This is a genomic window from Planococcus notacanthi (assembly GCF_030407825.1).
GTDB classification, from domain to species: domain Bacteria; phylum Bacillota; class Bacilli; order Bacillales_A; family Planococcaceae; genus Planococcus; species Planococcus notacanthi.
In genome coordinates, this window is record NZ_JASDCQ010000001.1 from 1 (window position 1) to 57671 (window position 57671).

Below are 57671 nucleotides of genomic sequence, written 5' to 3' on the forward strand. Positions count from 1 at the left end.
TTTTTTTTTTTTTTTTTGTTTTTTTTTTTTTGTTGGGGCCCCCCCCCCCCCCCCCCCCAAAAAAACACAAACAATTCCTACATGAACAAGTTGTTCTCTTACCTGCATAACTCACTTCTTTACCTGCACTCCATCTGTACCTTAAAAGGTCAAACCCATGAATGGAAGCTATTCGCATGGCGAACAGCCAGGCATAAGGAGCAATGCATCCTATTGAAGCGTAGCTCACACCCAGCGATCGATCTTTCAACCACTATGAATGCTATTTTGTCTCTTATTTTTCCGGTATTCGTGTAGAAACGCAGAAACTGCATGTAGAGAAGCAACTAGTTAAGGTAGAAGCATCGCCTAACTCCGGTAGAAACCTAAATAGATCATGTACAACCACCAATTCATCCTGTACAACCACAAAAACTACATTTAGCCTCGTACACGCTAAGGGAAGGCGCGTGCACCACCGCTGCCGAGCGTTTCCAGAACCCCACGCCACCTCTCTACTTCAACAAAACACAGTATTTATATATTCCCGAACCCCAAGCTGAGCCGCGTCCACGGAGGGGACGGAGCGATAAGACTGGCAAGCGGAGCGCTGCCCGGCTTATGGCGGGAGTCCCCTCCAGAGCGGCCGAAGCGACTTATAGAACCCTACAATAAATCCACTAATAAAAGGAAAAAACCAGAGCCTCCTAAAACCCAAACTACCTAAAAAATTCGAAGGGAATTAACAAATAAGATAGCTTTGGAACCATGGACTTTTGGTTGATTAACTGGAAAAATAAAGTTGACTTAATTATTTGATAATTTAGATAAGAAATCCAGTTAAAGGAGGAATAAATATGAAGAAAGTATTAATCAGACTGGCGATTTTGTTATTAATGGTCAGCAGCCTGGGCGGATTCAATAATGCGCAAGTTGCGGCAGCGCCGGAACCAGATCCGGAAGTCAAGCTTGCCCAGACGCTGCTGAAGCCGGAATCGCCGAAAGAAACAGTGAGGGTCATCATCGAACTGAAAGAAGAGCCGACCATTGAAACGGCGACTGCAAAAGGCGTGCTCTATAAGGAGCTGCCCGAAAACCAGAAACAGCAGATCGAAGCGGCAGCGATAGCCAAGCAGGAGACGGCGCAGGCAGCCATCACGGATGTGGCACCGAAAATTGATTTTCTCCAAACCTTCACGGCTGTTTTCAACGGATTTTCTGCGGAAGTTGAGGCGGGGCAGGTAGCGGAAATCGCCGAACTGCCGAATGTTAAAGCCGTATATGAAGCGACCGAGTACAAGCGGCCGGAAATCAAACCGACCATGAAATATTCCAAAGAGCTCGTTCAGGCGCAGCAGGCTTGGCGCGATTATGGCTTTAAAGGAGAAGGCATGGTCGTGGGCGTCATCGATACGGGCATCGACCCAACGCATCAGGACATGGTGCTGACCAATAACACCACGGCTGCGTTGACGCAAGCGGAAGTGGAATCATTTGTCTCGAGCAGTGAAATCGAAGAAGGCAAATTCTTTACGCCGAAAGTGCCGTTCGGCTACAACTACATGGACGCCAATACGGAAATCCGCGACATCGCACCGAACGCATCGATGCACGGCATGCACGTAGCGGGTACGATCGGCGCCAACGGCAATGAAACGAACGGCGGACTGAAAGGCGTCGCGCCGGAAACGCAATTGCTGGCTTTGAAAGTCTTCGGCAATGATGCCAATTCGGCTTCGACGTTCGGCGACATCTACATCAAAGCGATCGACGACTCCATCAAACTGGGGGCGGACGTCATCAATATGTCACTTGGGGCAACAGCTGGATTCGTCGACACGTCGAGCCCTGAGCAGCAGGCGGTGGAACGCGCCACCAATAACGGCATCCTGGTCGCCATTTCTGCAGGAAATGAAGACTTGCGGGGATCGGGATTCCTGGCACCGTTCGCGGAAAATCAGGATTACGGCCTGGTCGGAAATCCGGGCATTTCCATTGATTCATTGGGCGTGGCTTCATTTGAAAACAGCGTCATCACCACCGACAGCTTTGTTTATCAAGTAGACGGTGCCGAAGCGGGGCGGGCACTTTACTTGCTGGCGAACGGAGCCGAGCCGGAAAAACTGCCGGCCAAATCACATGAAGTGGTCTATGCCGGCATTGGCCAGCCCGCAGATTTTGAAGGGAAAGACGTCAAAGGCAAATTCGTCTTGATTGCTCGCGGCACCATTTCGTTTGCGGAAAAAGGGATTGCGGCACAAGACGCGGGTGCGGCAGGCGTCATCATCTACAACAACACCACGGGACCGGTCAATATGGAAGCTGATCCGTTTATCACCATTCCGTTCATGTCGACGCTTCAGGCGGATGGACTGGCAATGAAAGCGGCATTGGATGCTAAGAAAAAAGTAACCGTCGTCTTTGATGGCAAAAACTTGGAAATGGCGAATCCGAATGCCGGCAAGATGAGTGACTTCACCTCTTGGGGGCCGACGCCGAATTTGGATTTCAAACCGGAAATCACCGCTCCAGGCGGCAACATCTTCTCGACGTTCAATGACAATGAATACGGCCTGATGAGCGGGACGTCGATGGCAGCACCGCATGTGGCAGGAGGATCGGCGCTGATGTTCCAGCGCATCGAAGAACTTGATTTAGAGGGCAGGGACCGCGTGGGATTTGCGAAAAACCTGCTGATGAACACGGCCAATCCGGTGGAATTGGTGGCGGGCCAATTTGTGTCGCCGCGCCGCCAGGGAGCAGGGCTGATGCAATTGCATGACGCGCTGTCCACAGACGTCATGCTGACAGACCAGCGGACGGGCGAAGCCAAAGTCGCGTTGAAGGAAATCCAGAATAACCGGATGACCTTTACACTGGAGGCCATGAATTTCTCGGATACAGCAGCGACTTACGCAGTAAACGTCAATGCCCAAACCGATTACGTCACGAAGCATCCAGAGCGGAAAATCGACATCACCGACCCGAACCGCTCCGGCTCGAACGTCATTACGGACCTGGTCAATATCACTGCACCCGAAACTGTGACAGTGCCGGCGAACGGTGTAGCGGAAATCGAAGTGACGATCGATGCCGCGGCGTTGCAGGGACGCCCTGAATTCGCAGCGTTCACCAACGGATTTTTCATTGACGGCTTTATTACCTTAACGGATGGCAATGAAGAAGTGAGCGGCAATACGCCACTTGTTGTGCCGTACTTCGGCTTTAACGGAGGATGGGACGATGCGCCGATTTTCGACGATGTGGCATGGGATGCCGGAACGTTTTACGGAACGACATTCCTGACCGATGAATTCGGCCTGATCATCAACGGCGGCAGCCACCAGCAAGGCTTCGTGCCCGAACGCTTCGCCTTTTCACCGAATGGCGACGGCAGTCGAGAGTCGGTCATTCCGGTATTTTCCCTACTGCGGAACGCCAAACAATTGGAAGTGAACGTGCTGGATGAAAGCGGCAAGAAATTGCGGACCTTGCAGACCGGCAAAAACCTGATCAAGAATTTCTCGGAGGTCTTCCCATATTATTACGATCCGCTCAATGAATGGAACGGGGAAGTGCTCGGCGAACCGGTGGCGGACGGCAAGTACCAGATTGAGATGCGCGCCGTCATTGATTATCCGGATGCGGAATGGCAAACCTTGACGATGCCGATCCTGGTCGACACCGTGTCTCCGGCAGCAGTCGCAGCACTCAATAAAGAAACCAAAACAGTGACGGTATCGAGCTTTGCAGATAACGCAGCAGGCAGTGGACCTGACCGTTGGGAAGTATTCCATAACGGCGTCGAGCTGACCGAAAACCAGGAAACCTTTGAAGACGAATCACTGTCGCCAAGCACCACCAGCTACATCGTGCCGGTCGACATCAAGGAAGGCGACGTCCTGAAAGCCGTTTTCCATGACACGGCTGGCAATAGAACGGAAGTTCCATTGACCGGTGCCGTGGACGATACCGACAAACCGGCCATCAGCCTCATCTATCCGGGATTGTTTGAAGTATCGAACACCCGGCAAGTCGGCGTCTTTGGCATCATTGAAGACAGTTCACGCATTGTTTCCGTAACAGTCAACGGCGAAAAAGCCGATCGCTTTGACGGCTTCTTCTTCGATCATACCTTGACGCTCGACGATGGCCGCCACGACATTTTCGTCCAAGCCATCGACGAATCCGGCAACAACCTTGAAATACGCAGCCAAGTACTGGTCGACACGCAGCCGGCTGCCATCGAACTGCTCGATGTGCCGGAGACCACAGCGGGCGAAGACAGCGCTGAAGTGACGTTCAACGTGACAGACAATATGGACGCCATCAAGGTTTACCTGACCGACAGCGAAGTCTACAGCCACGACATGACAGAGCCTTACGGCGAAGCAGCATTCAACGAAGACATCACCATCACCGTCCCTGTCAGCAAAACAGGCGAAAACGACTTCACCTTGAAAGTGGTGGACGCAGCGGGACATATCACGGAAGAGAGCTTCACGATCACAAAATAATGCATGGACAAAAGCCGGGGGAAATCCTCCCGGCTTTTTGTTTGCGTGCCTGGCACGCAAACAATTCAAACACAATTCAAAAAAATTTTTTGAAGCCAGGATCCGGCAATTTTCACGGTTTTTAATGGCGAAAACCCATTTTTGACCTCTTTATCCATCCTCAAATATAAGTTATTCCCTTTTTGCAATAATTGACGGGGATTGATGTTCTTTCTATTATAGAAAAAAGGTTCAAAGGAGGAGTGTGATAAAGTGGGAAGAAACCGGCGCATTTGGAATCCGGATGCATATGAACACGTCGTCATGAGAGGCAATAACAGGCAGGCAATTTTTCAAGAAGAAGCAGACAAAGCCGCTTTCTTCAGAATATTGATCTATGTCCATACTAAACATCCTTTTACGATTCTGGCGTATTGCCTGATGACCAACCATTATCATATGTTGCTGCGCTCGCCCGAAGTGCCGTTGGGAAAAGTGATGGCCCTTATTAACAAACGGTACAGTGATTATTACAAGAAGAAATACAATTATAGCGGTTACTTTTACGAAAGCCGCTACTACTCCGGCAAAGCCATCACGCATAAAAGCATTCTTGCCATCAGCCGCTACATCCACAGGAACCCCCTCAATACCACTGAGCCGATGGTGAAAGATATGAGGGAATATCGGTACAGCTCCTATCGGTACTATGCAGATTCTCTCTTTTCCCCATATGAATTCCTCGATTTAACGTACCTGCCCATAATTTTACCTCCACCTTATTCCAGTTGCCTCGCAGATTATTTGTTGTACTGCGAACAGGCGGATCTTGAATTGAGCGAGAATTGTTTGGGTGCCTGGCACCCAAACAATATATAATAGAAGAAAAAAGGGGGGAAACCCTATGCAAAAGAAACTCCCTGGAATTTTGAGCGGTTGCCTGATAATCATAGGCGTTTGCGTATTGCTGGTAATCGGGATGATCGCTTGGATCTATCTCAATTATGCTAAAGATTCTCAAGCTGAATCAAAGGCCGAAGACCAGGAAATGAAGGCATTTATCGAAGAGAAATATGGCATGGAAGCCAAAATCATCGATGAAACCGAAGCGAATTTTGTAGACGGACATAGCTACCGATTGGCGTTTGAAGGCCAGGAAGATTTGGTGTTCACCGTCACCGAACACGTGGACAATTATGCCACCATTTACCGCGACGACTATCAAGTTGTCCTCGCCACCCATGAAACGCAGCAGCAAATTGAAGACCTGATGCCGCAGCTGGAAGAACTCGGATTCACCACCCCTTCAAAAGGGAAAATGGTCGAACATCTCTTGAAGGAAATCACAACAGGGGACAAGGTCCGCTTTCTCACACTGGACAGCGAACATAGTTACGAAACACACGAAACGGCTGAAATTGAAGCATTGACAGAACTTCTCGGACTCGTGAGAGAAAACAATTTGGACATTCAAGTGATCCGGATACCGAGCCGGCAAGACGATTCCGCTACAGGAATGGACTTGCGTGAAATGGATGGCATTGAAAACGCCGAACAAGTGGAAGCATATCTCGTCAAGAGACTCCTCAGTGATTTGGGTCCCGCGAGTAAACGGATGCAAACCAAGTGGCAGGACGCAGCTGCTCAAGCAGAAACCGGGCGTTTCCGCTTCTATGACCAGTGGCAAGAACAATGGATCAGCTGCCAGGAAGTGAATGATACCGGAGACTGCACCAATCTATTGGCAAATGTCACCTTCGAACCGGGCCAGCTTAGCCAAAAGAACCTTCAACTCGAAGAGGACCTGGACGCCATCTTCGGTTTCTTCGACAGCATCACGCCTAAACTGACTACCGTCGACCTGCTGCTGGTCGATCCGGAGCGGGAAGGCGACCCGGTGCGCTTCTTTTTGGCGGAACGCGCAAACTACGACTCCACTGAACAATTGATCCAGGATCTGGTGAAAGACTGAAAAGCCGGGAGAAACTCTCCCGGCTTTTTCTCGTGGAATTGTTTGTGAATTGTTTGGGTGCCTGGCACCCAAACAATTCGCCAGATGGTTATAATAGAAGGAAAAGAGGGTAAAGCCGTTGAAAAGGTCTGTAACAAATTCCATTTTAAATCAACAAAACGCTATTTGAGTGAAACTATCAGTCAATCTGTCCGTCTATACTAAAACCACAACGAAAAAAGTGAGTTGATTGCAATGACCCGACAACCATCACAGAAGATGAAAAACACCAATCGAATCATCGCCGTTTTGTCGATCGTCTTGCTGCTGGTGATCGGCCTCGGTGCTTATTTGCTGTTGGGCTCAGAAGATCCGGTTCCCGAAACTGCAACACAACAGCCGGCTGAACCCTTAGAAACGAGCCAGCAGATCCCTGAAGCGGAAATTGAGCTCGCCTCCATGATCGCCAACGCCAAAACACATGTCTACACGCTCTACACGGATCTTGAGCAAGGCTCCGGCTTTCTGATCAACAACCAAGGCGACATTCTGACCAATGCCCATGTAGTGCTGGATGCGTCCTACGTGACCGTCAAAAACAGCGACGGCCAGGAATTCAACGGCAACATCATCGGCATATCCGAAACCCAGGATCTCGCTCTAGTCCGCGTCAACGAACTGGCGGGCAAAGAACCTCTGGAAATTGAAATGGAACCTGTCGATATCGGCACACCCGTTGTCGCCATCGGCAGCCCGGGCGACCAAAGCAATACAGCCACGACCGGTGAAATCACCGCAACCGATCTCGACTTCATGGACCAATTCGAATACACAGGCCTCTATGAAATGAGTGCAGAAATATCCCAGGGCTCCAGCGGCGGGCCACTCATTGCCGCCGACACCGGCAAGATCCTTGGCATCAACTCGATCATCCTTGAGGAAAAACCGGGCTCCGGCTACACCATCCCAATCTACACCGTCTGGGACCAGCTGACCGAGTGGGTTGAAAACCCGACGCTTCCAGAAGGAGAGGAAGTCGTCCTGCAGGATGTCAAAGATGCCTATTTTGCGGAAGACCTGCTGGAGAACTTCATTGCCGCCTATTACGAAATCATTCCCTATACGCTGAACGACGCGGAATCCACCTACTACCTGTCGTTTGTTTTGCCAGGCAGTGAAGCACAAGAAGAATCCGCCGAGCTGATCGAAGAAAAAGCAAACCTGGACCGCATCTACGACACCGTCGAGCCAACCATCACCGCCATCGAAATCAATGAAGACAGCGCAACCGTCGAGGCCGAAGCCGACTTCACTTACCACGACAAAACGAGCGGCGAATCCTCCACTGTGTCGCACGAAGGCATCTACACGGTGGTGATTGATGAATACGGAGATTATCAAATTGAGGATATTGTAAATGAATAAAAAACAGGTCCACTTTGTGGGTCTGTTTTTTTATGCTGCATGACGAATTTGTAATTCTACATCATCTATTTTTATTTCTACATGAGTAAGGTGATGCTGCTACCTGAACTAATCGCTTTTCTAGATGAAGTTTCTGGGTTTCTACACGAATTACGCAAGTATGAGAGGGGAGAGTGAATTGTGTGCGTGCCAGGCACGCGCACAATTCCTTATACCAGCTGTTCGCGTGCGAACAGCTTCCATTCAGTCGGTTGAACTTTTATGTAAGAGCTCTAATTCAGGTAAGAAAGGGGGAAATGCAGGTAAAGGAGCAACCAGTTCAAGTAGGAGGATGACTTATCCTTATAACGGCTCCAATAGTTCATGTAGAAACCATTCCTATGAAGATAGAAGTTGTGTGCGTGCCAGGCACGCGCGCAACTATAGCCCGAGTTAGTTCGACGCAAGCCCCCTGGAAAGCGTCTGCCTGGAGCGATTTCTTCACCCCAACACCAAAATAAAAAGGGGACCTGCGAACACCTGCTATCAGCAGACACTCGGGTCACCCTTTGAGATACCTATTTAGAAGCGCTTGTAGCTGTGGAATTTCTTGCCCCAGTATGGATCGTTCATGCTTTTGACTTCTGCTTTCGCTCCGCCTGCGTGTACGAACTGGTTGTTGCCGATGTAAATCCCTACGTGAGAGATCCCAGCGCGGTACGTGTTAGCAAAGAATACCAAGTCGCCTGGTTGTGGGTTGCTGACTTTGTAAGTTTCAGCGTACTGTGAAGTCGTTGTGCGTGATACGTTTTTGCCTGCTTTTTTGAATGCGTATTGAACAAATCCACTGCAGTCAAATCCTGAAGTTGTTGTGCCGCCGAATTTGTATGGAATGCCTTTAAGTGCAAGTGCTGCTGAAACGACTGAAGAGGAAGAAGCTGTTTTCACAGAAGCTTTCTTAACAGTTGTTTTGGTAAGCAATGTGCTTAGGACCCAACCTGATTTACCGTTGACTTTCACTTTGTACCAAGTCGCTTTGCCGACTTTCTTTTGGTGAGTCGCTGTTGCGATTGACCCTTTTTTAGCCATTGTCACGACTTTGTATTTTGTTCCTGCATCAGCACGAACGTTTGAGTTGTATTTCATTTTGAATGTACCTGATTTGGCAGTTGCTTTGCTTGCGGCAACTTGCTCCACAGTAGCAGTTTCAGAAGTTTCATATGATGAAGTTACGTTGTTTTGTGTAGTTTGTGCTGCTTGTACGTCCGTGGTTGAGTTAGCAAATAGCAATGATCCGGCTGCAAGTAAAGTAAAGACTAGTTTTTTCATTATTGTTGGTTCCTCCAGTTTTTATTATCCAAGTATATGAATTAATAATATTTTGCTCTGCCATTTACTATATAGACAGAACGTGTTAAAAACAACGTCAATTCAATTGCAGTTATATTACAGTTGTATAACAAAAAGAATTCAGCCTCCAAAACCCTTTAACAGAAGGGTTTTGAGCGATCGAAAAAAATGAGAAAAAGGTTTATTTCTATGAAAATTGGGTTTTTATTTGAAAAAGAGGGCTCTTTGTTACGTTAAATCTCCTAATAAATCCAAATTTTAATTTCCTTCCAGCTTTATTTTATCTATGCAAAGCGAAAAAACTACAAAGGTATTTTAGACAAAGCTGGCAATAAAAGTACAAGGTAATACTTTCGCAATTTTTTATTAAAAAAATAATTTACTATCTTAATTATAAGAAAACTTTGGTTACTATAACTTTTATCCAGTCAATTTTGACAGAAACCAGTAAACTTCTTACAATTAAAATAATTAGAAAATTTAGAAAGTGGGTATGGAAATGAGGAAAGTTCTTGCCATTGATGGTGGGGGAGTGCGGGGCATCATCCCGGCGATGGTGCTGGCAGAAATCGAAAAACAGACCGGCAAGCCGATTGCCGAACTGTTTGATCTGGTTGTCGGGACATCAACTGGCGGGATCCTGGCGCTTGGATTGGTTGCCCCAGACAGAAATAAAGAAACAGAGCCACGTTATTCCGCAACACAGCTTCTGCAATTTTATTTAGAGGAATCTCACGAAATCTTCGATAAATCACTGTTCTTCAAAATCACCCGCGGCATTTTCACGCGGCGCTACCACGCACGGGCACTTGAAAAAGCGTTGAAAAAATACTTTGGGCATACGATGCTTTCCGAGGCGCTGGTGAACGTGGTGGTTCCGAGCTATGAAATCCACGGGCGCTATACTGCTTTTTTCAAAAGTGGGGATATCCGGACGAAGAAAATTGAAAGAGACGTGCTCATGCGGGACGTTGCCCGCGCCGGAAGCGCCGCCCCGACTTATTTTGTGCCGAAGAAAATCAAAGAATACCCGGATGCCACGTTTATCGACGGCGCCGTGTTCGCCAACAATCCGGCGATGTGCGCCTACGCCGAAGCCAAAGAACTGTTTTCTGACGAAGATCTGCTGGTGGTATCGCTCGGAACCGGAAATCCCCAGCTGAGCATCGATTTCGAACGCTTCAGAACCTGGGGGCTGCTCGGCTGGGCGCGTCCGCTCTGGTATATCCTCATGGACGGCAGCTCAGACGTCGTCGATTACCAGCTGGATTTCGTCCTGCCCGAGCGGGACAAGGCAAAGCGCTATTACCGTTTCCAAATCGAACTTCTGCAGCCGGGCACCGAACAACTCGATGACGGTTCCGAACAAAACCTCAACGCCCTGGTTGAACTCGGCCAGCAGCTCTTGGACGAACGCCGTGACGAAATCGTTCAACTGTGCCGGCAGTTAGTGGAATAAAACTTGTCATACACTTGTAATCAATTCGTATTGGATTGCAGCCTCAAAACACGCTAAACTGATGGAGGAAATTAAGAATTGAATTGTGTGGGTGCCTGGCACCCACACAATAACATACCCATATACATAAAAAGGAGTTGCCCACATGGCCAGAAGATACGACTATATGGATTGGCTGCGGGCCTTGTCAATTTTTGTGGTCGTCGGCATCCATGTAGTATCAAAAATCATCAACAACACCACCACCGACGACTGGATCTGGCATTTCGCCAATATGTTTGATGCCGGCCTGCGTTGGTGCGTGCCGGTATTCTTCATGCTCAGCGGCGCATTGCTGCTGACGCGTGACAAAGAAGAAAGCGTCAGCGAATTCCTGAAAAAGCGCTTGTCGAAAGTCGTCATTCCGCTCATCTTCTGGAGTTTCATCTATACGCTTTACAACATCTACGAGCTGGGAGAATCCTATACTGCCTACGAAATCCTCGTCCAGTTTCTGACCGATGACATCTATTACCACTTGTGGTTCCTGTACACCATCACCGGCCTGTACATCATGGCACCGTTCCTGAAACTGCTCGTCGTCCACATGGACAAGAAAACTTTCCAGGCCTTCCTGTTGTTCTGGATCATCTTTTCATGCTTCCTGCCGTTTCTGCCGAAGTTCTTCGAATTTGAACTCGCCTTAACGCCCGGTTTATTCGAACCCTACATCGGCTACTTCCTGCTCGGCGCGTACCTGGTGCTCTACCCGGTGCCCAAAAAGTACTTACTGCCGCTCGGCATACTTGCCATCGCCAGCTACTTCGTGACGCTGTGGGGGACCTATTACCTGAACGCCGGATTGCCCGCAGACGAATTCGACGACTTCTTCTACGAGCATTACCGCCCGAACGCCTTGTTCATCACGCTGTTCATCTTCATCGGTTTCCAGCACATGAGCAAAAAAATCAAACCGAACGCCCTGATCACCCGAATTAGCACCGCCACATTCGGCATTTACGTCATCCACCCGCTCATCCAGATTTACCTGAATAAATTCTTCGGGCTCAATGAAACCACCTTCAATCCCATCATCAGCGTGCCGTTCGTCTGGCTGTTGATTTTCATCATCTCGTTCGGCATCATCCTGGCTATGCAAAAACTGCCGGTAGTCAACCGGCTTGTGCCGTAGAAAAAGCAAACCCGCCTTCTCGAGAGAAGGCGGGTTTTAGTGCTGGAATTGTGTGCGTGCCTGGCACGCACACAATAATTAGAAAGGAGTTTGCATAAAATAGAAGTAGATAAAGACATAGAACAGCAAGATCGCCACCAATAAAACCGTCGATCCCACAATCCATTTCTCATCCTTTTGCCGGGTCCCATGGACGATGCCGGCAATTGCTGCGAATAAAAGAAGAATACTCAGGAACATGCCATCCCTCCTCGTCAGCCAACTAGCTTTGGCTCCAGTATAGCACGCAGGGAGTCTTGCATTCCTACCTGAAGAATTGGCCGTTCTACCTCATCAAAACGAGTTTCTTCTATAGAAAGGAGATGCTCTTACCTGACATACTCACTTCTCTACATGAAGTCTTCACGTTTCTACACGAATCTAACAAAAACCCATCAAAAACTGGCTTTCTCCACGAGTGAGGGCTGGCTCACTGTGTGTGAACAACGAGTTGCCAGAAAGCGCAGCCCCTTATCCCAAGCTGTTCGCCGCGCGAACAGCTTCCATTCCCGCTCTTGAACTTTTATAGAACAGCTCGAATGCAGGTAAGAAAGGAGAATGTAGAGGTAAAGGAGCAACTAGTTCATGTATAGAATCGAATAGTCAGCGTAGAAAGATGACATGTTCAGGTAGACGCCCCAAAAGTTGTGGTAGAAACATGATTTGTTCAAATAGAAATTGCGCGGGTGCCAGGCACCCACACAATAGGCACCCACACACTATCAGAACCCAATCACCCCACACATAAATTTACATCCCCCACACCAAACTTTAACAATAATTAGGTCTCCTCACACATTCCATTTCGGTAACCGAAAGGTATACTGGAATTGACCCGCAATTCTAACTACGAGGAGATGGACAGATGACAATCCAGAAAAAGCTTACAGCCGTAACCGCAGCATCCGTTTTAGCCATGAGCAGCTTATTGGCTGCAGTACCTGCGCTCGCAGCACCAGATGCACCTGCTAAAGGCCAAGGAAACGGCAACGGCTGGGGCAAAGGCGGCAATCCCAAGAACGCGCAGGAAGTCTCGCTGCAGATTCTCGGCACTTCCGACCTTCATACCAATTTCGTCAACTACGATTACTACCAGGACAAAATCTCCAACGCACTCGGCCTCGCCAAAACCGGCATCTTGATCGAGCAGGCCCGTGAAGAAAACAGCAACACACTCCTATTCGATAACGGCGACCTGATCCAAGGCACGCCATTCGGCGGCTACAAAGTCACACAAGATCCGCTCGGTGAAGACGAACTGCACCCAGCGTACGCCGCACTCGAATCACTCGATTTCGATGCCTCGACGCTCGGCAATCATGAATTCAACTTTGGCCTCGATTACCTGGACAATGCACTCGAAGAAGCGCCGTTCCCGGTCCTCAACGCCAACGTCTATGATGCCGAAACCGGCGAAAACCGCTACAACCCTTACACCATCATCGACAAAAAAGTCGTTGACAGCAAAGGCCGCAAACACACCATCCAAGTCGGCGTCATCGGCGTCGTGGCTCCGCAAATCATGAAATGGGACCGCGCCAACCTGGACGGCAAAGTCGTCGCTGAAGACGCCGTCGAATCCGTCGAGAAATTCCTGCCGGAAGTCGAAAAAGCAGGCGCTGACGTGGTCGTCGTCCTGTCGCACTCAGGGATGGGTGACGAAACACACGAAGTGGGGGAAGAAGACATTACCTATCAGCTGACGGAAGTGGAAGGCGTTGACGCCATCATCACCGGCCACAACCATGACCTGTTCCCAGGCTCGTATTCAGAATTAGCCAACGTCGACCAGGAAAACGGCCTGATCAACGGCACACCTGTGGTGATGCCTGGTAAATTCGGCAGCCATTTGGGCGTCATCGATCTGACACTCGTGAAAAAAGGCAACGAATGGGACATCTCTAACGAAAAAGCAGAGCTGCGTGCCATTGATTCCACTACAGATGAAGTAGCGGAACAAGTCGTTGAAGCCGTCAAGGAAACACATGAAGGAACCATCGAATACGTCCGCAGCCCGGTCGGCGAAACCACCGCGCCGATCAACAGCTATTTTTCATTAGTAAAAGACGATCCATCAATCCAGATCGTCAACAACGCCCAAAGCTGGTATGTCGACCAAAAGAGAAAAAACACAGCCAATGAGGACTTGCCACTGTTGTCAGCAGCAGCACCATTTAAAGCTGGCGGACGCAACGGCGGCGATTATTACACCAACATCGCAACCGGCCAAATCGCCATCAAAAACGTCGCAGACCTGTATGTTTTCGACAACACCGTGTTCGCCTTGAAACTGACAGGAGCGGACTTGAAAGAATGGCTGGAGATGTCAGCCGGCCAATTCCTGCAAATCGACCCGGCAGCAACCGGCGAACAGCAGCTCATCAACCCGGATTTCCGTACCTACAATTTTGATGTCATCGATGGCGTAACCTACGAAATCGACATCACACAGCCAGCCAAATACGATGCAGACGGCAACACCGTCAACGAAACCGCAAGCCGCATCAAGAACCTGTCTTACCAAGGCACAGCCGTAGCAGCTGACCAGGAATTCCTGGTCGTCACAAACAACTACCGCGCAAGCGGCAACTTCCCAGGCGTCCGGAACGCAACGGAAACCATCGATTACGCCTACGAAAACCGCCAAGTAATCCAGGATTACATGGAAGAAGTCGGCACAATCGATCCATCAGCAGACAACAACTGGTCATTCACACCAATCACAGGCGACCCGAACCTGGTCTTTGAAACCTCAGCAGCAGCCCGAACCCTGATTCCCGCAGACAGCGGCATCAGCTACCTCGAAGCAGCAGCCAACGGTTTTGCCAAATACGGATTGGATCTCAAGTAAAAGAAGCAAGCATCCTATATATGGGGTGCTTGTTTTTCTATTGTATGGGAATTGTGTGGGTGCCTGGCACCCACACAATAGGCACCCGCTATCAGCCGCTTCGGCCGCTCTGGAGAGGACTCCCGCAATAAGCCAGGCAGCGCTTCGCTTGCCAGTCTTATAGCTCCGTCCCCTCCGTTGCCGCGGCTCAGCTTGGAATGTAGGGGATAGTAGACAACTTATCGAGTTTGGAGTAAATAAGGTGTGTGAAGTTCTGGTCACGCTCGACAGCGATGGTGCACGCGTCGTCGCTTGGTGTGATGCAGTTTTTAGGGTTCTACATGGTTTTATCCCGCTTTTACCGGAGTAAGGGGATGTTTCTACCTTAACAAGTTGCTTCTCTACATGAAGTTTCTGTGTTCCTACAAGAATTTAGTAAAAATAGGAGAGAAAATAGTGAATTCAAAGTGAAAAAGATCAATCACTGTGTGTGAGAGACACCCTGCAAGAACATGTAGATTCTTATACCAGGCTGTTCGCCGCGCGAACAGCTTCCATTCAAGGTCTCGAACTTTTAAAGAACAGCTCGAATTCAGGTAAGGAAGGAGATTGTGCAGGTAAGGGGATAACTTGTTCATGTACAAACTAAAAATAGTCAGGTAGCCATATCAAATTTTCACTTAAGACCCCCAAAAAGGAACTTAGAACTACGAATTCTACATGTAAAAGCATCCAACTCCTCACTAACTTACCTCCACAATCCAAAAACCAATAGCCGTCCGCTGCGCTCCTCCAACATGCCCGCTTTTCGCAAATTGTGTGGGTGCCAGGCACCCACACAATAACAGTTACACTGCTCCTCGCACCACATACAAAAAAGAAGCCCTATAGAGAAAGAGCGTAAGGTGGCGATTCCTGGAACGCGGCAGCTGGCCCGCGACGTCCTGTCGCGCCAGCCGCATGACCGGCATCCTGCCCGCCCGAAAGCGTCCCTCTGAAGCGATGTCTCTACCCACTCTCTCACTCGCCTAACACTTCAACCCCAACATCGTTGCCACCACTCACTTCTAATCTATAAGAACTAATATCCACTACAACCACATAAAATTAACCTTCCAACAAATTAATTAACATTTAATATTTTCCATTTATAGAAATAGTCATGACTATTTCTAAAAAATCTGTATCGAAAGACTGGTAATTTTTATAAATAGTACTGCAATTTATCCATTTACGAGGTATAATAATTAAATATTTAGAAAACAGAATCTTTTAACCTAGTTTTAACATTACCCTCCTAGGATTAAGAGTATTCCTGGTACAAAAGGAGTGGAGGACTAGTCTATAGTGCTCAATAACTCCATTTAACAAACATTCCAGCAAGGGAGGTGAAAGGCTATGAGCGCCAAGACCATACTTGTCACTGGGGGCCATGGATTTATCGGGTCGAACATGATCCGTTATTATTTGAACAAATACCCCGACTACCAATTGATCAACATCGACTACAACACCGTCGCTGCCCATCCGGAGAACATCGATTGCCCCGAGCATTCAGCACGCTACGCCTTTCATCGCGTAGATATCCGGAATGCCTATGCCATCAATCACATATTCGAGCAATACGACATAACCGACGTTCTCCATTTCGCCGCAGAAACGCGCGATGCCAATCGTGTCGGTGAAATCCGTCTCTACGAACAAACCAATGTGCTTGGACTGGAGAACCTATTGCACGCGGCGCACAACGCTTGGATGGAAAATGACCATCAGCCGAAAGCAGAATACACGGCATCCCGTTTCCACCATATTTCATTGGCGCACAATGAAAACAACAACCTCTACAGCATCAGTAAAGGCAACGCCGATGAACTGGTGGAGAAGTTCCACAAGAAGACCGGCTTAAACATCGTCACTACCGCCAGCCCGGAAGCATTTGGTCCCATGCAGCAGGAAGATGAAATGATTCCGGGAATGATCCTTAAAGCGCTTAACAATGAATCTTTGCTCTCCACTGCAAACAGCAACAAAACACGCGACTGGCTGTTCATCGCAGACTTATGTGAAGCCATCGATACTATCTTCCATCTGGGAGACGCCGGGCAGTTTTATGAAATCGGTTTCAATGTCCGACTGACGGACAACGCACTTGCCGAGCAGATCCACACCATGCTTTCAAATGATTTCCCGGGAAATAAAGGCACGCTTAAAGATAAATTGCTCCACTCCAAAGCGTCTTTCATCTCACAGCCAAAAGTTCTCGGTTTCGCACCATTCACGTTATTCGAAAACGGTCTGCGCACAACGCTCGACTGGTATTTTAAAAAATACAAACAAGCAAGTTTCCTAAAGAACAGCTAGATCCAATTCCATCAGATGAGGTGACCGCATGATTAACTTTAGCAATAATCATTTCTTTCAATTAACCAAGCAGACGCATTCAATCAAATCGATTGCGTTGATACATAAAAACATGAAGCCGGGCGGCGTGGAAATGCTGGTGGTCCGGATGGTCAAATGGCTTAGCGACAACGACTACAACGTTACTTTGTTCTTGTACAGCAGCGGCGGCCCTTTGATTCGCCAGTTGGAAACGCTCAAAAACGTCACCATATTAGTCGATGAAGACCCAAGCGATCCTTCCATTAATATGTGGCTTGCTACGAAGATGCTGACCAAACGCTTCGCTGAACCATTTGACCTTGTCTATTCGTTCAGCCCGATGTCGTTCTTACTTTCTTATCTCGTACCTGCGAAAAAGCGCATGTCCGGCGTCTACCATCCGGAAAGCTACAAACACGAAAGCGTGAGCAGCGTCGTCAAATTCCTCAAGCTGATTGATCCGAAGTTTTACCAAAAATTAATGTTCATGAATCCGTCCATTAAACAGCTAACAGAAGAGGCGATTGGGGAGCGTGTAAACGATACCATTTTCCCAATGCCGTTGGACTTCTGTTCGGATACAAAAACCTTGGGCAACTTTAATTCGCGGCGCATCGTCTCTATTGGTCAGCTGTCCCATTTCCGTACCTATAACTATTATATGGTCGACATCATGGAAAGGCTGATCCAAATCGATCCGGAATTCACTTACCATATTTACGGTACAGGACAAGGAGAAGACGATCTGCGCAATAAAATCGCCAGCTCTCCGGCTTGTGACCACATCTTTATGCACGGCGCCTTTACGTATGAAGACAAAAAACGTGCCTTGCAGAATACATTCTGTTTTGTCGGCATGGGGGTTTCCCTCATTGAAGCGGCAGGCTGCGGTATTCCAGCCATCACCACCAAAATTAACGACCCCAACGGATTGAGCAAAGGCTTTCTCCATCAATTGCCGCCATACGAAAGCGGAGATACATTGAATGAAGACAAAGAACTTATATTTGTAGAAGCGCAAATTGAAAAACTGCTGTCGAGCCAAAAGGAATATAAGAAAATCTCCAGATGCGACCGCGTGAAAGCGGGGGAATTTGAAAGCAATCAAGTGATGGAGAAGTTCATCAGGGAAGCAGAAATGAAACCATACATGATCCGGTTGCATTAGACAAACTAGTACAGTGAAAATCAGTTTAGTATCTGAAAGTTTGATTATTGACAAATTAAGTGAAAATAGCAGGAATTTATATTAATAAATATGTAATTTAGACTAGTATTATAGGGTGAATGGAACTATAATGGAAATACAAGCAGGGGGAAGCTACACAAGACCTAGTTGAGACTAATAGAAAGTGAGATGAAGGGCTTATGATGGAATACGACGCTTATAGAGAAAAAGTAGAGCGACAGCATAACAAAGCCTTAGTAGAAGTCATGAAAGACCTCTACATCAAGGAAGATTTAGGGCCATCGGTGAGTGCTAAGAGATTAGGAATGACACGCCAAGCCTTTATGCATTTTGTTCATGAATACGATCTGAAAAAATTAAAGTTCGGCGAATATAAAAAAAAAGTGATGATTTTCTCAGCGAGCCAGATGGTCCGCTAAGTTAAATCACTAATCAAAGCCCGCTTCCTGATCGACAGGAGCGGGTTTTTGTGTGGGGAGAATTGAGCGGGTGCCAGGCACCCGCGCAATTCCCATACAATTTACAGAACCCCTCGAACATACTCCGAAATCTCTTTATTGATGGCTATTTGTAGGATCTCAGCTTGGGAGCACGTCCCTGTGTCGGCCACAAATTGAGGGGCATTTGAGTCCGACACAGGGACGATAACGGGTGAGCCACAAATTGAAGGACATTTGTGTCTCACCTCGGCAACCCGCAAATCCAGGCCGATTCTTCTCTCCAAGCGAAGGCGTGTGCACCATCACGCCGAGCGATTTGAGAGCCACACCCACTTTACTCCCACACAAATCACAAGGTTGCTGCGTATTCCTTGAAAACCAAGCGGCAGGTGCGTCCAGGAATGGACGGAGCGATAAGACTGGCAAGCGAAGCGTGGCCCGGCTTATCGCGGGAGTCCATTCCAGAGCACCAGAGCGATTTATAGAACCGTACAAAACCACTTTTCCAACTCTATATTCTTTTCAATGAGTAACATCCCAGCTGGGGAGCACGTCCCTGTGTCGGCCACAAATTGAGGGGCATTTGAGTCCGACACAGGGACGGCAACGGGTGAGCCACAAATTGGGGAATATTTGTGTCTCACCCCAGCAACCATAAAACCTTCTCAAACGGTCATCCCATCCAAGCGCCGGCGCGTGCACCATTGCTGCCAAGCGATTCCAGAACCACTCTCTCACTTCTCCTACACATAGAAAGTTTGCTGAGTATTCCACAACCACCAAGCTGAGGCGCGTAACCGGGCTGGGCGGAGCTGTGAGACGAGTGCTCTTCTCGGCTCATGGCGTGAGCCATGCCCTAAGCGACCGAAGCGACTTACAGAAACGGACAAAACAAAAGAGCACAGCCCCGGAACGGGGTTGCGCTCTTAATACTTACATCTCCAAATGCTCTTTCAACGTCGACTGGATCTCTGCCAACTCAGCATCATCCATCATGTAATACCAGATGCCATTAATCGTTTCACCGTAACCATCTTCCACAATCATTTGGTCGACTGTGCCGATCGCATCGCGGTAATTCGATTGGACATCCATCATCTCATCGAACGTCATGTTCGTGCGAACGTTATCACCAAGTGCAGTAAAGATATCCTTATAGTTCAACAAGCTGTTAACCGAAGCGCCTTCTTTCATAATCGCTTGGATCACTTGCTTCTGGCGGTTCTGGCGGCCGAAGTCGCCTTCTGGATCCTGCTTGCGCATTCTCACGTAACCTAATGCTTCGTCGCCGTTCAACTGAATCGTGCCTGCAGGATAGTCATCGAAAGCCATCGTGTTGTTGACTTCCACACCGCCGACTGCATCCACAATGTCCTTAAATCCTTCCATATTCACTTGCATCACATAGTCAATCGGAATATCCAACAAGTTTTCCACTGTGTCCAATGACATTTCAATGCCACCAAATGCATAAGCGTGGTTAATCTTATCCGTTGTGCCGCGTCCGACAATTTCCGTATACGTGTCACGTGGGATGGAGACCATCTTCGTGGATTTCTCTGCCGGATTAATGGTCATCACAACCACTGTATCCGAACGGCCACGATCGTCTTCACGTTCATCCACACCCAGCAGCAAGACAGAGAACGGATCTTGTTCGGTTAACGAAAGTTCCTGGTCCGTCGCGCGTTTTTCTGAAGCTTCGCGGTCGATCGGTTCATGCATTTCATCAAGTGTGTTAGTAAAACTGTTATATACCGTAAACAAGTAAATGCCAAGACCGATAACAATCAATCCAAGAATCCCGACAACCCACGGCCATTTTTTCTTCTTGTTCTTTTTCTCTCTTCTGCCCATCAAAAATTGCCCCTTTTATTCAGCGATAAAATACGCTTCAAGTTCTTCTGCCCATAATTCTGCGCCTTTGTCGTTCGGAAGTCCATCTTCAGTCAAAAAATCTTTCAACTTGTCGTCATCTGTATCCGGCCATGCGGACCAGTGGTCAATATAAGCGTAATCGTAAATCGCTGCAAATTCTTCCAACGCAGAAACCTGTGCTAAATAATAGCCAGCACCATAAATCGGCTGCGGAGGATGAAGCACTACGATAGCATCTTCCACTTCAGCGGTCACAGCATCTTTAAACTCACCAATATGTTCACGTTCCTGCTCGATTGCAATGCGGTCATTGTTCATCAACGTCATCGGCTCAAGCAAAACGATGTCATAGCCAGCAGACAAATCGACCTTGCCGCCGATTAATGCTTCAGATGTTCCTGTTAATGGTAGAATGTCCACTTCAATGAAATCTTCATAACTTGTTTCCAGCGATCTCTTCAAGCGTTCTGCATATCCAGGAGTACCTGAATCCAGTGCAGCTGAACCGGCTATCAAGAGCTGCACAGTTTCGCCTTCATCACTGCGTTCTATCAGCAAGTCCTGTACTTCTTTATCGGCATTTGCCGATAAATCCTTAACGTTCACAGAAATGTCACTAACTGGTTTCTTTTTTTGGGTTGTTTCTTTTTTCTCACTGGTCTGCGCTACAGCTTCTTCTGGTTGTTCCAATACGTTTTCCAGTTTATTTTGCCAAGTTAAGTAGCTAAATACTAGTGCAATTACACAAATAATGACAGCAAGTACAGCTCCAATTTTATACAATTTCATGGAATGCTCCTTTCAAAAAACACCTTTTCATACAAATAAAGATAGCATAAATCATTCTAATAGCCTATAAAACATTTTAAAATTGGAAGTTCTTTCGACTCTTACCTATGCTATACTATTTTAAGTTGTTTATGAATCAAAAATGATAAGAAATTGAAAATAAAAGGAGATATTCACTACATGGAAGAAACCATCAGTTTACAAGACCTCTTTAAAACCCTGAAAAAACGGGCCGGGTTGATCGCACTTATGACCATTTTAGCTATTACCATTGCAGGAGTTATATCATTTTTAGTCCTGACACCGATGTATCAGACTTCTACGCAAATCTTGGTTAACCAGGAAGCTTCAGAAGCTGCCCAATTAACGAACCAAAATATCCAAACCGATCTGCAATTGATCAATACATATTCAGTCATCATCAAAAGTCCGGCCATCTTAGATGAAGTAGCAAGCCAGTTAGACCTTGATATGTCGGTCGAGCAGCTCAACAGCAAAATCACTGTCGCGACTGCTGAAAACTCACAAGTAGTTAACGTTACGGTTCAAGACGAAGATCCTGCACTTGCAGTCGACATCGCTAATACAACGGCCAAAGTATTTGAAAGTGAAATCTCTGATTTGATGAGCGTCGATAACGTCTCGATCTTGTCGCCCGCTGTACTGAAAGAAAACCCATCACCGGTCGCACCGAATCCGATGCTGAACATGGCTATTGCGGCTGTCATCGGCTTGATGCTTGGAGTAGGGATTGCCTTCCTATTGGAATACCTAGATACATCCATCAAGAACGAACAAGATATTGAAGACATCCTTGGCGTACCTTTGCTTGGTGTCATTTCTCCTATTAAAGAAGAAGCAAAGTTAGACGAACCAACTACCTCATCCAGAAGAAAGGCGGTGTAACGCAATGGCTAGAAAGAAAAAAGTCTTGCAGGAAACTGCGCGTAAACTCATCGCATTCACAACACCACGCTCATTTGTTTCGGAGCAATTCCGTACATTGCGTACCAATATCAACTTCTCATCACCGGATGCAGAAATCCGTACAATGGTTATTACGTCAGCTGCGCCTTCAGAAGGAAAGTCGACAACTTCCGCCAACTTGGCAGTCGTTTTTGCACAAGAAGGCAAAAAAGTCTTGCTGGTGGATGGCGATATGCGCAAACCGACCACGCATTACACATTCCGTATGGGGAATACTATCGGTTTATCAAATGTATTGACACGCCAAAACTCGATTCAGGAAGTTGTCCGCTCAACAGCGGTCGAACGCCTGGATTTGATGACATGCGGCCCGATTCCACCCAACCCAGCTGAACTTTTAGCATCTAAATCAATGACAGCTTTGATTGAACAGCTTAAAGAAATGTATGACCTGATCATCTTTGATGCGCCGCCCGTACTTTCTGTAACAGATGGACAAATCTTAGCGAATAAATGCGAAGGCACTATTCTTGTAGTCAGCTCAGGGAACACGGAGAAAGAGATGGCAGTAAAAGCAAAAGAAGCCATTGAATCTTCCAATAGCCGTTTAATCGGCGCAGTACTGAATAACTTCGCGTTGCCGAAAGATAATTACTATTATCAATATTACGGAACTACAGAGTAAAAAGGGTTTCCTTTTTACTTTTTTTAAAGCGTCAAAGGAGGACTCAACAATGATCGACACACATGCCCATATACTGCCCGGACTTGATGACGGAGCAGAAACGATGGAACAGACAAAGCGATTGCTGGAAAAAGCAGTCGAAGAACAGCTTACTGGCATCATCGCCACCCCCCATGCCTTTCACCCGAATTTCCAAACAAACTTAGCTGCTTTAAAGAAACAATTGGAGCTGGTCAACAGCTATATTGCACAAGAACAACTCCCTCTTAAAATATACAGCGGGCAGGAATGCCGTCTTTCTGATAAATTGCCTGAACGGTTATTGGCAGGAGAAGCCTTGACGATGGCAGGTTCCAGATACGTCCTATTGGAATTGCCTTCATCTGGAATCCCAGCTTACACAGTTCCTGTTATCCAGCAATTGATCACCAGTAACTACGTGCCGATCATCGCTCACGCCGAACGCAATCAGGGTATCATTGAAAAGCCGGAGCGCTTGAAGAAACTTTTGCTTCACGGTGCCATGGCACAAGTCACAGCGGGATCAGTTGCCGGCAGCTTCGGCAAAGCGATCCAGCGTACAGCGATGAGCTTAATCGATGCCAACCTGATCCATGTCTATGGGTCAGATGTCCATAGCCTGGACAAACGGCCATTCTTATTCAATGAAGGACTCGATTATCTAGAGAAGAAGAACCAGCACGACATGGTCGATATCTTCTTGGAAAACAACGAGCGCATTCTTTTGGATGAACATTTACATGTTTTAGAGCCGGAAGACATCCGTAAAGGGAAATGGTGGAATATATTTGCTTAATAAATAATAAAAAAGTATTATTTTGTTTATAAAATCCTATCATTTCCAGTAAATAGTATGTTAGAATAAACAAGGTTTTAACGTATATATGCAGAAAGTAATGGATATTGAAAGGATTGACCCCTATTGTCTTTGAAAAACCGCGTTTCTTTATTATTGGTAGTTGACTCATTTATCGTCTTTTTCTCCATTTTTATCGGTTATTATGTTCTTTATCCTTATAACGATGTCCTGCAAAACAAATTCTTAATGGCCAGTGCATTGACCATTTTCATTGCCCACCATGCCTTAGCGATGTATTACGGCTTGTACCGGAAAGTTTGGGAGTATGCCTCAATCGGCGAACTGACTTCCATCTTTAAAGCGGTCACTTGGTCGATTGTCGCAATCGGCGTTGTGCAATACCTTTACAGAGGAGATGTCCTCTTCAGAGCATTGGCGATTACCTGGATGCTTCATCTCATCTTAATCGGTGGTTCGCGTTTGTCATGGCGTTTGTTCCGCGATAAAGCCATCAACCACAAAGGCTCCGAACTAAAACGCACATTAATCGTTGGAGCCGGCAAAGCAGGCAGCTTAGTGGCACGCCAATTACTGGCGAATCCTGAAAACGGCTTATTGCCCGTATTGTATGTGGATGATGACAAAAACAAGCAAGGCCTTGATATTTATGGGGTTCGAGTGGTACATGGCAGCACGCAGGACGTTGCAGATATCGCCAAAGACAATTTGATCGATACCATCATTATCGCCATTCCTTCACTCGGCAAGCAGGAAACGGCTGAGTTGATCAAGACTTGCATGGACTCCGGTATCCGGACACAGACGATTCCGATGATCGAAGATATCATGACTGGGAAAGTATCAGTAACGGATATCCAGGATGTTAAAATCGAAGACCTGTTAGGCCGCGATGAAGTTAAGTTGGACATGGACAAGATTGCTGATCAGTTGACCAGTAAAACGATTTTGGTAACGGGTGCTGGAGGTTCAATCGGCTCCGAAATTTCACGCCAAATCGCTCGTTTCGGTCCGAAGAAGCTATTGCTTTTGGGCCACGGAGAAAACTCGATTTACTTGATCGACATGGAGCTTCGCCAAACAGTGGCACCGGATACAGAAATCATTCCTATCATCGCCGATGTCCAAGATCGAGAACGCATCATGGATATCATGGAGACCTATAAACCGGATGTTGTCTACCATGCAGCGGCGCATAAGCATGTGCCGTTGATGGAAGGGAACCCGATGGAAGCGGTCAAAAACAATGTTTATGGAACAAAGAACGTTGCAGAAGCTGCGCACTTAAGCGGTGTAGGCAACTTCGTTATGGTATCGACTGATAAAGCAGTGAACCCACCGAACGTTATGGGTGCGACAAAACGTTTTGCGGAAATGATTGTGCAGAACCTGGCTAAACGCAGCGAAACGAAGTTCGCAGCTGTACGTTTTGGGAATGTACTTGGATCTCGCGGATCGGTTATTCCGCTATTTAAGAAACAAATTGCGGCCGGTGGTCCGATTACCGTAACAGACCCACGCATGACTCGTTATTTCATGACCATTCCAGAAGCGTCACGTTTAGTCATTCAAGCTGGAACTTTGGCTGAAGGCGGAGAAGTGTTTGTACTGGATATGGGGGAACCTGTGAAGATTGTTGATTTGGCTCAGAACTTGATTCGCTTGTCTGGTTACTCTGAAGGCGAAATTGGCATCAATTTTTCTGGGATTCGTCCTGGGGAGAAGTTGTTTGAAGAGCTGCTGAATGAAAACGAGATTCAGACTGAGCAGGTCTTTCCGAAGATTTATATTGGGAAAGCGAATCCGGTTAGTGAAGGTGAGCTGACTTATCTTTTGGAGAAGCTGCCTGATATGCGGAATGATGAAGTTAAGGATGTTTTGGTTGGGTTGGCTAATCGGAAGAATGTAGCGACTCCGAAAGTAGAAGTTGGTTCTGCTTGATAAAAGTAAATAGAAAAATTGAAGATAGAAAGGAGAACAATATGTTCTCATTCACGAAAAGAATTTTAGATTTTTCTTTATCGCTATTAATTATTATTTGTTTATCTCCTGTTCTTTTGCTTTTATGTATCTTAATAAAGATAGATTCACCAGGTCCTATTCTTTTTAGACAGAAAAGAATAGGAAAGGACAAGAAGAATTTCAATATCTTAAAGTTCCGGACGATGAAAGTCGATACGCCTAACGATATGCCAACTCACTTACTGGAAAAACCTGACTTTTTCATTACTAAAACAGGTAAGTTTTTACGAAAGACCAGCTTGGATGAGCTGCCTCAGCTGTTCAACATTTTAAAGGGTGAAATGAGCATCATTGGTCCACGTCCTGCGCTGTGGAATCAGTATGATCTGATTGCTGAGCGGGATAAGTATAAGGCGAATGATATTTTGCCTGGGTTGACAGGGCTTGCTCAGATTAGCGGTAGAGATGAACTGGCGATTGAAGTTAAGGCGAAGATTGATGGAGAGTACGTTGAGAAGATGAGTCCGGTGTTGGACTTTAAAATATTCTTTGGGACTGTTTTTAGTGTTTTGAAGAGTGATGGGGTTAAAGAAGGTACAAACATAACTAATAAAAATTCTTAACATAAAAAGGTGTATGAGGCATGAGTAAAAAAAGAATTTTAATTACAGGACAAGGAAGCTACGTAGGAACTAACTTTATAGAGTGGATAAGCCAATGGCCTGAAATGTATGAAGTAGAAGAATTATCTGTTCGAGGAGAAGACTGGAAAAAGAAAGACTTTTCCTCATATGACTCTATATTACATGTTGCTGGAATTGCTCATGTTTCTACAGATCCTAAAATGGAAGAGCAGTATTATAAAGTGAATCGTGACCTTACAATTGAAGTAGCAGAATATGCTAAGAGAAATGACGTCAAACAGTTTATATTCATGAGCAGCATCATTGTTTATGGAGACAGTAATAGCGATAAGACAGTTATCGATAGAAATACAGTACCTAAGCCAAGTAATTTTTACGGAAACAGTAAGCTTCAAGCAGAAGAAGGATTAAAGCTTCTTGAAAGTAAAGATTTTAAAGTTGCTGTTGTTAGACCTCCTATGATTTATGGAAAGAACTCTAAAGGAAATTATCCGAAATTGGCTAAAGCTGCTAAAATACTTCCGGTATTTCCTGACTATGAAAATCAGCGTAGTATGCTCCACATAGATAATTTGAATGAGTTTTTAAGACTAATGGTAGAAAATGAAGAGAGAGGAATATTTTTCCCTCAAAATAAGGAGTATGTAAAAACTACTGAAATGGTAAGGATTATTGCAGGTGTGCATGGCAGAAAAATAATGTTTACAAAAATATTTAATAGTTTCTTAAAATTGTTAGTCGGGAAACTAAAAGTTGTTAATAAAGTTTTTGGAAATTTTGTATATGAAAAAAATATGAGTGAGTATAAAAAGAATTATGAAATTAGAAAATTTAATGAATCAATAAAAGTAACTGAAAGCAGGGAATCCTAGTGAAGTATAGCGTTTTAATGTCGGTATATAATAAAGAAAAACCTGCTTATTTAGAGGCTAGTTTAAGAAGTATGGTTAATCAAACGGTAAAACCAGACGAAATTGTGATAGTAAAAGACGGTAAATTAACTGAAGAACTAGACCTGATTATAAATAAGTTTATTGAAAGTGAGTCAACTTTATTTAAGTTACTATCTTTAGAGAAAAATGTGGGCTTAGGTAAAGCATTGGATGCTGGATTAGCAATCTGTAAAAATGAGTTAGTTGCGAGAATGGATAGTGACGATATTTCTTTAGAAAAAAGATGCGAAATGCAGTTACTGCTATTTAACAAAGACAAAGAGTTGGATATTGTTGGAACTATGATAGATGAATTTTATGACGAACCAAAGAATATTATTTCTTCAAGAATTGTACCCTTAAAAAATCATGATATAAAAAAGTTTATTAGAAGAAGAAGTCCGTTTAACCATCCAACAGTCATGTATAAAAAATCGGAAGTAATTCGAGTAGGAGGTTATGGAGAACTTAGAAGAAAACAGGATTTAGATTTGTTTTCAAGGATGATAAATAACAACTGTAAGGGTGAAAATATTAATGAAGCCCTTGTTTTATTCAGGTCAAATGAAGATAATTTTAAACGAAGAAAAAGTTGGTCATATTGTAAAAGTTATGTTTTAGCACAATACACAATTTGGAAAAGAGGCCACTGTAATATTGTAGATTTAACTATAGTTACACTAGGGCAGATAATAATGTTTGTATCACCAATGTGGCTACTAAAATGGTTATCTAATAACTTCTTAAGAAAAACTTATAAGCCGGAAATTGGAAGGTGAATATGGTAATATGGAATATTTTTACAAAATAATAAAAAAAATACATATATTCATGCACAAATTATTAAATCGAAGTATTTATAGTAATGGAGTTATATTATACGGAATTCCAAGAATGATTAATTCAAAAGAAATTATTTTCGAAAAAGATGTAAGAATAAACGATAATGTTTTTCTTCATGGTGCAGGAAAAATTATAGTAAAAGAAAATGTAACTCTATCATATGGAGTTTCATTAATTTCAACAGGATACAGTTTAGAAAACTGGGAAAAAAACAAAATTACAAAACAGCATATTAATAAAAAAATAATTATTGGAGAGAATGTATGGTTATGTGCTAACGTAACTGTATTGCCTGGAGTTACCATAGCAAAAGATATAGTTGTAGCTGCTGGTTCAGTTGTGACTAAAGATTTGTTGCAAAGTGGCTACATTTATGGAGGCAGTCCAGCAAAAGCTATAAAAAAAATTATATAAGGATGTATAAAATGAAAATTTTGCATATTACTGCGACTCACCTTAACAAATATGGAGGTATTCCAGTAGTCTTAGAAAAGTTAGTAAAGCATCAAAATGAAATAGAAGAAGTTGAATCAAGGGTACTCTCAATTAAACATGACATTAATAATATTGAATCTAAATTTTTTTATTTTTTAGATAGTCAAAGTAAAATCGAATTTTTTTTGCAAGAGTACGAACCAGATATCACAATTTTTCATGGATATTATTTTAAAGAATATATTAATACTTCTAAAATACTTGAAAAGGAAAAATTATTATACTATATACAACCACATAGTTCTTTTATGAAAACAGCACAAAAAAAAGGAAGAATAAAAAAGTATATTGCAAATAAATTATTTTTTAGTAAATTCGTTAAAAATGCTTTTGGGTATATTTTTCTGAATGAGAATGAGCAAGAAAAAGCAATATTTAAAACCAATCATGATTTAATCATTCCAAACGGTATCACTATTCTTGAAAAAACTATTGGAAAAGTATTAGAAGAAAAGATAAAAATTTTTTTCTTAGGAAGAATTGATATTGATCATAAGGGATTAGATATTTTACTTGAAAGTTTAAAGGAAATTGATAACCAAAAAAGAGACTTTATATTAGATATCTATGGAATTGGTTCAGATAGAGATGTTGCTATCCTTAAAAATTCCATTGATCAATTAAATTACTTAGAAGTAGATTATAAGGGTCCAGTATATGGGAAGGAAAAAGATGAAGTTTTTAAAAGGTATAACATGATGATATTGACTTCTAGGTATGAAGGATTTCCAATGACTATATTAGAAGCTCTTTCTCATGGAATTCCTTGCATAGTCACAGAAGGTACTAATGTAAAGAGTATGATAGAAAAAAACAATCTTGGGTGGGGAACAGAAAAAGAAACTATATCTCAAACAGTTTTAAAGGGAGTAGAAGATTATAAAAATAATCAAAATTTCTATGTTACTCACACTTCAGAATATGTAAATGAGTTCTACAATTGGGAACATATAGCTAAATTATCAGTTGAAAAGTTAAGGAAGATAGCTGCCTATGACTGTTAAGTAATAGGAGTAGACTTTTCAACTTATTTATCTTATAGCTATGAGTTTATATTTTTAGACGAAAGCTATTTACAAACTTTATTATATATTTTCTGAATTAGCATTTTCAAATATAATACAGAGTGAATTATCTCATCTTTGTAAATTGAGGAAGATTAAAATGTGGTTATTTTATCTATTGATAATTTATATACTTGTATTAGGAGCTTTTCTAGGTTTTAGTAACAAGAGTGATCTGAAAAAAAATATGTATATATATTTCACTTTTGGATTATTCCTTATCTTAAGCGCTTTTAGAGGAGAAAATGTAGGGAATGATACAATAAATTATTTAAATTTATTTAAGGAAATCAGTGTCTCTGATAATCTGTCTTTATTTAGCCCAAGATTCGAAGTAGGTTATGTCTATTTAAACAAAGTATTAAGTTATTTTTCAAGTAATCCTCAAATTATATTAATTGTTACAAGTATTATTATAATGTTAGGTTTTGCGAGATTCATTTCCAAATATTCTAAAATTCCATGGTTAAGCGTTTATTTATTTTTTACTTTAGGATATTATGGAATGTCTTTAAACACAATTAGACTTAACATTGCAATCGTTTTAGTATTATTGTCTTATGATTTTCTAAAAAATAAAAAAGCATTTAGATTTATTTTCGTAATAATTTTAGCTTCTCTTTTTCATAGAACAGCTATTTTCTTTTTAATTGCTTGGCCATTAATTAAGATGAAGATTACTTTAAAAACCATTGCAATATTCTGTTTAGTAAGTATAGGAATGTATTTTTCTTTTCCTAGCCTACTTAGCATGTCCTTAAGTCTATTTCCTACTTATGGTTACTATGTAGGATCTGATTACTTGAATGGAGAAGTAAGGTTAGCCAGTGTAATGAATATGCTAGTAGGAATTAGCATAGCTTTATTAGGGATTTTAATTAATCATCAAAAGCATATTAATGAGAAAAAAGAAATTTCCTTTAAAACAAAGGAAAGAGATAATGAGGATAATCATAATATGCTTATCTTATTGTTTACAGGAATATCATTAATATTCATCTCATTTAGATTTAATCTTCTTGATAGAATAGGGGATTACTTTATTGTTTTCGCCATTGTTTACTTACCTAATGTGATGGTGCAATTAAAAGATAGCAAGTTAAGGTATACTTTAATATATTTTATCATTTTATTATTCTTTGCTTATGTCGCTACTATTCAAATGTTAAGGCCTGAATGGAATGAGATATATCCTTATAGCTTTTTTTAATTTTATACTACTTTAATTCATTGCTAAATTTTTAACTTTTTTTATTTTACATTAGAATTGAAGAGTTGTTAGGAGCGTTAATATGAAAATAATTTTAGTTAACATAGGACCTGTAAATAAGTATCCTCCTGTTTTATCGGTATTAAATTATCTTAAAGATTTAGGTATAGAATTGGTGTTATGCACTACAGACATGGACACTCAGACAAAGAAAATTTGTATAGAACGTGATATTAGTATAATTGACATTAAAGCAAATTATGAAAAACCTATTCATCCCTTATTAAAATTAGTTAGAATGCTACAAATTAAAAAGAAAATTTGGAAGGAAATAGATAAATGCTATGACAATGACACTGTAATATGGGTATTCTCAGATTTAGCTTTGAAGCATTTAGGGAGTAAATTGTTGGGGAAAAGATATGTCTTACATATGTTTGAGTTGAGTAAAAATAGCATATATTATCGCAAATTTCCTAGTATTGCGTTAAATACAGCCAAGTATGCTAAAAAGTCTGAAGTTGTAATTCAAGCTGAGTATAATAGAGCTCATATAGCACAAGCATGGTGGGAACTAGAAAAAACTCCATATATTTTACCCAATAAACCCTATAATAATTATGCCATTAGTAGAAATTCAGAGATAACAAATGAAGAAGCGGCAAAAATAATGAATAAATTAAGAGGAAAGAAAATTATTTTGTATCAAGGAGTTATAAGTTTAGAAAGACCTTTAGATCCTTTTATTAATGCAATTGATAAACTAGGTGACGATTATGCATTTGTTATTATGTCAGGTGGAGAGAATATTTATAAGAATAGTACTAGTAAGAATTTATATTTTATACCTTTTATTCCTCCTCCATACCACTTAGAAATTACCAGTAATGCATACATTGGTATATTGTCTTACGTTCCTACAAAAAATGAATTTTCAAATTTAAATGCCTTATATTGTGCGCCTAATAAGCTTTATGAATATACTATGTTTGGTATTCCTATGATTGGAAATGACATTCCAGGTCTTTCTTATATATTTAATACAACAGAATGTGGAGTTTGTTTTGAAAGTTTTAATGAAAAAAATATAATAAATGCAATTAGTGAAGTAGAGGACAACTATAATTATATGGCAGAAAAAGCTACAATTTTTTACGAGAATACAGATATGAGAGAAATTCTAAGCGAAATAACTAATAACCTTCGTTAAATTTTAAATGCATCTATAGTGAGGTTGAAACATTTGGTAACAAATACTCTGAAAAAAATATTCTCATCGAATGTATTTAAAAATGGCGCGTGGCTATATGTTCTTCAAATTTTCAATACGTTAGTACCCTTTTTAACTTTACCTTACATTACGAGGGTAATGGGGAGTTCAAGCTTTGGTTTTTTCTCATTTTCACTGAATATTATTGGGTATTTTCAAGTATTAGTAGAATACGGTTTTAATCTGTCTGCATCAAGAAAAATAGCTATTACTAATGATAAAAAAGAAATTAATAGAATTTTTAGTTCCATAATGGTTATCAAGTTATTACTTTGTTTTATTACATTTATTGTAATGTTTTTTATTATTATTCTTTTTGATATTAAAAAAGAACAATCTCTGACTATGTTTATATTATATTTATTAGTTGTTGGTTCTTCTATACAGCAGACCTGGTTATTTCAAGGTTTGCAACGTATGAAATACATAACAATTATTAGTGTTATTGCAAGAAGTATATCTTTAATATTAATATTTGTTTTCGTTAAAAATGCTGATGATTTATATTTGTATAGTTTTTTGTACGCATTTACATTTTTATTTAGTGGTATTGCTAGTTTAATACTCGTTTTTAAAACATTAAAAATAAAGTTCGTTTTACCATCTTATCAGGATATTATATTAGAACTTAGAGATGGTTGGCATACATTTACAACTTCAGCGATGACAAAGATTTTTAGTGGTTTCGGAATCACTACTTTAGGCATTACAAGTACAGAAGCGGCAGTTGGAATATATTCTGCAATACAAAAAATCCCACTTATCATTTCTATGATGTTTGCTCCTATTAGCCAAGCGATATTTCCATATATAAGTAAGCATTATACAGATTCTTTTAATAAAGGATTAAATAAAGTGAAAGTTATTGGGCTTTATGTAATGCCTATCATAATTTTTATTAGCCTGGTTTTGGTAGTGGAATCCGAAAGTCTTGTTAGAATTCTCTTCGGGGAAGAGTATGCAGAGTATTCATTTCTATTAATTCCTCTCACCTGTTGGATGTTTTTTAGTGTCTTAAATAATTTCTTAGGTATTCAAATATTAGTAGCAAGTGGTTATTTAAAAGAGTATAGTACAGCATTTAAATTAGGACTTCTAGCATTGTTAATAGTAAATATTGTATTCGGTTCAATTTGGGGTGTCTTTGGAATTGCATTAGCGGCATTTGTTGGCGAATTTATATTAAGTATTGCTCTAATATATCAAATAAGAAAAGTAATATTATATGAAAAAGTAAAGGGTGCTTAATTTTGTTTTCTAAAAATTAAAATTTTAAATAAGAATGCTTAAAATTCGAAAAGATTAACAAATTTCATGTACTTTAATAAAATTCTTATAGAGTATAATTCAAAATCAGAAAGGAGAACTAAATGTTTAAAATAGCTGTAGCGGGTACAGGATATGTAGGTTTAGTAGCAGGAGTTTGTTTTGCTGAAAGAGGTCACCAAGTAGTCTGCGTGGATATAGATGAAAATAAAGTAAACTTAATGAAATCGGGAGTATCTCCAATATATGAAACAGGTTTAGAAGAATTAATGAAGAAAAATTACGAAGCTGGAAGACTACGATACACGACTGACTACAAATCTGCTTATAAAGACGCAGATGCAGTTTTCATTGGTGTAGGAACTCCGGAAAACGAGGATGGATCTGCAAATCTATCTTACATAGCGACGGTCGCTCGACAAATTGCTGAAACCATTGAAAAAGATTGCTTAGTTGTGGTTAAATCTACAGTTCCAGTGGGTACAAATGACAAGGTTGAACAGTTTATCTATGATTTCTTGATTAATGATGTAAGGGTAGAAGTTGCTTCAAACCCTGAATTTTTGGCGCAGGGATCTGCAGTGCATGATACTTTGAATGCGAAAAGAATCATCATTGGTACCGAAAGTGAATGGGCCGAAGATCTTTTACAAAAGATTTATGAGCCATTTAAGTTACCAATTGTATCTGTAAACAGAAAGTCTGCAGAAATGATTAAATACGCTTCTAATGATTTCTTGGCATTGAAGATATCTTATATGAACGATATAGCAAACCTGTGTGAGCTAGTCGGAGCGGATGTTCAAGATGTTGCTAAAGGAATGAGCTTTGACGATCGCATCGGCAGTAAATTCTTAAATGCCGGTATCGGTTACGGCGGATCTTGTTTCCCTAAAGATACGAAGGCGCTTGAATACTTGGCCACACAAAATGGCTATGACTTGAAGACAGTCAAAGCCGCGATTGATGTGAACAAAGATCAAAAGACTTTATTGTATAAAAAAGCTAGTAAGCGTTTAATTACATTTAATGGCCTTAAAGTCGCCGTTCTAGGTCTTACATTTAAGCCAGGAACAGATGATTTAAGAGAAGCACCATCGTTGGAGAATGTTCCTTTGTTGTTAAACCAAGGTGCTGATATTTATGCATATGATCCAATTGGGGCAGAAAACTTCGCTAAAGCCTTTCCTGAAGGCAAGAGTGATAAAGGCAGCATTAAATACGTATCAAGTGTTGAAGATGCTTTAGAAGATGCAAACGTATGCTTCATCTTTACTGAGTGGAAAGAAGTTAAAGCTGTTGATGCAAAAGCTTTTAAAGAGTTGATGAGAACTCCATTGGTTTATGATGGCCGCAATCTTCACAGTGTTGAAGAAATGGAACAAGCTGGAGTAGAATACTATTCAGTTGGTAGAGCTCCGGCAAACCAAGACGCGCTTAAGGAGATGAGAAAGCTTGAGTTACAAGCCTCTAGACTCTAATAAAGTATATTTTATTACCGGTGCAGCTGGATTTATTGGTTATTACCTTTCAAAACGGTTATTGGAGTTGGGATGCCGTGTAATTGGAATTGATAATCTTAATGAATATTATGATGTAAATTTAAAGCATAATCGCTTAAGTGAGTTAGAATTAAGTGAAAAGTTCACTTTTATTAAAGGTGATATATCTGAAAAGGAATTAGTTACTAATCTCTTTGAAGAATATAAACCAAATATTGTTGTGAACTTGGCAGCACAAGCAGGTGTAAGATATTCGATTGAAAATCCAGATGTCTATATTCAAAGCAATGTTATTGGGTTTTATAACATCCTGGAAGCATGCCGTCATTATCCAGTTGATCATTTATTGTATGCTTCTTCAAGTTCTGTTTATGGGGCCAACAAGAAAGTGCCTTTCGAGGAAACTGACTTTGTGGATAATCCAGTTTCGTTGTATGCATCTACTAAAAAATCTAATGAATTAATGGCTCATACGTACAGCCATCTTTACAAAATTCCAGCAACTGGACTTCGCTTCTTCACAGTTTATGGACCGATGGGACGTCCGGATATGGCTTACTTCGGATTCACAGATAAACTATTTGCAGATGAAGAGATAAAAATCTTTAATAACGGGGATTTTGAAAATGACTTATACCGTGACTTTACGTATATAGATGATATTGTAGAAGGCATTCAACGACTTCTTTCTAACTCGCCAAGTGAAACAGGCGAGGTTTCGCATAAAGTCTTTAATATCGGAAACAGCAGTCCTGAAAAGCTGATGGTATTTATTGAGACGCTTGAAAAATGCTTGAGTAAAAGTCTTGGCAGAACTATAGAGTTTAAGAAAAAGTTCGAGCCGATTAAACCGGGCGATGTTCCTGCGACTTATGCTTCTACAAAATTATTAGAAGAAGCAATTGGATTTAAACCGAAAACCTCCATTGAAGAAGGACTTCAGCAGTTTACGGATTGGTACTGTGAATATTATAAAAAGGCATAATTTTTTTCGATAAGCAGTTCAATTTTTTTACAAAAAAATAAGACTAATTAGTAAGGTCTAAAGTATAAGTGGGTGCAAAGATGAGAGTGAAAAAAGCAATAATCCCTGCAGCTGGACTCGGGACAAGGTTCCTACCAGCTACAAAGGCAATGCCTAAAGAAATGCTACCAATCGTCGATAAGCCAACGATTCAATACATCATTGAAGAAGCCATTGCTTCTGGTATAGAAGATATTATCATCGTAACAGGTAAAGGCAAACGTGCGATTGAAGATCACTTTGATCATGCCTTTGAATTGGAAGACACGTTGATGAGAAAAGGCAAACAAGAAATGTTGGATTCTGTGTTGGAGACCTCGAAAGTAGAAATCCATTTCATCCGTCAGAAGCAGCCGCTTGGCTTGGGCCATGCTATCTGGTCGGCACGTAAATTCATCGGTAACGAACCTTTTGCAGTATTATTGGGCGATGACATCGTTGAAAACGAAGAACCATGCTTAGCACAATTAATGGACCAGCATGAAAAGACTGGCAAGAGTGTTATCGGAGTTCAGCAAGTAGCTGAGAATGATACAGACCGCTATGGCATCATTGATCCTGTTTCAGTTGAAGGCAAATTGATTGAAGTGAACAAGTTTGTTGAAAAGCCGAAAGCTGGCACTGCACCATCTAACTATGCAATCATGGGCCGTTATATCCTAACACCGGAAATCTTCGAATACTTAGGAAAGCATGAATATGGTGCAGGTGGAGAAATCCAGTTGACCGATGCCATTCAAAAGTTGAACGAAGTTCAGTCTGTGTATGCCTATGAATTTGACGGACAGCGGTTTGATGTAGGAGAGAAGTTTGGCTTCATTGAAACGACGATTGAGTTCGCTTTGAAGCGTCCAGAGCTGAGAGATCAGTTGTTGGAGTTGTTTGAGAGAAAGCTGCAAGAGTCGGTAGCAATAAAAAACTAAAAGTAAGTTCATTAAATGATTAGAAACCGGCTTGCATACAAAATATATAAGCTGGTTTTAATAAACTGTGTTTATTAAAATGAATTATTCGTCTTATAATAATAGTTTCGATGCTGAGAATATTTGTGTACTTGAAGATACCTATAAACTATAAAGAAATGTGGTTGTTGCATTGACTAAAAAAGTAATGGTTGTTTTTGGTACACGTCCCGAAGCGATTAAAATGTGTCCCTTGGTTCAAGAACTGAAAACTAGAGAGGGTTTAGATACAGTCGTTTGTGTAACTGGGCAACATAAAGAGATGCTTAAACAGGTACTTGATGCATTTAATGTTATACCGGATTATGATCTTTCTATTATGAAAGAAAAACAGACACTGTTTGATGTTACGATAAATATTTTAGAAAAAATGAAGAGCATTTTAGAGGAAGTAAAACCAGATGTAGTATTGGTCCATGGAGATACTTCTACGACATTTGTTACATCACTCGCTTGTTTCTATTTACAGATTCCTGTAGGCCATGTTGAAGCAGGTCTTAGAACATATGATATTTACTCGCCTTATCCGGAAGAATTTAACCGTCAGGCGGTAGGCATTGTTGCAAATTATAACTTCGCTCCTACAGAAATTTCAAAAGAAAACTTGATAAAAGAAGGAAAGAATCCGGCTTCTATCTTTGTTACGGGGAATACTGCGGTTGATGCTTTAAAAACGACGGTTACTGAAGACTACTCCCATGATCAATTAGATTGGGCTGCTGACAGCAAGCTTATCATGATTACTGCCCACAGAAGAGAAAACCTGGGTGAGCCGATGAGAAATATGTTTAAAGCTATCAAGAGAATTATCGAAGAACATCCAGATATTAAAGCTATCTATCCAATTCATATGAATCCATTGGTAAGAGATGCAGCGAATGAGATTTTGGGTGATTTAGACCGGGTAAGAATTATTGAGCCTTTGGAGGTAGTTGATTTTCATAATTTCCTATCCAGATCACACATCATCTTAACGGATAGTGGTGGTATTCAAGAAGAAGCTCCAAGTCTCGGTAAACCGGTCCTAGTCATGCGTGACACGACTGAGCGTCCAGAAGGCGTTGCTGCGGGAACACTTGAATTGGTTGGAACAAATGAAGAGACGATTTATAACGCATTTAAATTGCTATTAGAAAATCAAGAGAAGTATGAATCAATGAGTAAAGCTAGCAACCCTTATGGTGATGGATTTGCTAGTAAGCGAATTGCAGATATTTTAGAGGGCAAAGAAGTAGCTTATTAAAGATATTGATCGGAGCTATTAGATACATTAAATAGAATGACCTTTTGTTAGTTTAATTTGCGTGTATTGCGTAGGTTGAATTTGCAGGAGGTTTTTTATTTTATGCATATTAAATACTATTCACAACATTTTTATTTGCAATAAACATGTGAAGGAGGTGATGGATGAATCAGCTAAATTTATTAACTATTTTGCTAGCACATAGATTAAGAAAAAGCGCTAAAGAATTATGTAAACGAAAATGTAGAAAAGCGCAGAAAGAGGAGAAAATGATTTTAAGTGTTATATTAGGAGTCGCTGTTGATACACCTGTGTGGATTGCTGAACTCCAGCGAAACAAAGCAAATCATATTGTTGTTATAGACTATGATTATTTGGGAGAACCGCAGCAGAGAGAAAATATTCTTTATCTCTCCCCAATTGATGCAAAGAATTACATGAAACAATTTGATTCAGTAGAATTTTTTACCTCATTCTATAGTTTTCCAAGCATAGGAAATCGCGCCCCTGTGTTGAAGAAGATTCAGTTTATTCACGGAATATGTAGACCCGAAAGTCCAAAGCCTGATGCAGCGGGGAGTTAAGGCTTTGGATTGGGAATAATTATCTAAATAATTAAATATTTATAATAGGGACCATTTGGGAACTGCTGTAATTTTGAGGAGTCGAAGGCGGCGCCAATCGGTCCCACTGGCAGCGATTCGTCAGCTCGAGCTCTTGGTGGTGTTCTGTTGCAAAATTTCACTCATTTCCTTCAAGGTATACCGGTGGTTTACAACATCCACCACAAAATCCTCTTCACATATAGCTATCGGAAAACGCAGAATATATCCGTTGTAACGGAAAAAGAGCGCCGTACACATCAGAGCGGTACGTTTATTCGCATTATGGAAAGCGTGGTTTTGAGCCAGTGACTCTAACAATGCGGCTGCCTTCTCATAGAGGCTTGGATAAGCATCTTGACCAAACAAAGATTGCTGTGGTCTTTTTAAAGCTGAATCCAATAACGCGTGATCCTTTACACCGGTCTGCTCATCGGCAGAATGCTCGAGAATCACTTTCTGGTTAATCAGGATCGCCATCTCTGCTGTCAGGAAAAAAAGGGTCATCGGTCAACGAGTCCTTTTAATGCTTCATGATGAGCTTCCATTTCTTCTTCGAGCCTGTCGAAGAAATCTGACGGGACACCGTCCGGAAGCGGAATCATTTTCGGCACTTTTTTGATGACGATTTGATTATCAACCAATTCGACTTGTACCTCATCGCCCTTTTTGACATTCATTGCTTTCAGCACATCGTTTGGCAGCGTCAACCCCAGCGAGTTGCCGATTTTCGTAATGCGTCTTTCTGTCATGGCCATTGTTTCTTCCTCCTCAATATTTCATTGGCATAAGTTCTAACAAAAGGTATTTGTTCTAACCATAATAACGCTTGCTTCTCATTCAGGCAAGAAGCTGAATTTCTAGTCAAACGCAAAACGCACCTTTATTGTGTAATGCGCGATACAAGTAAAGAATTTTGTAACGAATTTGTACAGAATTCTGCAGGGAGCATCCCTAAAGTGGCTTTAAGGACAATTGCGCGGGTGCCTGGCACCTTACGAACTTCCGGTTTTACATTGAAGGGATCCCGAGGTCATTAAATTTTGGGAAGAGTGTGAAGCGAACGAGGATGCACTTCTGCTGTCAATGGTCACGGTAGGAGAATTAGATTTTAAAAGCAACAACTTGGGTCTGAATGACTCCAGTTGTTGCTTTTTTATATTTATCAAAATCCAGATAATTACAATTAACTTCTTCAGGGGTTCCCACGCAGTAAATTCTTCTGTATCTTCCCGATCGACGTCCGCGGAAAATCATCAATAAATCGGAACTCCTGGGGCACTTTAAAGTAGGATAAGTCTTTTGCGCAAAACTCGTGTAGTTCTTCTGCTTCGACTTCTTTTCCTTCATACAGTTTCACATAAGCAATGACCGCTTCTTCACGGAGTGGATCAGGTTCACCGACAACGGCACAGGCTTGGATGGCTGGGTGTGAAGATAAAATGTTCTCTATTTCTATAGAAGAGATATTTTCTCCGGCTCTTTTGATCATGTCTTTGTTGCGGTCAACAAACCAGATAAAGCCGTCTTCGTTGGCATAGCCATTGTCTCCGGTAAACAGCCAACCGTTTTGAAGGGTCTGTGCAGTGGCTTCCGGGTTTTTGTAATAGCCTTTCATCAGGGAAGGACCGGCGACGACAATTTGTCCGACCTGATTCGGTGGGAGTTCGTTTCCTTCTTCATCCAATATTCTTACCTGATGGCCGAGTGCCGGTTTTCCGATGGCGGAAATGCCTGTTTCCGGATCGACGGCCATGTCTTCGTAGAGCGGCGTCACGATGTTTGTCGTGACGGATTCCGTCAGTCCATACCACTGGAACAGTTTGATGTCGAAGCGTTGTTGGAATGCCTGAAGGTTGGGTGTCGTAACGAACAGGCCATAGCCTGCCTGGCGTAGGCTGTTGGTTGCTTCTGCCGGATGCTCAGGTTTTTCCAGCAGCATCTTAATGGTAGTGGCAACCATACTGGTGACGGTCGGCTTGTGTTTTTCGACCGTGTCCCAAAACGTCGAAGAGCTGAAGCGTTTTTCCAGAACGATGGTGCCGCCGCAAATGAGCATGGCCATCGATGTGTAATATTGCGAATTGACGTGGAACAACGGTAAGAAAATCAAGTAGCGGTCATCCGAATTTAACTGTTGATAGAGTATGGAAGAATGGCCGGCAAATAGGTAATTTTCATGGGTGATCAAGACGCCTTTCGGCTTTGCGGTCGTTCCGGATGTGTACATGATGCCGGCGACATCGTCGGGCGATACATCACAGGTAATTTTTTCATTGGATAAGCTGGATAATTCCTTATACCAGTCAGCGTCATTTTGCTGGCAGAAGACTAAGTCTTTTTGATTCGCCGTTTCGATATGCATGTCATTGATCAGATCCGGCTCATAGAGAAAACCTTTGCTTTCGGAATGCTCCAGGAAATAATCGAGTTCCGAAGCAGTCGCTGCAGTGTTGACCGGAAGCAGAATCGCACCGATCGCTCCGCAGGCAAACCAGGTTTCATAAAAGAGTGGGGAATTGGAAAGGAAGCCGGCGACGGTATCGCCTTTGCGGATTCCTTTCTGTTCGAACCAACGCGCCAATTGGTTGACCCGCTGGTACATCTTGGCATAGCTATAACTTTCATTCCCAAAAACGAGAAATTCTTTTGCCGGATTCTTTATCGATTGTTTTTCAAGCATGGTGTAGGTCGTGTGCCGGCCATGGGTTAGCATAAGAAAAGCCCCTTTCAGTTTAGAAAATCAACGGGATGACAGTAACGATGGTTCCTGCAACAATCATCAAGAGCACCATGGAAACGAGGCAATAGCCCCAAATGTCTTTTAAGCCGAGTCCGGAAAGTCCAAGAGCCGGGAGGACAAAGAATGGCTGCATCAAGTTCGTCACCAAATCTCCGATAGTGACGGTATTGACCACGGAAGAAATCGGGATGTTGAAAGCCCGGGAAGCTTCCAGCATGATGGGTCCTTGGATTTGCCACTGGCCACCGGCTGACGGCACAAAGACATTGACGACTGCTGCTGATAGGAAAGACAGCAGCGGGAATGTGTATTCATTTGAGATGGACACGAAAGACTGTGAAATGACGGTGATCAATCCAGAACCGACCATCATTCCCATGATTCCTGCATAGAAAGGAAATTGCAGCAGGATTCCCGAAGCAGACGGCATTCCGGCAGTGATGGCATTGATATAACTAAGTGGTGTACCATGAAGCGCAAGGCCAAGAATGATAAAGAAAAAGTTCAGGATATTCAGTTCCAAGTTAAAGCCGTTTTGAATAACATATTGAACAAGCCATAACGTTCCAAGCGCGACCACTACATAATTGATGATTTTGCTGCGATCCAGTTTTTCTGCAAAAGTTTTGGCTTTTTCCTGCTTAGGTGCAACGAATACATCGATATCTTTTTCAAACGGAATCACTTCATCCTGCTTAGGCATCATTTTGATGTAAACGAACAAGACAACGATAAGTCCGATGAACGCAGTCAGCAAAAGAGTCGGACTGAAGATGGTCTCGGATAAGGGAATCAACCCAATTTCACCTTCCAGTGAATGGCCTGGTGTATTGACGAGGAGTGGAGCCGTCACGGTGATGCTGGCGGGCAAGATGGCGATGGTGCCAGTATAAGCAGCCGCAATCAAAATTCGGAAATCGGCTGTTTTGACATTCTTCGCAACTTCAATGGCAAACAGGGTGCCTAAAACAAATCCGAGGCCCCAGCTGATATAGCCGGCTGCCGCTGCCACCAATATCGTAATGATCAACGCAGATTTTTGTGTTTTTGGTATAGACGCCATACGCACCAGCAATTTTTGGACTGGAGGTGCTTTAACCAAGGCATAGCCCGTTATCAGGATCAAGATCATTTGTGTGGTGAAGGCGAGGAAGTTCCAAAATCCGGTGTACCAATGGGTGGTCATATCGGTCAACGATTGATTGGTGACGGTCATTCCTAGGATCAAAGTTAAGAACGTCAGCAGGATAGCAAAGATAAAAGCATTTGGTAAGTAGTTCTCAACTCCGACATTAAAACGCTGTGATACTTTTCTCAGCATGTAAATACCTCCTCATTTGTATGCGTTTACAAGTTATTGACTGATTCTTCCTCTATGTATAGACTATAGTCTATGAATATAATTTCGCAGACTGCAGTTTGTTTGTCAAGTCAATTTAAAATATTCTGAAAAGGTGGAAGAGAATGGTCACAAGACAAGAAAAAGCCAAAGAAACGAAACAACGAATTTCACGGGTGGCCTTGGAATTATTCAATGAGAAGGGATTCACCAATGTAACGGTGGATGAAATCATCGAGAAGGCGGCTTCATCAAAAGGAGCCTTCTACAATCACTTTAAAAGTAAGCATGATATCTTTGCGGAGAAGTTCAAGGAAATTGACGACTTTTATGTAGAAGAGCTGTTCCCGAAACTGGAACAAGAAACGGATGTCGTAAAGAAGCTGAAAAGTTTCTTGTCCATGCAGATGGCTTATATTGAACAGGACCTGGGCTGGGACGTCGTCCGCACTATTTACGAACAGGAACTCAATCCGGAGCGGGAAAGTTATTTCCGGAATCCGAATCGTCCGCTCTATCATTTTCTCGTTGAAGTTGTGAAAGAAGGCGTCAGCAGCGGTCAATTACGTGATGATCTGGGAGTAAGGGAAATGGTGATTGCACTTATTCGTGCCATGCGCGGGATTCTATATGATTGGGCAATGCAAAAAGGCGAATTTGGTTTGGCAGAGGAGCAGGAGCTGCTGTTTGATTTGGTCATTCGAGGAATGAAAAAGGATGGTTCTGTGGGTTAACCCACAGAACCATCCTTTTTATCATGAGAATGTTTAGTTGAACTTTTCACGCCTTCGACCAATACACCGATCATGTAACTCGATAGATCCTGAAGCGTCCGTTCACACTGGCTGACACCCCAATGATAAATCATTCCCATCATGGCCTGATTCATCATGGTCAGAAGATTTTCAACTTGCTGTTCTGATGCACCCGGATGCTGCTGGTAAACTTCTGCTGCCAAAGAACGCAAGATGATGGTCAAGCCACGATCTTTATTTAAAAAATAAGTATGCTCTTTCGATAAGAGCGCCGAACTGTAGATGACTTTCATCAGCTCTTTGCCCATTTGATCGTTTAAGAAGCACATGACCTCGTGGACAAACAGTTCAATTTTCTTGTAGATGTCCATTTCTTTTGGAAGCGAATTGAAGACTTGCATATAATGTTCGTCAGCTTCTGAAAATTTCACAAGAAAGAGCGTCGATTTGGATGAGAAATGTTGATAAAACGATCCTTTAGAGGTTCCACTTTCTTTACAGATTTCATCGACTGTTACTTTATCAAACCCTTTTTTCGCGAAAAGCCGCAATCCGGTTTCCAATATTTTTTTTTGCGTTTTTTCGCCTCTGGCCTGCTTATTTCCTTGATTTAACATTTTAACACCTCAATTTCTTGTTGACAGAATATTCTAACCTGTAATAGAATCAGACTACGGTCTATTTAAACTAGACTATGGTCTGGTATTACACTCTTAATAATAAAGGGGAAACGGGTATTTAGCAACGTTAAATGATAACGCTTACAAAACGGAGGGGTCGTATGAAGAAGCTTATTGAAGCAAGTGATGTGAAGAAGCTGATTAAGAGCCACGATCAATTATTGGTCGGGGGATTTGGGTTATCAGGAACGCCTTTAACGGTTTTGGATGGGTTACTGGATGCGGATATTAAAGGACTGACAGTGGTCAGCAATAATTTGGGCGACAGTGGCCAAGGGCTGCACAAGCTATTTGTCCAAGGAAAGATAAAAAAAGCGATTGGATCCTTTTTCACAACCAATAAAGAAGCTGTACAGGCCTGGCAAAGAGGTGAATTGGAAATTGATTTATTGCCCCAAGGGACTTTGGCGGAAGCCATTCGGGCAGGAGGGGCTGGCATTGGTGGATTTTATACCAAGACGGCTGTAGGAACGGAACTCGCTGAAGGCAAAGAAGAAAGAGTCATCGATGGGGAACGATTCATTTTCGAGAAGGCCATTAAAGGAAACGTGGCCTTAATCAAAGCGAAGCAAGCCGACACCTTGGGCAACCTTACTTACCACACGACCGCACGGAATTTTAATCCGATGATGGCTACAGCTGCCACCATCGTCATTGCGGAAGTGGAAGAAATTGTAGAAGCAGGAGAGCTGGATCCCGAATCGATTGTCACGCCGCATGCTTATGTCGACTACATCGTGAAAACTGCTCATAAAAAAGAAGGGAGGAATTACGTTGGCACAGAACATACGGCATCAAATAGCTAAACGAATCTCTGAAGAATTGGAAGAAGGACAAATCGTCAATTTAGGGATAGGCATCCCGACCATCGTCACTGAATATCTGGGGGATAAAGAAATCTATTTGCAGACGGAAAATGGGTTGCTGGGAATGGGGCCGCCCCCAACCGAAGATACCTTGGATATCGATTTGATAAACGCTGGAAAAGAACCCGTAACTTATTTACAAGGTTCGTCTTTTTTCAGCAGCGCGGATTCTTTTGCATTAATCCGAGGCGGGCACGTAGACGTTGCGGTGTTAGGGGTGTTGGAAGTAGAAACATCCGGTCAGATTGCCAATTGGGCTGTTCCAAATCAGCCTATCCTTGGTGTCGGGGGAGCCATGGATTTGTTGACAGGGGCAAAAAAAGTCATCGTGGCAGCGCCGTTGTTTACCAAAGATGGGAATTCGAAACTGGTTCAAAAACTAAGCTACAAAACCAGTGGCATAAGAAAAGTGGATCTTTTCGTATCCGATTATGCCGTGTTCAGTTTTGGAGATGACGGGGTGAAGGTCGTGGAAATCACAGACAATCTTTCTATTGAAGAACTGAGTGAGAAAGTCGGATTTGCTCTTGAATATGACAAGGAGAAAATTCTGGAGAAATAATTCAACTATAGGGGGATTTGTATGTGGAGTGTAATCACGATCATCTTGTCATTGGTTCTATTAATTGTATTGGCACTTAGGGGATTCAGTATCATCATCATTGCACCGGTTGTCAGTTTGTTTGTTATAGCCACAAACAGTATGCCTGTTTTGGATTCGTTCCAAAACGATTACATGACCGGCTTTATCAATTATGCGAAAAACTATTACCTTATCTTTCTTTTTGCTGCGATGTTCGGGAAGTTCATGGAAGACAGTGGAGCAGCCCGGAAGATTGCTGAAACGCTGTTGAGGCTTTTAGGTAAAGGCAGTAAATACAAGGTATTGGTTTCCGTAATGGCCATCTGTGCATTTCTGACATACGGCGGTATCAGCTTATTTGTTGTTATCTTTGCCGTCCTGCCGATCGCCAAACCACTTTTTAAAGAATTGGATATTCCCTGGCATTTGTTTTTGGCCTCGTTTTTCATCGGTATCGGAACCTTTACGATGACCATGCTGCCTGGAACGCCAGCTATTCAAAACATCATTCCGATCAGTTACTTGGGTACCAGCGTCACTTCAGGTGCTTGGATTGGGATTACGGCGACTATTACCGTCTTGGCATTTAATCTATGGTATTTAAGATATGCCTTGCGTAAAGCGGAGAAAAAAGGCGAGACTTACGGCAATATGAAAAACTTGGAGGACAAAAAAGAAGGCGAAGTAGTGGATCAATACGCAGACAAGAAACTTCCAAGCCTTTGGATCAGTGCTATTCCCCCTGTCCTATTGTTGATTATGCTCAACGTCCTGAAAATTGAAGTGCTGTATACGCTGATGATTTCAGTCGTGATATCGAGTGTGGTCTTCTGGAAATACATTGACGTGAAGAAAAAGACCGTCAACGTCGGCGCCACCAATGCGGTCCTGCCCTTGGTCAATACCAGTGCGGATGTTGGCTACGGTGCGGTTATTGCTGCCACAACAGGATTTGCTGTGTTTACAGATTTGATGACAAGTCTGCCGGGAAGCCCATTGATTTCTCTTTATATCGCAACCACGGCGCTCGCTGGTATTACCGGTTCGGCCTCTGGTGGTTTGGGAATCGCCATGGAAACCTTGTCTGATATTTATTTGAATCTTGATTTGAATCCAGATGCCATCCACCGAGTTGCTGCCATGGCTTCCGGCGGGTTGGATGCTTTGCCGCATAATGGCGCGGTTATCACCACGCTGGTAGTAGCAGGATTAACACATAAAGACGGATATATCCATGTATTTATGGTCGCCGTAGTCGGACCATTAATTGCTGCAGTTCCAGCGATACTAGTGGCGGCAACATTCTATTAAAGAGAGGATGAATTCAATTGATAAAAAATTTAGGGGTTATTGGGGCAGGGACAATGGGTTTTGGGATTGCCTTCCAATTTGCCATCAACGGGGTTCCAAGCAAGTTATGTGATGTATCAGAAGAAACATTAGCGACAGCGAAACAAAAGTTTGATGTCTACTTGAATCTATTTCGCTCAGAGGGATATGAAATCCGCCTAAGCGATGAAGAAATAAAGAAAAATATCAGCTACACGACTTCAATGGAAGATTTAGCGGGTTGTGATTTTATTATCGAAAGTGTTTCTGAAAATCTGGCACTTAAGCAAAAGCTATTCAAACAATTGGATGATATTTGTGCACCGCAAACGATACTCGCATCCAATACTTCCAGTTTAAAACTGTCGGATATCACAGAAAATGTTGAAAAACACAAAGAGCAGATCGTGCTGACTCATTTCTTCAACCCGCCGCATATCGTTCCTTTAGTGGAATTGCTGCGAACTGAACATACGCGTGAGGAAGTATTCAACGAAGTAAAAGCGTTTTTGGAGCAGAACGGCAAAGTGACGATTGAAGTGAAGAAGGAAGTTGCGGGACTTGTTGCCAACCGTATCCAAGTAGCGATGGCTCGGGAAGCCTTATCCCTGATTGAAGATGGAGTTGTCAGTGAAGAAGATTTAGATACTGCAATTTTTGATGGGCCCGGGTTCCGGTTCTCTTCCAGCGGTTTGTTGAAAATCATTGATTTTGGCGGGTTGGATATATGGAAAGTTGTCCTGGAAGAACTGCAGCCGAAAATCGAGTCTCAAAGCAGGAAATTTTCTATCATCGAAGATCGTGTCGCTAACGGTTCGATTGGCGTGAAAAACGGCGCAGGATTTTATGATTATCCTGGAAAAGGTTTTAACGAATACGTCATGGAGCGGGACAAGAAATTGGTTCAGCATCTATTGAATACACATCCAGAGTTGAAAAAGAAAAAGGAGGAGACAGCAAAATGACGACTTATCTTATTGATGGTGCACGCACTGCATACGGAACATTCGGAGGGGCTTTGAAAAACACCAGCGAAATGGAATTAGGGGTAGTGGCGGCAAAAGAAGCCATCGCCCGAAGCGGAGTGCCTGCCCAGGATATCGACGAAATCATTTTTGGGAACATCATCCAAACGACCAAAGATTCAGCATATCTTGCGAGACATATTGGCTTAAAGAGCGGGATGGCTGAAGAGTCTTCAGCGTTAACGTTAAACCGTTTATGCGGTTCAGGGCTTCAATCCATCGTATCCGGGGCTCAATCGATTGCTTCAGGGGATGCCCAGGTGGTTGTGGCAGGCGGGACAGAAAATATGAGTTTGGCTCCGCATGTATTAAGAGGAACGCGTTTCGGTTCACCTGGAAAAGCACCGTTGATAGACGATATGCTGTGGGAAACATTGATGGATAATCATGCCGGATGTGGGATGGGAATGACAGCGGAAAACCTGGCGGAAAAATATTCAATCAGTCGTGAAGAACAGGATGAATTCGCTGTGGCTTCACAAGCGAAAGCTTCTAAAGCGAGAGAAAGCGGCCGATTTGCCGAAGAGATTGCTGCGGTTACGTTGAGAGGCAGAAAAGGTGAAGATGTTATTTTTGATCAGGATGAACATATCCGTGAAGGAACAAGCATGGAAAGTTTAGCGAAACTAAAGCCTGCCTTTAAAAAAGAAGGAACAGTCACACCGGGGAACTCAAGTGGCATTAACGATGGAGCGGCGGCAGTAGTCCTTGCTTCAGAGGAATATGTGAACTCAAATAAGCTTAAGCCATTAGCGAAAGTGGTTTCTTGGGGAATTGCGGGCGTGGATCCAACTATCATGGGAATCGGACCAGTCCCGGCGAGCAAGAAAGCGTTGGCCAAAGTTGGATTGACTTTAGATGATATTGGCCTATTCGAATTGAATGAAGCTTTCGCTGCACAATCATTGGCTGTGTTAAAAGAGCTTGGAATCCCGCAGGAGAAAGTGAATGTTAACGGCGGAGCGGTAGCGTTAGGACATCCAGTAGGATCGAGCGGCGCACGTGTTGCTTATTCTCTGGCTTTGGAAATGAAAAAACAAGGTGTTAAATACGGCCTAGCCACTTTATGCATTGGCGGTGGCCAAGGAATCGCCGTCATTCTTGAAAATCCAGAAGCAGCGTAAACGGATGATAATGCTCAAATTTGATAGAAAGAAGGGATACGCTTGAATATAGCCGTTGTAGGTGTAGGGGCACTCGGAACAATTGTCGGGGCCATGTTAAATTCCAAAGGAATTAAGGCAGATTTGGTGGATGATTACCAAGACAACATAAACGGAATCAGAGAAAAAGGATTACAAGTCGTTGGAAATATTGAAGTGAAAGCGACTGGGGAAGCGTACCATATCGATGAACTGGATAAACAATATGACCTTGTTCTTCTATTGACCAAGCAATTTGAAAACGAGAAAATTCTTACGAAACTGCTTCCTCATTTGCATGCCGACAGCATCGTCTGCACCTTGCAAAACGGAGCGCCGGAAGAAAAGGTTGCGGAATTTGTCGGGAAAGAGCGGACCATTGGAGGCGCGGTTGGTTTTGGCGCCACTTGGCTGGGACCTGGCGTCTCAGAGCTCACATCGGAACTGAAAGTTCTTGAAAACTTTGCGTTTGAAATTGGCGAAACAAACGGGGAAATTACAGAACGAATTAAAAAAGTAAACGAGATTCTTCAGCATGTCGGCGGTTCTGAAATTATGGATAACTTACCTGGCGTCCGCTGGTCCAAAATTTTAATGAATGCAGCCTTTAGCGGAATGTCCGCTGCCTTAGGCTGCACTTATGGTGAAGTGATGGACGATCCAAGAGGCCATTGGTGTCTAGTACACATTGCGGACGAAACCATCAGAGTCGCAGAAGCTCAAGGCATTAAGTTCGTTGAAATGCAGGGCGTTGATTTCAGTGATTTAAGATTGAAAGATGACAGTCCAGAAGAAGTGTTGAATAAATTCCCGTTCATGAAGGAAGTATGGGGACGGCATCGGAAACTTAAGGCAAGTATGCTTCAAGATCTGGAGAAGGGTAGAACAACGGAAATCACCCACATCAATGGCGTTGTCAGTGACAAAGGAAAAGAGCTGGGCATCCCAACGCCGTTTAACGATACCGTGGTACGGCTTGTGAAACAAAAAGAAGCCAATAAAGAAGTGGTGACTCCAGAGTATATTGATGAGTTCTTTAAGAAAGTGGATAGTTCGGTTGTTTAAATGAATATATATAGAAGAAAGCTCATTCCGGATTTTACTGGAATGGGCTTTCTTTTATCGATTTTAAATTGCGCGGGTGCCTGGCACCCGCACAATTCACTTTTCACAAATTAATTATTGTACAAATCTAAATGATTTGCCCATTGTGTGAGTCTGAATACAGTCCTATATGAAATTTTCTCCTATTTCAATGAAAAAGTTCTTTGATTTCCGTTTGAACGGGTTCAATCTAGGGAAATAATTGATATCTTGAGATAACATAGGAGGAACACAGGTGGATCGTTTTTTGCAGGGGGTTGCTGATTTTTCGGCTTGGTTATGGGGGATTCCGCTCATCACCATGCTATTGATATCAGGTCTTTATATGACAGTTAAACTTGGATTTTTTCAATTCCGTTATTTTGGCTATATTGTCGGACAGACGTTCGGCAGCGTATTTAAAAAACCGAAAGGGGAAGGGACCGTCACTCCGTTTCAGGCGCTGACGTCTGCTTTGTCTTCGACCATCGGAGCAGCGAACATTGTCGGTGTGCCAGCAGCGATTATGTTCGGTGGGCCGGGAGCGGTTTTTTGGATGTGGGTCATTGCGCTGATCGGCATGGCGCTCAAATTCGCTGAAAGCGTACTCGCGGTTGAGTACCGCGAGAAAAATAGCAGGGGAGAGTTTGTCGGCGGTCCCATGTACTACATGACGAAAGGCTTGAACATGAAGTGGCTGGGCATTTGGTTTTCATTTGCCTTGATGATTGAGTTGATCCCGAGCATCATGGTACAAGGGAATTCCATCGCGACTACAGTACAAGCGACGTTCAACATTCCGTTGTTGTGGACGGGGATTGCTACCGCTGTACTGGTATCCATTGTTGTTTTCGGTGGCATCAAGCGGATCGGTAAGGTCACAGAAATTTTCGTTCCATTTATGGCATTGATTTATGTCGGTGGCGCTGTCGTGATTTTGTTGATGAATGTTCGTGCCGTGCCCGAATTCTTTATGCTGATTTTCAGCAATGCCTTTTCGCCTGCACCGGTGATGGGTGGTTTTGCGGGGGCAGCGATTGTGGAAGTGATCCGCTGGGGATTTGCCCGCGGCCTTTATTCGAACGAAGCTGGACTCGGTACAGCTCCGATTGCCCATGCAGCTGCCATGACAGATCATCCTGTTCGACAGGGGTTCTGGGCAGTCGTTGGAGTGGTTGTCGATACGTTGATTGTCTGCACGGCAACGGCTTTTGTTATTTTGTCTTCGGGTGTTTGGACGGAAGACGGGGCAATGGAGAATTCCTCTGCTTTGACGAGTCTGGCATTTGAATCTTATTTCGGCCAATTCGGTGCAGTTCTCGTAACCATTTCCTTGATTTTCTTTGTTCTTTCCACGATTTTGGTGGTTGTTTTCTACGGCGCTAAGCAGGCTGAATTCCTGTTTGGCACGAAAGCGTCTTATGGCATGCAAGTGGTGTATATCCTTGCGGTTGTTCTCGGCGCGGTCGGTGCAGCAGAAGTGATCTGGGGCTTCCTCGATATTATGCTGGCGGCTATCCTCATTCCGAACGTCATCGCCATTTTGCTGTTAAGCAAAAAAGTAAAAGCATTGACTACCGAATTTTTCACGTCGGACAAGTATTACATAAAAGATCAAAAAGAGAAGAAACGAAACAAAGCGAAAAAAGCAGCGAAAGCGGGTTACGATTCTTAAACAGAAGCTCCGTGTTAAAAGCCTTGAATTCCCGGGAAGGGAAGTTCAAGGCTTTTTTTGCTGGATGGCACTTTGAAGAGAGGGAATGATTAAATTGTGTGCGTGCCTGGCACGTAAAACAATTTACCAAAAATAAATATGTATTTTTTAGGGAGAATCGTCTATTCTTATGAAAGAGTATTCAATAATATGGAAAGTTTATGTGTGGAAAGGTAATTTTCTGTCTTGAGAACTGAAAATGTAATTGAGGACTTATTCGAAAAGTAAAAGGAGATAGATCATGAATAAACTATTGCGGTTAGGTGTGATTGTTGCTTTACTATTGCCTGTTTCTCTTGGACTGGCTGCTCATACCGGTGCTGAAGCGACGGACGAAACCTTTATCGATGTTCAAAAATTTAAGATGGATAACCGGGTATCCACTCTTGATGTCTTTGACGATCACTTTATCACGACCTATCGTAATTACGCCGATCAGGCCGCCGTTATTTCTTCCTACAGCCAAACAGGAGAATTGAATTGGAAAACCATTCAAAGCGGTCCGAATGCCATCACGAAAGACAAATTTGCGACAGTGGACCGCAATGTGCTTTATATCTATTCTACCGCTACCGGGAAAGTCGTAGCCACTGGAAACTACCCGAAGCTTGTCACTTTCGGAACCGTTTCGCGCATTTATATGAATGACAACTACGTTGTTCTGACCAACAAACAATCGAAGACGAAGAATTACTTTGTTTATGATACAAACGGGAAGTTTATTATGGACGGAAAAGCTGAAGGATTTACCGCAGCGGTCCTCAATAAGAACACACTGGTTTTCCAAGACGCTAAAGGTGTCCATTCAATCAATCTGGCTACGCGCCAAAAGGTGTGGGATGTTCCGTTGGAATCCCGCATGAACAATCAGCACACCTTTGTTCCTGATGAATCTGTCATTTATGCACAAGGGGTTGAAAGCATATCAAAAACGGATTCCCAGGCTGTTAAAGATGTAGTGGTTGCCATCAATGCAAAAACAGGCACCGTTCTTTATAAAAAAGACTTGGGCGATACTGAAGAAACAAGAGTCCAAGTAAAGGATTTCGGACTTCTGATAAGCCAAGATACAGAAGAAATCCATGATTTTCATTATGCTGATGGTAGGCTGAAAATGAAGCTCGATATGGGTTCTCCCGAAATCGAACAGCTCAAGCAAAAAAACAACATCCAAGGAAACCGCTATAATTTTGTTCAAAAGTTTATCGCTTCGCAAGACGGCCTTTATTACTTTAAGCAATATTCCGGCGTGCATAACGAGTATGTGTTCTCGTCCATTCAAGGCGTAGATGATGCAGGAACTATAACGTTTGAAAAAGTCCTGGATGAGCGGGTAGAGGATATTGCGACGACAGATTCCAATAAATTATTCGTGGCAAAAAGATTGGACTATTCCGGTGAACTGGATGTCTATGACTCAAACGGCAATTTATTGGATACTCTGCCAACAGAGCCTATTGAACACTTGCAGTCAGACGGCTCGAGTATCTATGGGGTTAGCGGCAGTACAATGTATATCTTTAAAGAAAGTGAACCAAAGAAAGATACAATCGCACCGAACGCTCCGACAATTAATGCGTTCAGTAACCTGGACAGTGTATTGAGCGGAAAAGCTGAAAAAGGGGCCATGGTCTACGCCTATGCCGGCGGGAAATTAATCGGTGAAACCAAGGCTTTATGGGGTGCGGTCACTATCCAGATTCCGAAGCAGGCAGACGGGACTGCGATTGATATTTATGCAGTAGATAAAGCCGGCAATAAAAGTGCCAAAACGACCATCAAAGTCATCGATAAAATCGCGCCGACTGTGCCAACGGTAGATGTGGTCGGCGACAATTCGGTTGTTGTGAGTGGTAAAGCTGAATCCGGTGCAAAAGTTTATGCGTATGCAGGAAGCAAAAAGCTAGGCGAAGCGACGGCGAAAGACGGCAGATATTCCGTTAAGATCGCTAAGCAGAAAGCAGGCACCAGTATTTCTGTCCATGCGGTAGATGCAGCAGGGAACAAGAGCGGGGTTAAGACCATCAAAGTGGTCGATAAAACCGCGCCGTCAGTGCCGACTGTCAATGCCGTAGGAGACAACTCCACAGCGGTGAGCGGAAAAACCGAATCCGGTGCAAAAGTCTACGCGTACACAGGAAGCAAGAAACTGGGCGAAGCGACCGCGAAAAACGGCGCTTATTCCATCAAAATCGCGAAGCAAAAAGCCGGAACGTCCATCGCTGTCTATGCGGTGGATCCAGCCAAAAACAAAAGCGGCAGCAAAACGGTGAAAGTAGCGGATAAAACTGCTCCGGCTGTTCCGACCGTCAACAAAGTGACCAGTAAATCAACAGCGGTTTCCGGAAAAGGGGAAAAGGCTGCGACCGTAATGGTTTATAACGGCAGTAAGAAGATTGCCCAGGGAACAGTCGACAGCAAGGGCACCTTTAACGTGAAAATCAGCAAGCAGAAAAAAGGAGTTTCTTTGAAGGTTCAGCTACAGGATAAGGCTGGGAATAAGAGTGGGAGTAAGACGGTGAAGGTGAACTGAGTAATCACTTAAGTTAAATACAGGACAAGAAAATATAATTAAATAGGAGGTAGAAATTAATGAATAAAATAAGCTTAGTATTAAATAAAGTAGGGAAAAATAATTTGATATTACTGGTGATTGGACTTGTATTAGTAATCGTAATTACAAACACATTATTATCAACAGTAAGTAATACACCGACTGGGACTGTGAAAAATCTAATTTCCTATAGCGATAATGCTAAATGGGAAAAGGGCGAAGATTTAATAGCTACAAGAATGAAGAGTTTTTTGAAATCTGAAAATGCTACTGAGAATATTCGAATTAGTATGGGAGAACTTGTATATGACGAAAGCGGGGCAGGGAAACTTGATGATTATCAAGTTGAAGAAATAAAGATTGATGAAGATGATATTTTTTATGACAATACAACAAACCTTAGAGAAGAAAATGGAGAATCGGAAGCGGCGATAGTCCATGCTAATTTAACTTTTGATAATGAAAGGGTTACAAAAAAGTGGGAGTTTGATTTAGTTAAAGAAAATGGGAAGTGGAAAGTACTATCTTATAGACCTATTTGATTCTCTATTATTTTAAACTTAGGGATCAAAAGTGTTTGGAGAAAGGAAAGAGGTAACAATATATGAAGAAAAACTTGTTTCTGAGTGTTTTTTTAATATTTTTAAGTTTAATGGTAGTAGGATGCGCCTCAAATGAAGTTGAGAATGAAGAATTAGAGGGTAATGAAAAATCTTCGATAGTTGAAGAAGCTATTAATCAAGGGAAGTTAGCTCTAGCTGACAACAATTTAGAAAAAGCAAAGAGTAATTTCAACTTAGCTTTATTGGAAGACTCTAGAAATGAATTAGCGAAGCAATGGAAGGGAATAATAGAAGAGTACGAAAAATTTGTTTCTGCTGTAGATGAACAAGAAATTGATGTAGCTCAAGAAATCTTGAGTGAGCTTAAAAAAAATGATAAATATACACTTTTTGAAGAGATTATTAAAGAGCCTGAAGAAAATTTGAATATTCTAAAACAAAATATAAATAATCTTAATCATAAGATAACTGCATTGAATGATTTATATAATCCAGAGGATGAAAATTCTATGCCAAGCGAAGATTATCTATATTTTATAAATGAGATTTTAACGGATCCTAATGTAACAGAAGAACAAAAAAAGTCTGTAAAAGAATTTGAGGAAAAAGCAACTGAGAGAGCTAATAATATATTAGCTAAAATGGAAGAAGAGATGAGAGCAGCTGAGGAAAAAACAGTAGAAGTGTCTCAAGAGGAGTCTTCAATTAATGGCATTACAGCATATGAGGCTAGCAATTTAGCAATAAGATTGCCGAGCTACTCTGATTTTGTTGCAAATGGAGATACGTTTTCAAAGCCTCGAATTTATGAAGGTTCATGGATTATTGATATTAGCAGACCAAATGGGTTAGCGGAAGGTTTTATCATTGTGGATGAAAACAGAACAGTCTCGTTTATGTATCCTAACGGTGATGTGGATGAAGTAACTCCATATTAATTGTATTTGTATAGCTTTATTTTTTAATACTTAGCCTCTGCGGATAAAGAATGTTCTTCAACGAATGGTCATAAAACAAATCAAAACCATGTGAGAGGTAGCTCAGTAAAAATAAAACGATAAGGATTAAGGGGTATCTTCTACGGAAATCTTAAAATGTCGAAATATGGTTATATATATTATTGAGATTCCAAACTTAGGGACAATTGCTTTATTCATAAAAGAGAATAGGTTAAAAATTATATAGAAAAAAGCACATTCCAAACAGGAAATGTGCTTTTTTTTTCGCTAAGCGATATTTTATTAAGAACTCTTATTCTCCCCCTGCTGCATATCCTTCTGCATCGTATGCTTAGCGCCCCATTCATGCATCGCTTCCAGAACGGGCTCTAAGCTCCGGCCATACTCGGTTATGGAATACTCGACTTTTGGCGGGACTTGCGCGTAGACTTTGCGTTCGATGATGCCTTCGTCTTCGAGTTCGCGCAATTGCTTGGTCAGCATTTTTTGAGTGATGCCGGGCATCATCCGCTTCAGTTCGTTGAAACGTTTGGTGCCTTCTTGAAGCAGGTATAAGAGAATCATGTGCTTCCATTTGCCGACGAGGACGCCTAACGCATCATCGACCGGGCAATTTTCGGAGATTCTGTCCACATCTATTTCCTCCTAAGTATCTTTTTGTATACTATACCACTTTAGAGTGCGTACTTATAAAGATGGGGATTGGCGTTTATACTGGAAGCAGTGAGGCTACAAAAGTTGGGCATTGCCCACTGCATGTTACCATGAACTTATTCGAAAGGTGGAACTATACATGGAAAAATATCGCATCAATCCAGATGACGGCATCGAGTTTGGCATCTATACACTGGGAGACCATCTCCCGAATCCGGCGACCGGCGAACGGATTTCTGCGCAACAGCGCATTCATGACATTATCGACTATGCGGTGCTTGCTGAACAGGCAGGCGTTGACTTCTTTAGTGTGGGCGAAAGCCATCAGGAATTTTTCGCGACACAAGCGCATGCGGTGGTGCTTTCGGCTATCGCACAGGCGACGAAGAAAATCAAAATTGCCAGCTCTTCAACAATCATCAGCACGTCCGATCCGGTCCGTGTCTACGAGAACTTTGCGACGCTTGATTTGATTTCCAACGGCCGTGCGGAACTTGTGGCAGGGCGCGCTTCCCGCGTCGGGCTTTTTGAGCTGCTTGGCTACAATCTTCACAACTACGAAGAATTGTTTGAAGAGAAGTTCGAATTGCTTCGCTTGATCAATGAAAACGAAACCGTCAATTGGAGCGGGGAGTTCCGTGCACCGCTGCGTGATGCACAAGTGCTTCCGCGTCCGGTCAACGGTTCGTTGCCGATTTGGCGTGCAGTGGGCGGAACGCCGGCCAGTGCGATGAAAGCGGGCTATGCAGGTGTGCCGATGTTCATGGCGCATCTCGGCGGTTCGACTTCCCAATTTAAACGGACGGTGGACAGCTACCGTGAAGCAGCGCGGGCAGGCGGGCATGACCCTGCACAA

The 57671-nt window shown here is 42.7% G+C and carries 49 protein-coding genes (1 of these 49 running past the window's edge); 39 read left to right on the forward strand and 10 right to left on the reverse strand.

From position 1 onward, the window contains the following. Positions 1 to 836 precede the first annotated feature (836 nt). From QMA01_RS00005 to QMA01_RS00020, 4 genes are all read left to right on the forward strand, one after another. On the forward strand, positions 837 to 4496 hold the full coding sequence (locus QMA01_RS00005; RefSeq protein WP_290213997.1) for a S8 family serine peptidase: 3660 nt from the start codon (positions 837 to 839) through the stop codon (positions 4494 to 4496). A gap of 252 nt (positions 4497 to 4748) precedes the next feature. Next, positions 4749 to 5354, forward strand: coding sequence for a transposase (locus tag QMA01_RS00010; protein WP_290213998.1), 606 nt, complete (start codon positions 4749 to 4751; stop codon positions 5352 to 5354). A 25-nt stretch (positions 5355 to 5379) separates the two neighbouring features. Next, positions 5380 to 6447, forward strand: a complete 1068-nt coding sequence (locus QMA01_RS00015; protein ID WP_290213999.1) for a hypothetical protein — start codon at positions 5380 to 5382, stop codon at positions 6445 to 6447. A gap of 234 nt (positions 6448 to 6681) precedes the next feature. Continuing rightward, a complete protein-coding gene (locus QMA01_RS00020) occupies positions 6682 to 7851 on the forward strand; it encodes a trypsin-like peptidase domain-containing protein (RefSeq protein WP_290214000.1) in 1170 nt (389 codons plus the stop codon). Between the two features lie 561 nt (positions 7852 to 8412). Here the strand turns inward: QMA01_RS00020 and QMA01_RS00025 are convergent. After that, positions 8413 to 9159: a C40 family peptidase gene (locus QMA01_RS00025; RefSeq protein WP_290187176.1), complete on the reverse strand. Its 747-nt coding sequence runs from the start codon at positions 9157 to 9159 to the stop codon at positions 8413 to 8415. 520 nt (positions 9160 to 9679) lie between these two features. Between QMA01_RS00025 and QMA01_RS00030 the strand changes: the two genes are divergently transcribed. Together QMA01_RS00030 and QMA01_RS00035 are read left to right on the forward strand one after the other, a co-directional pair. Beyond that, positions 9680 to 10639, forward strand: a complete 960-nt coding sequence (locus QMA01_RS00030; RefSeq protein WP_290214001.1) for a patatin-like phospholipase family protein — start codon at positions 9680 to 9682, stop codon at positions 10637 to 10639. 166 nt (positions 10640 to 10805) lie between these two features. Beyond that, positions 10806 to 11810 (forward strand): acyltransferase, encoded by a 1005-nt coding sequence (locus QMA01_RS00035; RefSeq protein WP_290214639.1) that lies wholly within the window; start codon positions 10806 to 10808, stop codon positions 11808 to 11810. A 78-nt stretch (positions 11811 to 11888) separates the two neighbouring features. Here QMA01_RS00035 and QMA01_RS00040 read toward each other — a convergent pair whose 3' ends face one another. Continuing rightward, on the reverse strand, positions 11889 to 12050 hold the full coding sequence (locus QMA01_RS00040) for a hypothetical protein (protein WP_191713608.1): 162 nt from the start codon (positions 12048 to 12050) through the stop codon (positions 11889 to 11891). Positions 12051 to 12714: 664 nt separating this feature from the next. Here QMA01_RS00040 and QMA01_RS00045 point away from each other — a divergent pair. From QMA01_RS00045 to QMA01_RS00060, 4 genes are all read left to right on the forward strand, one after another. Continuing rightward, a complete protein-coding gene (locus QMA01_RS00045) occupies positions 12715 to 14700 on the forward strand; it encodes a bifunctional 2',3'-cyclic-nucleotide 2'-phosphodiesterase/3'-nucleotidase (RefSeq protein WP_290214002.1) in 1986 nt (661 codons plus the stop codon). Positions 14701 to 16077: 1377 nt separating this feature from the next. Then, a complete protein-coding gene (locus QMA01_RS00050) occupies positions 16078 to 17040 on the forward strand; it encodes a GDP-mannose 4,6-dehydratase (RefSeq protein WP_290214003.1) in 963 nt (320 codons plus the stop codon). A gap of 28 nt (positions 17041 to 17068) precedes the next feature. Then, a complete protein-coding gene (locus QMA01_RS00055; protein WP_290214004.1) occupies positions 17069 to 18229 on the forward strand; it encodes a glycosyltransferase in 1161 nt (386 codons plus the stop codon). 200 nt (positions 18230 to 18429) lie between these two features. After that, on the forward strand, positions 18430 to 18669 hold the full coding sequence (locus QMA01_RS00060; RefSeq protein ID WP_290214005.1) for a hypothetical protein: 240 nt from the start codon (positions 18430 to 18432) through the stop codon (positions 18667 to 18669). A 954-nt stretch (positions 18670 to 19623) separates the two neighbouring features. Here the strand turns inward: QMA01_RS00060 and QMA01_RS00065 are convergent. After that, positions 19624 to 20547, reverse strand: a complete 924-nt coding sequence (locus tag QMA01_RS00065; protein ID WP_290214006.1) for an LCP family glycopolymer transferase — start codon at positions 20545 to 20547, stop codon at positions 19624 to 19626. A gap of 15 nt (positions 20548 to 20562) precedes the next feature. Beyond that, the gene (locus tag QMA01_RS00070) at positions 20563 to 21357 is read right to left on the reverse strand and encodes an SGNH/GDSL hydrolase family protein (protein ID WP_290214007.1); all 795 of its coding nucleotides are present in this window, start codon (positions 21355 to 21357) and stop codon (positions 20563 to 20565) included. A 180-nt stretch (positions 21358 to 21537) separates the two neighbouring features. Here QMA01_RS00070 and QMA01_RS00075 point away from each other — a divergent pair, with 180 nt between their 5' ends. The 17 genes from QMA01_RS00075 to QMA01_RS00155 all read left to right on the forward strand — a co-directional run bounded on the left by QMA01_RS00075 (position 21538) and on the right by QMA01_RS00155 (position 38808). After that, positions 21538 to 22263: a YveK family protein gene (locus QMA01_RS00075; RefSeq protein WP_290214008.1), complete on the forward strand. Its 726-nt coding sequence runs from the start codon at positions 21538 to 21540 to the stop codon at positions 22261 to 22263. Positions 22264 to 22267: 4 nt separating this feature from the next. Then, positions 22268 to 22969, forward strand: a complete 702-nt coding sequence (locus QMA01_RS00080; RefSeq protein WP_290214009.1) for a CpsD/CapB family tyrosine-protein kinase — start codon at positions 22268 to 22270, stop codon at positions 22967 to 22969. 49 nt (positions 22970 to 23018) lie between these two features. Continuing rightward, entirely contained in the window at positions 23019 to 23786 is a 768-nt protein-coding gene (locus QMA01_RS00085) for a tyrosine-protein phosphatase (RefSeq protein WP_290214010.1), read from the forward strand. 126 nt (positions 23787 to 23912) lie between these two features. Then, on the forward strand, positions 23913 to 25748 hold the full coding sequence (locus QMA01_RS00090) for a polysaccharide biosynthesis protein (protein ID WP_290214011.1): 1836 nt from the start codon (positions 23913 to 23915) through the stop codon (positions 25746 to 25748). Between the two features lie 41 nt (positions 25749 to 25789). Continuing rightward, complete coding sequence (locus tag QMA01_RS00095; RefSeq protein WP_290214640.1) at positions 25790 to 26392, forward strand: sugar transferase; 603 nt, start codon at positions 25790 to 25792, stop codon at positions 26390 to 26392. A gap of 20 nt (positions 26393 to 26412) precedes the next feature. Then, positions 26413 to 27285, forward strand: a complete 873-nt coding sequence (locus tag QMA01_RS00100) for an NAD-dependent epimerase/dehydratase family protein (RefSeq protein ID WP_290214012.1) — start codon at positions 26413 to 26415, stop codon at positions 27283 to 27285. Further along, positions 27285 to 28124 carry a glycosyltransferase gene (locus QMA01_RS00105; RefSeq protein WP_290214013.1) on the forward strand — a complete coding sequence of 280 codons (840 nt, stop codon included), beginning with the start codon at positions 27285 to 27287 and terminating at the stop codon, positions 28122 to 28124. The genes QMA01_RS00100 and QMA01_RS00105 overlap by 1 nt, the downstream gene beginning before the upstream one ends. A gap of 10 nt (positions 28125 to 28134) precedes the next feature. Then, positions 28135 to 28602, forward strand: coding sequence for an acyltransferase (locus QMA01_RS00110; RefSeq protein WP_290214014.1), 468 nt, complete (start codon positions 28135 to 28137; stop codon positions 28600 to 28602). 11 nt (positions 28603 to 28613) lie between these two features. After that, positions 28614 to 29687 carry a glycosyltransferase gene (locus QMA01_RS00115; protein WP_290214015.1) on the forward strand — a complete coding sequence of 358 codons (1074 nt, stop codon included), beginning with the start codon at positions 28614 to 28616 and terminating at the stop codon, positions 29685 to 29687. A 160-nt stretch (positions 29688 to 29847) separates the two neighbouring features. Further along, positions 29848 to 30957 (forward strand): EpsG family protein, encoded by a 1110-nt coding sequence (locus tag QMA01_RS00120; protein WP_290214016.1) that lies wholly within the window; start codon positions 29848 to 29850, stop codon positions 30955 to 30957. 82 nt (positions 30958 to 31039) lie between these two features. Next, positions 31040 to 32167 (forward strand): glycosyltransferase, encoded by a 1128-nt coding sequence (locus QMA01_RS00125; protein ID WP_290214017.1) that lies wholly within the window; start codon positions 31040 to 31042, stop codon positions 32165 to 32167. Between the two features lie 33 nt (positions 32168 to 32200). Beyond that, the gene (locus QMA01_RS00130) at positions 32201 to 33475 is read left to right on the forward strand and encodes an oligosaccharide flippase family protein (protein ID WP_290214018.1); all 1275 of its coding nucleotides are present in this window, start codon (positions 32201 to 32203) and stop codon (positions 33473 to 33475) included. A gap of 122 nt (positions 33476 to 33597) precedes the next feature. Further along, positions 33598 to 34974, forward strand: a complete 1377-nt coding sequence (locus QMA01_RS00135) for a UDP-glucose dehydrogenase family protein (protein WP_290214019.1) — start codon at positions 33598 to 33600, stop codon at positions 34972 to 34974. Then, the gene (locus QMA01_RS00140) at positions 34949 to 35980 is read left to right on the forward strand and encodes a GDP-mannose 4,6-dehydratase (protein ID WP_290214020.1); all 1032 of its coding nucleotides are present in this window, start codon (positions 34949 to 34951) and stop codon (positions 35978 to 35980) included. The genes QMA01_RS00135 and QMA01_RS00140 overlap by 26 nt, the downstream gene beginning before the upstream one ends. Before the next feature lie 80 nt (positions 35981 to 36060). Further along, entirely contained in the window at positions 36061 to 36942 is an 882-nt protein-coding gene (gene galU / locus QMA01_RS00145; protein ID WP_290214021.1) for a UTP--glucose-1-phosphate uridylyltransferase GalU, read from the forward strand. Between the two features lie 187 nt (positions 36943 to 37129). After that, entirely contained in the window at positions 37130 to 38224 is a 1095-nt protein-coding gene (wecB, locus tag QMA01_RS00150; protein ID WP_422766032.1) for a non-hydrolyzing UDP-N-acetylglucosamine 2-epimerase, read from the forward strand. A gap of 164 nt (positions 38225 to 38388) precedes the next feature. Beyond that, positions 38389 to 38808, forward strand: coding sequence for a hypothetical protein (locus QMA01_RS00155; RefSeq protein ID WP_290214023.1), 420 nt, complete (start codon positions 38389 to 38391; stop codon positions 38806 to 38808). A gap of 120 nt (positions 38809 to 38928) precedes the next feature. Here the strand turns inward: QMA01_RS00155 and QMA01_RS00160 are convergent, their stop codons facing one another. From QMA01_RS00160 to QMA01_RS00175, 4 genes are all read right to left on the reverse strand, one after another. Continuing rightward, positions 38929 to 39333, reverse strand: coding sequence for a type II toxin-antitoxin system death-on-curing family toxin (locus QMA01_RS00160; protein ID WP_290214024.1), 405 nt, complete (start codon positions 39331 to 39333; stop codon positions 38929 to 38931). Beyond that, positions 39330 to 39584, reverse strand: coding sequence for an AbrB/MazE/SpoVT family DNA-binding domain-containing protein (locus QMA01_RS00165; protein ID WP_290184077.1), 255 nt, complete (start codon positions 39582 to 39584; stop codon positions 39330 to 39332). Before QMA01_RS00165 ends, QMA01_RS00160 begins: the two co-directional genes overlap by 4 nt. Positions 39585 to 40021: 437 nt before the next feature. Next, on the reverse strand, positions 40022 to 41542 hold the full coding sequence (locus QMA01_RS00170) for a class I adenylate-forming enzyme family protein (protein ID WP_290214025.1): 1521 nt from the start codon (positions 41540 to 41542) through the stop codon (positions 40022 to 40024). A gap of 19 nt (positions 41543 to 41561) precedes the next feature. After that, positions 41562 to 42890 carry a short-chain fatty acid transporter gene (locus QMA01_RS00175; protein WP_290214026.1) on the reverse strand — a complete coding sequence of 443 codons (1329 nt, stop codon included), beginning with the start codon at positions 42888 to 42890 and terminating at the stop codon, positions 41562 to 41564. Positions 42891 to 43033: 143 nt separating this feature from the next. Here QMA01_RS00175 and QMA01_RS00180 point away from each other — a divergent pair, with 143 nt between their 5' ends. After that, on the forward strand, positions 43034 to 43642 hold the full coding sequence (locus QMA01_RS00180; protein WP_290214027.1) for a TetR/AcrR family transcriptional regulator: 609 nt from the start codon (positions 43034 to 43036) through the stop codon (positions 43640 to 43642). Here QMA01_RS00180 and QMA01_RS00185 read toward each other — a convergent pair. Beyond that, entirely contained in the window at positions 43639 to 44280 is a 642-nt protein-coding gene (locus QMA01_RS00185; RefSeq protein ID WP_290214028.1) for a TetR/AcrR family transcriptional regulator, read from the reverse strand. The two genes, QMA01_RS00180 and QMA01_RS00185, sit on opposite strands and share 4 nt — an antisense overlap. A 164-nt stretch (positions 44281 to 44444) precedes the next feature. Here QMA01_RS00185 and QMA01_RS00190 point away from each other — a divergent pair, with 164 nt between their 5' ends. The 10 genes from QMA01_RS00190 (at position 44445) to QMA01_RS00235 (ending at position 56140) form a co-directional block, all read left to right on the forward strand. Further along, positions 44445 to 45149 (forward strand): CoA transferase subunit A, encoded by a 705-nt coding sequence (locus QMA01_RS00190; RefSeq protein WP_290214029.1) that lies wholly within the window; start codon positions 44445 to 44447, stop codon positions 45147 to 45149. Continuing rightward, positions 45118 to 45771, forward strand: a complete 654-nt coding sequence (locus QMA01_RS00195; RefSeq protein WP_290214030.1) for a 3-oxoacid CoA-transferase subunit B — start codon at positions 45118 to 45120, stop codon at positions 45769 to 45771. The genes QMA01_RS00190 and QMA01_RS00195 overlap by 32 nt, the downstream gene beginning before the upstream one ends. A 21-nt stretch (positions 45772 to 45792) precedes the next feature. Beyond that, entirely contained in the window at positions 45793 to 47103 is a 1311-nt protein-coding gene (locus tag QMA01_RS00200) for a GntP family permease (RefSeq protein ID WP_290214031.1), read from the forward strand. A 17-nt stretch (positions 47104 to 47120) separates the two neighbouring features. Next, a complete protein-coding gene (locus QMA01_RS00205) occupies positions 47121 to 48086 on the forward strand; it encodes a 3-hydroxyacyl-CoA dehydrogenase family protein (RefSeq protein ID WP_290214032.1) in 966 nt (321 codons plus the stop codon). Beyond that, positions 48083 to 49270: an acetyl-CoA C-acetyltransferase gene (locus QMA01_RS00210; protein ID WP_290214033.1), complete on the forward strand. Its 1188-nt coding sequence runs from the start codon at positions 48083 to 48085 to the stop codon at positions 49268 to 49270. Before QMA01_RS00205 ends, QMA01_RS00210 begins: the two co-directional genes overlap by 4 nt. 42 nt (positions 49271 to 49312) lie before the next feature. Beyond that, a complete protein-coding gene (locus QMA01_RS00215; RefSeq protein WP_290214034.1) occupies positions 49313 to 50353 on the forward strand; it encodes a ketopantoate reductase family protein in 1041 nt (346 codons plus the stop codon). A gap of 274 nt (positions 50354 to 50627) precedes the next feature. Further along, a complete protein-coding gene (locus QMA01_RS00220) occupies positions 50628 to 52046 on the forward strand; it encodes an alanine/glycine:cation symporter family protein (protein WP_290214035.1) in 1419 nt (472 codons plus the stop codon). Positions 52047 to 52326: 280 nt separating this feature from the next. Continuing rightward, entirely contained in the window at positions 52327 to 54618 is a 2292-nt protein-coding gene (locus tag QMA01_RS00225) for an Ig-like domain-containing protein (RefSeq protein WP_290214036.1), read from the forward strand. Positions 54619 to 54677: 59 nt separating this feature from the next. Beyond that, positions 54678 to 55181 carry a hypothetical protein gene (locus tag QMA01_RS00230; protein WP_290214037.1) on the forward strand — a complete coding sequence of 168 codons (504 nt, stop codon included), beginning with the start codon at positions 54678 to 54680 and terminating at the stop codon, positions 55179 to 55181. A 62-nt stretch (positions 55182 to 55243) separates the two neighbouring features. Then, positions 55244 to 56140, forward strand: coding sequence for a hypothetical protein (locus tag QMA01_RS00235; RefSeq protein ID WP_290214038.1), 897 nt, complete (start codon positions 55244 to 55246; stop codon positions 56138 to 56140). A gap of 303 nt (positions 56141 to 56443) precedes the next feature. On the opposite strand, the gene QMA01_RS00240 is transcribed toward QMA01_RS00235, so the two are convergent. Continuing rightward, on the reverse strand, positions 56444 to 56794 hold the full coding sequence (locus tag QMA01_RS00240) for a winged helix-turn-helix transcriptional regulator (protein WP_290214039.1): 351 nt from the start codon (positions 56792 to 56794) through the stop codon (positions 56444 to 56446). Positions 56795 to 56954: 160 nt separating this feature from the next. Between QMA01_RS00240 and QMA01_RS00245 the strand changes: the two genes are divergently transcribed. Continuing rightward, positions 56955 to 57671: the 5' portion of an LLM class flavin-dependent oxidoreductase gene (locus QMA01_RS00245; protein WP_191713647.1), read on the forward strand. Its footprint extends 357 nt past the window's final position; the window shows 717 of its 1074 coding nt (coding positions 1-717); its start codon is at positions 56955 to 56957; its stop codon lies off the right edge, out of view.

Bases quoted from the DNA above. Each gene is read 5' to 3' on its own strand.
- QMA01_RS00110 (WP_290214014.1), top strand. From the start codon at position 28,135: ATGGAATATTTTTACAAAATAATAAAAAAAATACATATATTCATGCAC.
- QMA01_RS00055 (WP_290214004.1), top strand. From the start codon at position 17,069: ATGATTAACTTTAGCAATAATCATTTCTTTCAATTAACCAAGCAGACG.
- QMA01_RS00065 (WP_290214006.1), bottom strand. From the start codon at position 20,547: ATGGGCAGAAGAGAGAAAAAGAACAAGAAGAAAAAATGGCCGTGGGTT.
- QMA01_RS00035 (WP_290214639.1), top strand. From the start codon at position 10,806: ATGGATTGGCTGCGGGCCTTGTCAATTTTTGTGGTCGTCGGCATCCAT.
- QMA01_RS00005 (WP_290213997.1), top strand. From the start codon at position 837: ATGAAGAAAGTATTAATCAGACTGGCGATTTTGTTATTAATGGTCAGC.
- QMA01_RS00190 (WP_290214029.1), top strand. From the start codon at position 44,445: ATGAAGAAGCTTATTGAAGCAAGTGATGTGAAGAAGCTGATTAAGAGC.
- QMA01_RS00020 (WP_290214000.1), top strand. From the start codon at position 6,682: ATGACCCGACAACCATCACAGAAGATGAAAAACACCAATCGAATCATC.
- QMA01_RS00015 (WP_290213999.1), top strand. From the start codon at position 5,380: ATGCAAAAGAAACTCCCTGGAATTTTGAGCGGTTGCCTGATAATCATA.
- QMA01_RS00125 (WP_290214017.1), top strand. From the start codon at position 31,040: ATGAAAATAATTTTAGTTAACATAGGACCTGTAAATAAGTATCCTCCT.
- QMA01_RS00080 (WP_290214009.1), top strand. From the start codon at position 22,268: ATGGCTAGAAAGAAAAAAGTCTTGCAGGAAACTGCGCGTAAACTCATC.
- QMA01_RS00040 (WP_191713608.1), bottom strand. From the start codon at position 12,050: ATGTTCCTGAGTATTCTTCTTTTATTCGCAGCAATTGCCGGCATCGTC.
- QMA01_RS00160 (WP_290214024.1), bottom strand. From the start codon at position 39,333: ATGACCCTTTTTTTCCTGACAGCAGAGATGGCGATCCTGATTAACCAG.
- QMA01_RS00070 (WP_290214007.1), bottom strand. From the start codon at position 21,357: ATGAAATTGTATAAAATTGGAGCTGTACTTGCTGTCATTATTTGTGTA.
- QMA01_RS00115 (WP_290214015.1), top strand. From the start codon at position 28,614: ATGAAAATTTTGCATATTACTGCGACTCACCTTAACAAATATGGAGGT.
- QMA01_RS00100 (WP_290214012.1), top strand. From the start codon at position 26,413: ATGAGTAAAAAAAGAATTTTAATTACAGGACAAGGAAGCTACGTAGGA.
- galU (WP_290214021.1), top strand. From the start codon at position 36,061: ATGAGAGTGAAAAAAGCAATAATCCCTGCAGCTGGACTCGGGACAAGG.
- QMA01_RS00225 (WP_290214036.1), top strand. From the start codon at position 52,327: ATGAATAAACTATTGCGGTTAGGTGTGATTGTTGCTTTACTATTGCCT.
- QMA01_RS00060 (WP_290214005.1), top strand. From the start codon at position 18,430: ATGATGGAATACGACGCTTATAGAGAAAAAGTAGAGCGACAGCATAAC.
- wecB (WP_422766032.1), top strand. From the start codon at position 37,130: ATGGTTGTTTTTGGTACACGTCCCGAAGCGATTAAAATGTGTCCCTTG.
- QMA01_RS00170 (WP_290214025.1), bottom strand. From the start codon at position 41,542: ATGCTAACCCATGGCCGGCACACGACCTACACCATGCTTGAAAAACAA.
- QMA01_RS00230 (WP_290214037.1), top strand. From the start codon at position 54,678: ATGAATAAAATAAGCTTAGTATTAAATAAAGTAGGGAAAAATAATTTG.
- QMA01_RS00175 (WP_290214026.1), bottom strand. From the start codon at position 42,890: ATGCTGAGAAAAGTATCACAGCGTTTTAATGTCGGAGTTGAGAACTAC.
- QMA01_RS00095 (WP_290214640.1), top strand. From the start codon at position 25,790: ATGTTCTCATTCACGAAAAGAATTTTAGATTTTTCTTTATCGCTATTA.
- QMA01_RS00135 (WP_290214019.1), top strand. From the start codon at position 33,598: ATGTTTAAAATAGCTGTAGCGGGTACAGGATATGTAGGTTTAGTAGCA.
- QMA01_RS00200 (WP_290214031.1), top strand. From the start codon at position 45,793: ATGTGGAGTGTAATCACGATCATCTTGTCATTGGTTCTATTAATTGTA.
- QMA01_RS00155 (WP_290214023.1), top strand. From the start codon at position 38,389: ATGAATCAGCTAAATTTATTAACTATTTTGCTAGCACATAGATTAAGA.
- QMA01_RS00165 (WP_290184077.1), bottom strand. From the start codon at position 39,584: ATGGCCATGACAGAAAGACGCATTACGAAAATCGGCAACTCGCTGGGG.
- QMA01_RS00210 (WP_290214033.1), top strand. From the start codon at position 48,083: ATGACGACTTATCTTATTGATGGTGCACGCACTGCATACGGAACATTC.
- QMA01_RS00050 (WP_290214003.1), top strand. From the start codon at position 16,078: ATGAGCGCCAAGACCATACTTGTCACTGGGGGCCATGGATTTATCGGG.
- QMA01_RS00085 (WP_290214010.1), top strand. From the start codon at position 23,019: ATGATCGACACACATGCCCATATACTGCCCGGACTTGATGACGGAGCA.
- QMA01_RS00045 (WP_290214002.1), top strand. From the start codon at position 12,715: ATGACAATCCAGAAAAAGCTTACAGCCGTAACCGCAGCATCCGTTTTA.
- QMA01_RS00235 (WP_290214038.1), top strand. From the start codon at position 55,244: ATGAAGAAAAACTTGTTTCTGAGTGTTTTTTTAATATTTTTAAGTTTA.
- QMA01_RS00025 (WP_290187176.1), bottom strand. From the start codon at position 9,159: ATGAAAAAACTAGTCTTTACTTTACTTGCAGCCGGATCATTGCTATTT.
- QMA01_RS00030 (WP_290214001.1), top strand. From the start codon at position 9,680: ATGAGGAAAGTTCTTGCCATTGATGGTGGGGGAGTGCGGGGCATCATC.
- QMA01_RS00075 (WP_290214008.1), top strand. From the start codon at position 21,538: ATGGAAGAAACCATCAGTTTACAAGACCTCTTTAAAACCCTGAAAAAA.
- QMA01_RS00180 (WP_290214027.1), top strand. From the start codon at position 43,034: ATGGTCACAAGACAAGAAAAAGCCAAAGAAACGAAACAACGAATTTCA.
- QMA01_RS00120 (WP_290214016.1), top strand. From the start codon at position 29,848: ATGTGGTTATTTTATCTATTGATAATTTATATACTTGTATTAGGAGCT.
- QMA01_RS00185 (WP_290214028.1), bottom strand. From the start codon at position 44,280: ATGTTAAATCAAGGAAATAAGCAGGCCAGAGGCGAAAAAACGCAAAAA.